We start from the raw sequence: 55,573 nt of genomic DNA, 5'->3' as shown, positions 1-55,573 counted from the left end.
ATCGGATCTATCCGCATCTCAACGACACCGGCGGCTTCTACTGTGCGAAACTGGAGGTGACGGCATGAGCGACGCCCAAGAAAATGTCGGCCAGCAGTTCGGCCGCTTGCCGGCGACGGCGGCCAACCGCGAGGTCGAGGGGCGCGCCTCACGCGAGGAAGTCATCGACTTCTTCGCCGAACGGTTCGACATCGACCCCGCTGTCTTCGAGGACTTCTCTTTCTGGGAGAAGGGCAAAGGCAAGATCTGGATCTTCGCCGCCGACGCGCCGAGTCCGATCTGCGTCGAGGGCCTCGGCATGACCGTGTTGCGCACACGGCAGGAACACTGGAAGCCGACCCAAAGCGCGATCCAGCGGTTCGGCGGCCACGCGACGAAAAACGTCATCGAGATCGACGGCGAAGCCGCGGCGACGTTCGCCCGCGGCGAGGATCAGGAACTTGATTGGGACGGCGACTGGGGCTATCTCATCGCGGCCCACGACGTTGGCGGCGAACGCGAACCCATCGGTGTTGGCCTGTACGTCTACGGGGAGTTGCGCTCAACCGTGCCGAAAGGGAATCAGGAATCGTTGTCGCCGCTGTCGACGGATTAGGCGTCACCATCGAGTGCCCGCCGTGTGATCTGATCGCCGTAGCGGTGGTACAGCAGCGTGAGTGCGATGCCGACCGGCGACCAGCGGTACGCGAGGAATGCAACCCCAAGCAGCAGCGCGCCGAGGCGACGATTCCCCCCGAGCAACGCTCGCAGGCCGGTGACAACGACCGAAAGCATACTGAATATCCGTGTCCACTTTGAGCCGAACAGGTGTGCGAGGGCCATAGCCTTCCTTTGGGACACGTCGGGAAAAGCAACCGTGTCACTCGCTAGTCTGCGGCTCTCGCTCCGCAAGCGTCCCACCTGAGAGCCCGTCCCACTTGACGCGGTAGCCGACCGCCGACAGCACCGCGCTGGTGTCGGTCAGCTCGTAGTCGTCCAACACGGCTTCGGCCTCCGACAGCGACATTCCGGCCGACAGCTCCTCGGCCACCGTCGCCAACACGGCCGGTCGGACGAGCAACTGCCCGACTCGATCGTGATCCGGGAACGTTCGACCGTCGATTGCATCAACCGAGACGCCGTACGCCTTGGCGACGGCTGCCAGCGTTGTCACGTTGTCGTCGGGCTGAATCGTGGCTGGCAGGTCAGCGGCCGCGTCGGCAACGAGGTCAGCCTCGTACTCTCTGAGCACGTCAACAACGTCTTTGACGCGAACTGTGCCGGAGTAGGGGATCGCACGGTGATCCTCAGCAGCGATTTCCTCACCGACGCCCAGCGATTCGTCGACGGCGACGATGAGTTCGACAGCCTCGACATCAGCCAGTTGGCCGAGCTTCTTTTCGACGTACTCCGGCGTCCAAAACCCCATGACCTCGAAGTAGACCCGAAAGTCAGCATAGCGGTAATCGAAGGCGAAATCCGGGATCATCACACTCGATCCGGTTTCGAGGAGATCCGGCTCTCGCTGTAGTTCCCAGTCGAGGTCGAGTGCCTCGAATCGCGCGGCGAAATCGCGCTCGACGCCGCTGTCGTAGCTCGGTTCGGCAACGGGATCGACACCCGGCACCGACACGTCGCCACTGCGGAGCGTCATCTCGCGGTCGGTGCCGTGGTCGTCGACGGTTGCTCGGAGTTCCCACTCGTTCGTGGCCGCGACCGACCGCAACAGGCGGGCGAAGGCGGTGCCGTACCGCCGCGTGCGCCGAAAGAGGCGGTCAGGGCCTGTGACGACCACCGTTCGCTGGCCCGCCAGCGGGCTGTCGTCGTCGGTCACGTCATCGCCGTCGCTGTCGGGCTGTTCGATCTCGTACATCAACCCGAGTCGCTTGACAGCTGCAATCACCGCCCGTGGATCGTCGCTTTTGAGTCGTACCTCGGTCGCGTCGAACAGCGCGGTCTGGGCCAGTGAAAGATTGTACTGCTCGATGAGGCTATCGGGATCCCACCGGGGATCGAACTCTGCCAGTCGTTGCTTGCAGTCGCGGTCGGCGTACAACGAGTCCTCGATGGCGTCGGGCTCGACTGCGAGGTCGTCGGCCGCCTGTGTGATCGCCTGCTCGCGTTCGGACTCGCTGGCAACACCAACGGCTTCGGCGGCTTCGAAGGCGACCCGGCGGGCGCGTTCGGGCGGCAGCGGCGCGTCAGTCTCGAAGGTCGCCTCCCGATCAAGGAGGGCAGCAAACCCCCGCACGAGCTTGAAATCGTCCTCATCGCGCTCGATGGTCTCGACGGCCTCGTCGAGCGTCTCTCGTGTCTCGCCGACGTGGCCCTGATAGGTGCCGATGAGTGTCGCGGCCAACGGGCGATGGGGCCGGCCGATGAACTCGGGGCGATAGCGACCGCCGCGGCGGGAGACCCGGAGGAGATCCTTCGTCAGCACGCCCTCGCGTTCGTCGCGTGGTGGTAAAAACGCCCCGAGGCAGGGATCAACCGACACCGGGTGCGAGCGCAACCGGAATCAGCCGAGTTTAAGGGCAGCCGCCGACAGCATCGGGTATGGAAAACCGAACCTACACCGCGGATGCTGCCCCCGGCGAGACGGCCACAGTTGCCGGCTGGGTGCACGAACTCCGCGACCTCGGTGGCATCGCCTTTCTGATCTTGCGCGATACGACCGGCAAGATTCAGATCAAGTTTGAAAAAGACGAGATGGACGACGACCTCGTCGAAACCGGGCTCAACGTCGCCCGCGAGAGCGTCATCTCGGTCACCGGCGACGTTGACGAGGAGCCACGCGCACCGACGGGCGTCGAGATCACGCCCGACTCGGTCGAGGTTGTCGCCGAGGCCGACACCGAACTCCCGCTTGATCCCTCCGGGAAAGTTGACGCCGAACTCTCGACGCGGCTCGACAACCGGACGCTCGACCTCCGCAAAGAGGAGGTGCAGGCGATCTTCACGATCCGCGCGGAAATCCAACACGCCGCCCGCGAGCAGTTCCGCGAGCTCGAGTGTACCGAGATCAACACGCCGAAGATCGTCGCCACCGGTACCGAGGGCGGCACCGAACTCTTCCCGATCACCTACTTCGGCGAGGAGGCCTTCATGAACCAGAGCCCACAGCTGTTCAAACAGTTGATCGCCGGCTCCAACGTCGAGCGCGTCTTCGAGATCGGCCCGATCTTCCGCGCCGAGGAGCACAACACACCGCGACACCTCAACGAGGCAACATCCATCGACTTTGAGGGCGCGTTCTGCGACCACCACGAGGCGATGGACGTGGCCGAAGCCGTCGTCACCGCCGCCTACGAAGCGGTTGCAGAAAACTGCGAAGACGAACTCGACGCCCTCGGCCTCGCCGAGGAGTTCGAAGTCCCAACGGGCGACTTCCCGCGACTCAGCTACGAGGAGGCCATCGAGCGCATCAACGCGACCGGCGAACTCGACGAGCAACTGCTGTGGGGCGACGACCTGCCGACCGAGGGCGAGGTCGCCCTCGGCGAGGACGTGGGCGAACACTACTTTATCACCGACTGGCCCAGCGAGATCAAACCGTTCTACATCATGGATCAGGACGATGACGAGCAGCTTTCGACGGGCTTCGACCTGATGCATCCGCGGATGGAACTCGTCTCCGGCGGCCAGCGTGAACACCGCTACGATCACCTGATCGAGGGCTTCGAACAGCAGGGACTCGACCCCGAGGCGTTCGACTACTACACGAAGATGTTCAAATACGGGATGCCGCCGCACGCCGGCTTCGGCCTCGGCGGCGAGCGACTCGTGATGACGCTGCTCGGGCTGGATAACATCCGCGAGGGCGTGCTGTTCCCGCGAGATCGACAGCGGCTGTCGCCGTAGGGAGCGAGGTCGCTTGCGACCTCGACAGCGAACGGCGACCGGCGGGAGCCGTGAGCGACGCCGCGATCATCGAGCGGGAGCAACGAGCAGCTTTGCTGCGAGTGAGTTCCCACGGGATCGACAGCGGCTGAGCCCATAGCCGACAGCGACGTTCACCTTTTTGCGATCGCACTGAATACAGCCGGATATGAGCGATAGCCCTGCTGAGCTTGTCGCTGCCGACGACACGGGGACACCGCTGGAGCAGGTCGCCGCAGGCGTGACAACAGCGCTTATCTTACTCGTTGCCTTCGGCCTCCTCGCGCTTGATGTCTCGTGGTTCTGGATCGTTTTCCCGGTCGGCTTCGGCGGCATTCTCCCGGCGGTGATGGGCCTGCTGCGATACTACCAGCAGTCCGATGACACCGACGACGCAGCCGACAGCGACGATCCTGTTGCAGCACTCAAAGACCGATACGCTCGCGGCGAGATCGATGACGCCGAGTTCGAACGGCGGCTTGAGGAGCTACTCGGGACGGCGTCGGACGTAACGGTCGACGAGGCGCGGTCGACTGTTACAGAACACGAGTCACCCCGCGAGTGAACCAGCAAGAATTAATCGCTCGCTACCCCTGGTAGGGGTATGACAGCGGGGGACAGCCAGCCGTCGGCGACGGCGTTCGTTCCTGGCCATATCACCGGCTTTTTCAGCGCGCACACAGCCACCACGTGCGCACAGGCAGGGAGCCGCGGAGCCGGCATTACGCTCACCGACGGCGTCGAGGTAACCGTCAGTCCCGGCTCGGGACTCCGACTCAACGGCGAGACCATCGAGATGCTACCGGTCGCTGACGTGTGCACCCGCCTTGGCGTCGATGCCGCCGTCGATGCCACCACGTCGCTGCCGCTCGGAGCCGGCTTCGGCGTCTCCGGCGCACTCACGCTTGGCACCGCGCTCGCCGCCAACACAGTCTTCGACTGCGGGAAGACCGAAAACGAGTTGATCACACTCGCCCACTGCGCGGAGGTCGACGCCGGCACCGGGCTTGGCGATGTCGTCGCCCAAGCCCGCGGCGGGCTGCCGATCCGGATTGATCCGGGTTCGCCGAGCCACGGCCGACTTGACGGACTGCCCGCTCGCCCCCAAATCGAGTACGTCACGTTTGGCGAGGTATCGACTGAAACGGTGCTGTCCGGTGATACCGACGAACTGACCCGCGCCGGTGAGTCTGCACTCAGCCACCTGTTGGAGTGGCCGACGCTCGACCGATTTATGACCGCCTCCCGGGAATTCGCTGCTGAGGCGGGACTCGTGACCGACGAGGTGGCTGCGGCTCTCGACGCCGTCGATGAGGTCGGCGGCGACACCGGCAACGACATCGACACCGGTGCCGCAATGGCGATGCTCGGCAACACCGTCTTTGCGACCGGCGAGAAACTCTCGGCGGCCGGCTACGACGCCCACCAGTGCCGGGTCGACGCCGGCGGGGCTCGACTCATCGATGAGCGGTGACGGCAACGCGACCGCGAAGCGACTGAGCTGATACTATTTTGTGGCGTTCGTCCGCCAGAAGACCTATTCGTCCGCTCGCTGAAACAAATACATGACTTGTTCGCCAATCAGAGCTCCGGGATGTGTTTGGTGAGCGATGCCCTCACCACCGCTGACCCTTGACCGTCGCAGTCTCCTCACATCGCTTGGCATTGCCGGGACGGCGTCGCTCGCCGGCTGTTCGGCCACTGAGCCCGCACCGGATCGCAGCACCACGACGCTAAGCGAAGAGCGAACCCAGGAACTCGCCGAAGAGTATGCCCCGACGCTGTACTTTGATGAGGCCGAAAAATGGTTTCCGACTGATCCCAGGGCGTTCGAATCCGAACAGGACGGCGAAACGGTTGTCGACGGTTTCGACGCGCTCAACGACTATACGGCGGCGTCGAACGAGTTAGCATCGCCACCGGAGCCGACGCTGTTCTACCACGGGGTCTCGTATGAAGATTCGCCGCTGTCGGTTGTCCAGTTTTGGTACTATTCGGCGTTCGACCAGTTCACGACCAACTTCCACTGGCATGATTGGGAAGTTCTCCACGTGTTCGTCGACACCGACACCGACGAACCCCAACTCTACGTCGCCAGCTCACACTCCCGGAAGGTTCCAAACAACGAGTTCCTCGATCCCGATCCAGACGCCCAGCCCCGGATCCTCTCGGAGTTGGGATCACATTCCAGCGCGCTGTCAGTCAACGACCTCGCCGATCGGTTCCAACGGCTGTCGATCGACGGCGCGCTCGCGGACATCACCAACAGTGCGATCGATACCGTCGAGGACGTCATCAATCTCCCAATCGCCTATGGGTTACCCCGCGATGAGGGGTCGCGACTCCCGTATCTCGTCCCGGAGTATGAGGGCGCGCCGCTCTACGAGCACGACCGACTGCCCGCTGTCGAGCGCGGCGATCTGCTCCCTGATTCGTTGACCGTGAGCTCGTTTCAGGAGCTTGCCTCGCCACCGAGTGAACTTCCCGCCAGAGCCACGGGCTCGGTCTTCCAATATGCGGGCCGAGACGAACCCAACCAAATTGACAACGAGGCCAGCATCGACGCCGAGTACGATCTCGTCTCGACCCGGGAGATCGAGCACATCACGGCATTCACCGGCCCGCAGTTGAGCTTCGAGTTTGCGGTGCCGCAGTTCGCCGAAGACGCCTTTGCCGGCCACATCACGACCACGGGCGTGCCGTGGGGGCAACCCCGGTACGACGATCCGGCCGCGGATATCTCGGATCGAAACCACCGCGCGACGCTGGCCGAGCGATACGACGCCATCGGCGCGCCGGCTTCGGCGTCAACCGTCGTCGCCAGCCTTTCACAGGCTGTCAGCAACGACGACGCTCCCGAGGATGAGGGGCTCACAACCGCCGACCTCGGGATCGAAGGGGTCGCGTTGCTGGAGAGCGATCCAGCAGCTGTCCCGACGTTCAACGGCGTCGCCGTCGTCGACGACGTACCCACGGGCGACCACCGGCTGACCGTCAACGGAGCCGGTGTGGAGCCCCACAGCGAGACAGTCGGCGTCGAGGAGGAGACGGAAACGACACCGGCGGGCGTCGAGGGCTCGATTCCGCTCGTTGCCCGCGAGAACGCAACGAAACTCGAAGTCGATCCCGCCGACACCGACAGCGATCTCACCGATCTCGCCGTTGAGGATGACTTCGCCGGCCGGCTCTACGACGCGCCGCTGTCGGGGCCGGACGCCGTCTACGTCCACCGCGGCGGCGCGTACACGACCGAAGTCAGGGATAGCGACGACGAGATCGGCGCGATCCGCATCAATCAAGCCGCCACGGACGCCGACGAGCGAGTTCGGCTCACCAATCCCCAGACCGGCAAGGCCTCGCTGGCAACGTATCTCGCCGACGTGGCCGAAGAGACGAGTGCGGCCGTCGCAGCCGTCGAGGAGACCGCTGACGATGGTGACGACGAAACGAATGGTTCCGGTGGCGCGGGTGGCCGCAACGAGACGCTGGAGGGATCGGAAAACGCGATCCGTGGCCTGCGACGAGCCCTCGATGCCATCGCCGACGCCGCCCGCCGGGCCGCCGAGCGGGCCGCGGCCGGCGACCGCGGGCAGGCCGACCAAAGCCTCGCCAACGTCGAAGATCGGCTTGAGCGAGCCACCACCCGGCTGGCGGAAGCCAGCGACTCGCTGCCCAACGAGATTGAGCGGGCGAGTGAACGACGGCTGGCGCAGTCACAGCGGCGATCCGAGCAGGCCCAGGCAGCCGACAAACTCTGAGCAGCGGTGAGCGATGCCGGTCGGCTGTCGACCCCGAAGAGCGAACGTTTTGCCGCCGGAGTCGAAGACCCGACAATGAGCGAGATCGATCTACCGGAGGATCACCCGCGGTATGCGTCGTTGCTGACGCGGCACCGAATCGAGGCAGGCGTCGAGAAGGGGATCACAAGCAAACAGGGGCTGATCGCCCAAGGTCGCGGCGAGGCCTTCGACTATCTGTTGGGTGAGCAAACGATTCCGAGTGCGGATGCGGCCGAACGTGCCGCAGCCGCCCAGTTGTTGCTGGCCGACCACCCGGTGCTCTCGGTCAACGGCAACGTCGCTGCGTTGGTCGCCCCGGAAATCGTCGCGCTTGCCGCCGCCGTCGACGCCGACATCGAGGTCAATCTGTTCAATCGCACCGAGAAACGAATGGAGGCCATCGCCGCTCACCTCCGCGAACACGGTGCCGACGAGGTGAAAGGACTCACAGCCGACGGCCGTATCCCGAACCTGAGCCACGAGCGCGCGAAGGTCGATGCCGACGGGATCGGCGCGGCCGACGTGGTTGTCGTGCCACTGGAGGACGGCGACCGCGCCGAGGCACTCGCCGATCTCGGTAAAACTGAGATCGTCATCGACCTGAATCCCCTCTCCCGGTCAGCCCAGACGGCAGCGATCCCGATCGTCGACAACATCATTCGCGCCGTTCCGAACATGACTGCTCACGCCGAGGAACTGCACGGCTCAGAGTCGGAAACACTGCACACCATTGTCGATCAGTTTGTTGGCAGCGACGCTTTGGCGGCCGCCGAGGAAGCGATCAGAACTGGTGCGCAATAACGGTTCCACCCGGCGAAACCTCGACGAGATCCGGGGCGAGAAAGATGAGGCCGACGACGCCAGCGATACCGACAGCGATGAGCAACAGGAGTGCCACCATGATCGGCCCGAACCCGAACTCCCGTCCGCTCGGCCTGCTGAGTGGGTCGTCCTCCGACATACCCTCGGATTCACCGCTCAGCTATTTAAATCCGTGTGACAGCGGCCGCCGGTCGTCCACAAGATTGCCGCGACAGCGGTACCGTCGCGGGCGAACCCTCCGATTCGGAGTGACCCTTACATATTTGTATCAGAACGACATTCATTCACATGGAGTAGTTGCGAATGGCACAAGGTACGGTTGCGTTCTTCAACGACACAGGCGGTTACGGATTCATCGAAACAGAGGAGTCGGACGACGACGTGTTCTTCCACATGGAAGATGTCGGTGGCCCTGATCTCGAAGAGGGCCAAGAAGTTGAATTCGACATCGAACAGGCAGACAAAGGCCCCCGCGCGACGAACCTACAGCGGTTGTAGCGGTCGACGAATGGGGTTTCGTATTTTTCACGCCCAGAGCGGCGCGGCTATGTTGTGAGGCGTATGTCGATAGTTCGTGCCACTCAGTCGGCCGCCCCATCGTCAGTGTCAGCCGCCGACCCAAGTGCGCGTACCGCGACGGTGATCGCGCCGTCCGCGGTTTCGATCGTCGCCTCGTCAGCGATCGAGCCACGAACGGTGTCACGCCACTCGGCCAGTCGCTCCGCGTGGGTTTCCTGATGGTGCTCCGTGTTGACTGCCGCTGGGGAGTCCAACTCAGCAGCGGTATCCGCGGCGGTCGGATACTCCGGTAGCGGGTCAACGAGGACGCGGGGATCGACAAGGATCGGATCGGGGCCATCGTAAGACCCTGCGGTGCCGGCGACGTGGAGCCGAGCGCGCATGCGGCCGCTGAACGGTGGGGTAACCCGCAGCACTGTTTCACGGCCGGTGCCCAGTGTCGCTTCCAGCGCCGTCACTACATCCTCACCAGTGACAACGAGATACTCGATGACAGCTGGATCGGCTGTCTTGGGTGGGTCGTCAACGGGTTGATCAGACATATCGATGGGTTCGGCGTCAACCGCGTAAACGGTGTCGGCGAGTCGTGGCGATGATCGCCGCGGTCAGACGAGCGATTCAGTCGCGCCGCCGACAGCCGTCCAGTCGGTCATACTCCCCTCGTAGATGACGACATCGGTAAAGCCGAGTGAGCGAAGTACGACAAAGGTGTGGCTGAGGCGACGGGATGTATTGCAGTAGAGGATAATCCGCTGGTTGCGGTCGGTGCTGATCCCGCGATCGGTCAGCAGGCTCTCAATCTCGGCGGCCGATCTGACGCCGCGGCTCTCGTCGTCGACGAACTCCCGCCAGTCGATGCGGATCGCCCCCGGGATATGTTGTTCCTCGTACTCGGCTTCGTCGCGGGTGTCAAGCAGCGTTACCGTCTCATCATCGATCGCCGCCGCAACAGCCGCTCGATCAACAATCGGCGCCGTTGCTGCGAGGCCATCGATCACGTAGGTGACGGACTCGACCGTCGGCGACTCGGTTGTGGTCTCAAAGGCTCGCTGCCAGGAACTGAAATCGCCGTCAAGCAAGGCGACGTTCTCGTGGCCATAGGCGAGAGCGGTCACGAGAAGTCGGGCGGCAAACACGCCGTGAGTGTCATCGTAGGCGACGATGGTATCATCCGGGCCGATGCCGGCCTCGCCGAGTAGTCGGGCGAAGGCGTCGGCACCGGGGAGTGTGCCCGGGTCGCTGCTGTCAGCGTCGCGGTAGCTGTCGAAGGGGATGTTTACTGCCCCGGGAAGGTGGCCGATCGAGTCGTACTCCCACGAGTCACGAACGTCGACGATATGGACTGACGGGTCGTCCCGGTGGTCGGCAAGCCACGCAGGATCGACCAGCGGTGTCTCGGGCATACACGCTGTTTGTCACCCGGGTCATTCAAGGGTTCGCCGCGGTCGATGGCCGCCGGTGTTCGCGGATAGCGGATATACTTGCTTGTTTTTGTGGAGTCACCGTGGGCCACCAGCCGGGCGGCGTGGACTGCGGCGACCCCAGCGACGGCTGCTGTCGACAGCTGGGGTCGATGCCTGCAAAAATATCCGGGATCGTTTAGGACCGGTCGAAACCACCGTTGGGTGTAGGTCTATACGGATAGGGGGTATAGGAGGCTGTGTATGTCATCAGACTACGCAAAAGACGTGCTTGTCACGGCCGACTGGGTCGAGGACAATCTCGACGCCTTCCAGAGCGACGACCCCGACCACCGACTTGTCGAAGTCGACGTTGACACCGAGGCCTACGAGGAGAGCCACGCCCCCGGTGCTATCGGCTTCAACTGGGAAGAGGATCTGCAGGATCAGACCACCCGCGACATCCTCACGAAGGAGGACTTCGAGAACCTGCTGGGTGCCCACGGCATCACCGAGGACTCAACCGTCGTCCTCTACGGTGACAACGCCAACTGGTTTGCGGCCTACACCTACTGGCAGTTCAAATACTACGGGCACGACGACGTGAAACTCCTCGACGGCGGCCGCGAATATTGGATCGAGAACGACTATACCACGACCGACGAGGTGCCGTCATTTGCTGCACAGGAGTACAATGCCTCCGGCCCGCGGGAGTCGATCCGGGCCTACCGCGACGATGTCGAGAACGCCATCGACCGCGGCCTGCCGCTCGTCGACGTGCGCTCCCCCGAGGAGTTCACGGGTGAGATTCTCGCCCCGACCGGCCTCCAGGAGACCGCCCAACGCGGCGGCCACATCCCCGGTGCTCAGAACATCTCGTGGGCAGCCGTCACCAACGACGACGGGACGTTCAAAGACGCCGATGAGATCGAGGAGCTTTACGCTGAGAAAGGCATCAGCGGCGATGAGACGACCGTCGCCTACTGCCGGATCGGCGAGCGCTCGTCGGTTGCGTGGTTCGCGCTGCACGAACTACTCGGCTACGAGGACGCCATCAACTACGATGGGTCCTGGACCGAGTGGGGCAACCTCGTTGGCGCGCCGATCGAGAAGGGCGAGGCTGACGACTGAGCGAAGCGAAGGCGGAAGCCTCGAATCGGAGCGGGGAGGCATCGCCGACCCGCGAAGACGGGCGAAGCTGACGACTAAGCACCGCAGCTGACGAACCGGCAGTGACGACCGCGCACTGTATTTCCGACTCGATTGATTTTTTCGCGACAATAGAACGACAGCCCTCAGCGACGCAGCCCAACCGATAGGACTCAAGACCCCTCGTTGTCTAACAACATGCATGACAGCCAGCGACTTCGTCGACAGTGTGAGTGAGGCTAACCAAACGGCACTCTCACGGCTTGGCTCCTCAAAATCCCTCTATGCCGAGACGAATGGCGAGCTTGAGACCGAACAGGTACTCCACGCAGCCGCCATCGCGGAGGATGCCGCCAGCGAGACCTTCCATGCGTGGGCCGACGACGAGGAACACGCTGAGGCAGCCGAGCTCTTTGCGACTGTTGCCGACGAGGAGGCCGACCACTACGAGACAGTCGCCGGCGAACTCGATGATCCGCCGCAGGCAGCCGACAGCGAGACGCCGGCGATTCAGTCAGTGCTGCGGGCGTTCGATGACACAGTCGAACGCGTCGGCGGGCTCGTCGGGCGCTGTCTGGTCGCAAAGAAATCAAAAGAGCAGTATACCGGCTACTTTACCGGCCAAGCCGACCCGCAGACAGCCAGTCTCTTCCGGGGGCTCGGCGACGACGTTGACGCACAGATCGAGGCGGCAGCCGACCTTGTCGACGCAATCTGTACAACGGATGACGATCGCGAGCGTGCCCACGAGGCCGCAAGCGAGGCGATTCAGGCAGCGTACGACGAGTACACCGAATCGCTGGAAGCGATGGGCGTCAACCCTAAGCCGGTCTGCTGATCGGGAGCGACTACGTTTTGCGATCGATGTTCTCTGGTGGGCTCACGAACCGAAAATAGCCAAACAGCCCGACAGCCAGCGCGATATAGTAGATGAATTGTGGCCACGCTGCGGGCGCTTGCGCCCACAGCAGCGATATCCCGATAAACAGAATCGCTGAGACGGCTAAGTCTTCAAGCAGGTTCGTCTCTAGGGCATAGAGGCGATCGATAACCGCACGAAGTCGACTCACGTCTGAGCGAACGGAAACCGGACGGAAAACGTTACTCCCGAATGATCGCTGGAATATCGTCACCAGCGGTCGTTTCGTCACCGGCAGCTCGGTACAACAGGGCTAAAACGGCTGCAAGCGTCGCCTCCAGCAGTTTTGAGACAACGCCGAGCTCGTCTGCCCGCATGTGATCGAGAAGTACCTGCCAGGCGGGCTCGTTGTGGCTGATCGGCTCGGGGCCCCACGGCCAAAAGCCGCCGTGTTCGAGGCCGGTGTGCCACAGCCCGTAGCCGATGATGTAGGTGCCCATGAGCGCGATCCCGGCCAGATAGATCGCCCGCTCGTTGCGTCCGTCAAGGACGCGAGCGATGCCAAGAAAGATCAACACCGCCGAGCCAACGAAGAGAAACGGTCGCGGGTCGGGAGCCCGACCGGCCTGGAGATACAACACCAGCCGCGGGAACCCCCAGTAGACGTGGATCGCCGCGACCGCAAGCGCAAGGATGCCGGCGACATACCGCAGTCCGGAACGTTCCATACCGACGGTACGCCCGAGCAATGCCTGAGCGTTTCGATCACCGCCGCCGAGTGCGAAAGGCTATGGGCGCGGTCGTCCCGTGTGTGGGTATGAGCCGATTTGCTGACCGTGTGGAACGGATTTCGATCAGTGGGATTCGAGATGTGTTTGAGGCCGCCGGCGACGACGCGATCAACCTCGGATTGGGCCAACCGGATTTCCCGACCCCGAAACATGCCCGGCAAGCCGCCGTTGACGCCATCGAAGCCGGCAAGGCCGACGACTACACCGAAAACAAGGGTCGGCCAGCACTCCGGGACGCTATCACCGCGAAATACGAGCGCGATCAGGGCCTCGATATCGACCCTGACGATGTGATCGCTACCTCCGGCGGCAGCGAAGCCCTCCACCTCGCACTGGCTGCCCACGTCGACGCCGGCGAGGAGGTCATCATCCCGGATCCGGGCTTTGTCTCCTACGACGCCCTCACAAAACTGGTCGGCGGCGATCCAGTGCCGGTCGGGCTGCGCGAGGATCTGACCCTTGATCCCGCGGCCGTTGAGGACGCGATCACCGACGATACTGCGGCGTTCGTCATCAACTCGCCGGCCAATCCGACCGGCGCGGTCGCCGACGAGGCCGACATCCGCGAGTTCGCCCGGATCGCCGACGAACATGACGTGGTCTGCGTGTCTGATGAGGTCTACGAGTACACTGTTTTCGAGGGCGAACACCACTCACCGCTGGAGTACGCCGATAGCGACAACGTCGTCGTCGTCAACTCCGCCTCGAAGCTGTACTCGATGACCGGGTGGCGACTCGGCTGGGTGACCGCCAGCAGCGACCGGGTCGAACGGATGTTGCGCGTCCACCAATACACCCAAGCCTGTGCGAGCGCGCCCGCGCAGTTCGCCGCCGAGGCCGCCCTCACTGGCCTCCAAGACGTTGTCAGCGAGATGACCGATTCATTCCGGCGTCGCCGTGATATCTTGCTTGATGGATTAGCCGAGCACGACATCGAGTGTCCGACCCCGCAGGGCGCGTTTTACGCTATGCCACGCGTGCCCGACGGCTTCGTCGAGGAATGTCTCGACCGGGGTGTGATCGTCGTCCCGGGTGATGCCTTTGGCGAACAGGGCGCGGGACTGGCGCGGATCTCGTATGCGACCGACGAGGACGCTCTCAGAGAGGCGATCGAGACTATGGGCGAGGCGGCGGCTGCGGTTCGATAGCCGAAGCAGCTCTCGGGTTGCCTGTTGCTGTAGCGTCAAGATACAAACCCGTGGGGCGCGTTGCACGGGGTATGGTATCAGACCTAGCGTCCGAGTCGGTTGAGGACTGCAGCGACGATCAAGAACCGTTTGATGAAGACGCGACCCAACGGTATCTCGCGGAACTCGACACCGGCGTCTGGGATGTCATTGGTGGCCACCATCTGGAGGCGACCTACGAGTTCGATAATTTCCGGGATGCTTTGGAGTTCACCTACGCTGTTGGCGAACTCGCCGAGGATGAGTGGCACCACCCGGATCTCAGTCTCACGTGGGGGGAGGTTGGTGTTGAACTATTCACTCACGAGATCGATGGCCTCCGCAAAGCCGACTTCGTGATGGCCGCAAAGATGGACGAGATATACGCCGACCACGAATTGTAACGCGGCAGCCGCCCACGCAGATCAATCTCAACTCGCCGTGCTAACGATCTTGATCACGTCGCCGTCTTCGAGCTCGTAGCTATCTGAGATCCGGCGGTTTGTTTTCCCGTTGACCGCGTGGAGATACCCTTCGGCGATATCCGAGTGGATCTTGGCTGCGAGATCAGTCGGTGTCGACCCCTCCGGCAGGAGGAAGGCATCAGGGAGGACGTTACCCTGTCCGTCGACCCACTTTGTCTCGTTTTCAACAGGGTAGGCTGTGATGTGATCCAGGAGATCGTAGACAGCCGCGTTGAGCGCGGTCTGGACGCCGGTGCCGCCGTGGTCGGCCATCACCTCGCGGATCTGTTCAAGCCCCGCGGCCTGCTCGTCGCTGATATCGCCGGTGATCTCGAAGTCGTCGTCGCCAGGGTTGTAGTCGACGACGCCGGCTTCGGACGCCCGGCGGAGCGCGAGTTCGCCGTCGGCCGTCGCGGGGATGACGATCTCAGCGGCGTCTTGCAGTCGTTCGAGGGTCTCCTCGTCGGCGATATCGGCTTTGTTGGCGACGAGGATGATCGGTTTCGTCCGCGAACGGACTGCCGCAGCAAGGGCTTCGGTGTCGTCGTCGTCCCACTGGATCGGATCGTCGGGATAGTCGAGATCCCGCAGACAGGCCGCTACGTCAGCGGTCGTCGCACCGAAGCCGGTCAGGAGGTCGGTGAGCGCATCGTTGATATCGAAATCGGGCGAGCGGGATTTGCGTTCGACCGACTCCCAGTTGCGGTCGATGATCCCGGTCAGCCACTGATTCATCTCCTGTTCGATGAACTCGACATCCTCAACGGGATCGTGGCTCCCGGCTTCGACGGGTTCGCCTTCTTCGTCAGTGCTGCCGGAGGCGTCCAGCACGTTGAGGATCGCATCCGCGTTCGTCAACTCATCGAGGAACTGATTGCCGAGGCCGCGGCCCTCGTGGGCACCGGGAACGAGGCCGGCCACGTCGTAGAGTTCGATGGGGACGTAGCGGATTCCATCGTGGCAGCGGTCGTTGTCGCACCGCTCATCAAGTTCGAGACAGGGGCAGTCGGTGCGCACCGTGGCGACGCCGCGGTTGGCGTCGATGGTGGTAAAGGGGTAGTTGGCGACATCGACATCGGCGCGTGTCGCCGCCGTGTAGAACGTCGATTTGCCCGCGTTGGGTTTCCCCGCGAGCGCCAGAGAGAGCATACCTTCCGTTCACGGACGGCTGGAAACTGTCTTTCGGTCTGCGTTGTTGCTGAACGGCGATTACTCGTAGAGAATATCGCTGATCTGTTGGGGTTCACCCGAGAGGTCGGGTGCCTCCTCGACGATCTGGAGCACCTCATGGTCGGTGATATCGGGATAGGATTTCTGGATCGCGTCCTCGATGAGTTCCTTCTCAAGCCGGAACTCGGTGCCGTTGTAGACAACGTCGACGCCGGTTTCATCGAACGAAAGCGCGGTCATACCTGAACGGTTGCCCCCAAGCAGTAAAAACGACACGAGGCTGTCGGCGATGGGTTGTCGGCCCGACACCGACGTGTCAGCCACCCGTCTTGCGGACGGTTTAATAGCCGCGGCGTGTTGCATCGGCCTGTGAACCCCCCGCAGAACCCGCTCGATGAGCTTCAGATCCCCGACGGGACGACCGTCGAGGAACACGATGTCGTCACCGACGGCGACATCCTTATCGGGAGCAACAGCACCGTGGATTTCGGGCTGCGGGGTCGAACGATCGCAGCTGGCGAACGCGTCGACTTCGGCCGACAGATCGAGGCCGACGGTGACTGCCGCCTCGACATGTGGTGTGCGGTCGACGGGAGTGTGCTCGCCGGCGAAGACGCCTACATCGGCGAGCGCGTCGAGATCAACGGCCAACTCCTCGTCTCCGGCGATCTCGATATCGGCGATGATGTGACCATCGAGGAAGGCTTCGAGGCCAATGGCTGGATCGTCACCCGGAACCCAGTGCCTGTCCTCGTCTTCTACTTCATCGTCCTCTCGCAGTTCCTCCGGGTGGGCGATACCGACAAGGCCGACGAGTTCGCCTCCGCGCTCGCCGGCGAAGGCATCGAGGAGCGATCACCGCTTGTCGTCCCCCGCGGGGCCGAGATCTCCGACGACGCCTGGCGCGTCTCGACGCCGGCCCAGATCGGCGACGACTGCCGGCTCCACGGCAACATCCGCGCCGAATCCATCGCTATCGGCGAGAACACGACCGTTTTCGGCAGCCTGCGCGCCCGCGACGACATCGAGGTCGGCGAGAACACAGTTGTCATCGGCGACGTAACGACCCGCGGCGGGACGATTACGCTCGCTGCTGGCTCCCACATCCGCGGCGATGTCGCCTGCGAGGATCTCGTCGTCAACGAAGGGGCCGAAGTCGATGGCACGCTCCGGGCCCGCGGCGAGATGAAGCTGATCCGTCGAACTGAGGATGATACGAGGGAGGACGACGCCAGCGACGACGCCGACGAGGAGGCAGCTGAGGATAGCGACGCTGCTGACGACGGTGACTCAGCGGCCGCAGACACCGAAGAACCGGACGCAGCCGCCGCAGCCGAGACGGATTCCGGACTGAAGATGTCGTACACGGCCGGCAGCGACGCGGCTGAGGCGGCTGCGATCGAGGACGACGCTGCCGAATCTGCGTACACCGACGAGCCAACCGAGAACGCCAGTGATCCGGTCGGTGCCGCCTACACAGTCGGTGGCAGTGATGACGCCGCCAGCGAATCGGCTGCCGAGCCGGACGGTGAAACTGACGACGAGGACTCCGAACCCGACAGCGAGACGGCGAAAACGGTTGGCAGCCACTACCTCGCTGGCGGCGACGCTGCCGACGACACAGCCGAATCCGAGACTGACGCTGTCGAGACTGATCCTGACGATGCTGACAGCGAGGACGATGACAACGCAGCCGGCGACAACACTGACACCGACGACGGCGCGGTCATCATCACCGACGCCGAAAGCGACGATATCGAACTCGAAAGCGACGGCGACGGTGCCGACCCCGATTCGACTGCGGACTCCTAACTCGCAGCCTACTCGACTGACTGCTGCCGCGCTTGCTCGAAGACTTGCTCGTGGAGTGTCGTCGTCACTTCGTCGGCCAGCGTTTTGAGGTTGACCGCGTCCTCGCGGTTGTAGGAAATGAGAGTGTCCAGCGCGCCATCGACACCGGATTCGTGTTCGCGCCACAGCCGGACGGCGTCCCGTCCCGAGATGTCGGGGCGGTCGCGCTCAACCCCGATATCGCGTTCGACCTGTTTGAGTCCACCGTCGAGCCCGACGGTTTTGCAGGGGTACATCAGATCGAGGTGCGGGACGTCGACATCGACGCCGAAGGAGGTCTCCAGAAACGGCTGGTCGAACCGAATCCCGTTGAAGCTGACCAGCAGGCTGGCATCGTCAACCATCGCCTGCACTCGATCGGCCGTGAGGTCGTCGCCACGAACCAGTGTCGTCGTCTCGCCGGCCTGATGGTAACTAACGGTCGTGACGATGTCGCGCTGTTCGTCCAGCCCGGTCGTCTCGATATCGAAGAAACAGGCGTCATCCCGGAAATTCTCGTAGAGTCGCCACCGCTCGCTGCTGGGGAAGGTCTGATCGAAGAACGTGGGGTTCTCGGCGGCGAGGTGATCCCGTGCCGTGTCGATGAACGACTCGATTTTCTCGGCGGTCGTCGGCCCGACCAGCGAGGGATCGAAGCAGTCCCAGTCGGTCGCACCGTTGGCCCAGAGCTTTCGCTCGGTCGTCTCACCGACCCCGCTGACAGGAATAAAACTGTTCTCGATTCGCACACATGCATCCGGGCGGTGGGTGTAGTTTAATTCTCCGGCTCGCCGCGGATCACGACAGATAAGCCCCGGCGGCTCGATGTTGGCCCATGTGCGGCCGGTACACCCTGCATACGTCGCCGGAACGCCTCGCCGAGCGGTTCGATGTGGCCGTTCCTGACTCGCTCGAACCGCGGTACAACTGTTCGCCCGGCCAAGAGCTCCCGGTCATCACAGGCGAGAACCCCGACCGACTGCAGTTTTTCACGTGGGGGTTGACACCCTCATGGGCCGACGAGAAACAGGGGTTGATCAACGCTCGCGCTGAGACCGTCCGTCAAAAGCGGAGCTTCGCCGACGCCTACGAATCGCGTCGCTGTCTCGTGCCGGCCGACGGATTCTATGAGTGGACCGATCTCGGCGACGGGAAGGAACCCTACCGCGTCGCCTTCGAGGACGACCGCCCGTTTGCGATGGCCGGGCTATGGGAACGCTGGGAGCCGCCGACCCAGCAACTCGGGCTCGATTCCTTCGGTGGTGGTGATGCCGACGACGACCCCGAACCGCTGGAGACGTTTACCGTGATTACGACAGAACCGAACGACCTCGTTTCGAAGCTCCATCATCGGATGGCCGTCGTGCTCGAACCTGATGAGGAAGAACAGTGGCTCAACGAGGATCCTGATGCGGCCGCGGCTTTGCTCGATCCGTATCCGGCCGACGAGTTCGACTATTACCGCGTCTCCGACCGCGTCAACAGCCCGACTAACGACGATCCAGACCTGATCGAGCCAGTCGATGCCTGAGCGAGTCGGTGGTCGATTGCGGCGTGGCCACCGACAGCGTTTTTCAGGCCGCCGCGCAGAGTGAGGGTAGTGACCGACGAGCTTCGCGGCGAGATCGTCGCCTGCGATGGGGCGACGACAGTCGAAACGCAACACGGCGAGCGACGGCTGGCCGAACTCCGCGTGCGACCGACCGACGGCACGCCGACCGGCGGCGACGACGCCGTCGACGTAACGCTGTGGGGCAAGTGGGCCGACACAGCTGCGGACGCCGAGACCGGGATGGATTTGCTTCTCACCGACCCCGAAGAAGGTGAGTATCAAGGGTCGACAACCTACAGCACGGGCGGCGATTCCTACGTCGTCCTCGAACCGGATTTCATCGTTGACGTGACCAGCGTCCGGTCGTGGGTGCAGTGCCCGCGGATGTACTACCTCAACAAACTGTCGGCGATTCCGCTGAACTACCCCGTGATTAAGGGAACAATCGTCCACGAGGTTTTCGGGGATCTGCTTCGTGGCCGCGACCTCGATACCGCCGTCGCCGACCGCGTCGAGGAGGCCGGCCTCGAACTTGGGGTCTTGGGCCGCGATGTGGCTGAAGTCGAAGGCGAGGTCAAACAGAACGCCGCCGCAATCGAAGGGTGGCTCGCCCAAGGAACGCTCACCGAGGAGGACAACTGGCGCTCTGAGTACACGCTCATTAGCCCGACGTTCGGCCTGAAGGGCCGTGCCGACGCGCTGCGACGGGGGATGCCGGTCGAACTCAAAACGGGTAAAAACACGACCCGCGAGCCACGGTTTCAGGACAAGATTCAGGCCGCCTGCTACGCGCTGATGCTGGAGGAACGTGGGATCGACGCCGATACCGGAACCTTGCTCTATACAAAAAACACGACACTGGAGCGAACTGAGGAATCCGGTGACCTCTCGCCCGCGAAAGAATTCTCGGTGGGCAAAGGTCTGCTCGATTTCGTCGTCCGCAGTCGTAACGAACTGGCGGCGATGGAGGCCCGCGGCAAGGTACCGACCGGCTATGAGGCCGATGCGAAATGTGAGTACTGTTTCGAGCAGGACACCTGCATGGTCGTCTCTGGGCGACTCGATCAGGAATCGAAAGCCGGTCAGATCGGGACTGCGGTACCCGAAGAAGAACAGCAGTACTTCGAGCGATTGTATCACGCAATTGAGGCCGAACGTCGGGCGATCCACGCCGAATATCGCAAACTCTGGGAGCAAGACGCCGAAGAGCGGGCGGCCGATGACCGTGCGTTGATCGAGCTTGAACCATTGGGTCGCGAGGAGATCGACGGCAATCGCTGGGAGCTTCGAGCGCGGAAACCGGCCGAGGCGGTGTCGAAACTCCGCGAAGGCGATGTCGCGCTCGCCAGCGACGGCGACCCGGTTTCGGGGCATGCTGAACTCTGCCGCATCACCCAACTCGACGAAGAGATCGTCGTCACGGCCGACGAGCCGGTCGAACTCCGGCGGCTCGACGTGTATCCCTCCGAACTCTCGGTCGACCGAATGTTGACCGCGCTGCACGACACGGTGCTGAAAGGCAGCGATGACCGCAAGGACATCCTCTTTGGGCGACGTGAGCCCGAATTTAGCGAGGGCGAGGAGACGTTTATCGACAACAACGACGGGCAAAATCAGGCGGTGAATCTCGCGGTCAACGCCGAGGACTGCGCGCTGATTCACGGCCCGCCCGGGACAGGGAAAACGTATACAATCGCGCGGCTGATCCGCGCGCTCGTCGCTCGCGGGGATCGGGTGTTGCTGACGGCGTTTACCAATCGCGCGGTCGACAACGCCCTGGAGGCCCTTCGTGAGCAAGGGTTCGAGGACATCCAGCGCGTCGGGACGACGACCGGGGTTCGTGAGGATATGCTCGACGTGCGTCTTGAGAAGGCCGGCGACCCGCAAGAGTTGGCCGGCTCGCTTCGGAACGCACCCGTGGTGGCGGCGACGACCGCGAGTTGTGGCTCCCGGGTGATGCGCGAACAGGAGTTCGACGTAGCGGTCGTCGACGAGGCCAGTCAACTCACCGAGCCGGACGCGTTGGCCGCGCTAAATCGTGCCGAGCGGTTCGTGCTCGTCGGCGACCACGAGCAGTTGCCGCCGGTCGTGCAGGCCGCCGATCCCGGTGGCGAGGGCGGCGTCGCCGACGAACCGGCTGCGGACAATCCGCTGTCGACCTCGCTGTTCGAGCGGCTGATTGATGCCTATCCCGAGGCGAGCGTGATGCTCACCCGGCAGTACCGCATGTGCCAGCGGATTCAGGCCTTCTCGTCGGCGGAGTTCTACGACGGCGCGCTCCGTCCGGCGACCGGCGCGGTCGCAGGCCAGTCGCTTGGCGACCTCGTCGATCCGGCATCGCTGCCGGCCGAGTTGGGTGATGCAGTCGCGTTTATCGACCCCGACGGCGAGCGCGTCGGCAACACGAACCCCGTCGAGGCCGACCTGGTCGCCGAGATCGTCGAGTCGTATCTTGACGCCGGCGTCGCCGCCGAAGACATCGGTGTCATCGCGCCGTTCCGCGCGCAGGTCGCCGAGATCAGCCGTCGGGTCGGCGTGACTGTCGATACCGTCGATCGGTTTCAGGGCTCAAGCAAAGAGGTCATCATCGTCTCCTTTGTCGCCACCGGGGGGTTGGATGGGCCGCTGTTCGAGGATTACCGCCGGATCAACGTCGCGCTGACGCGGGCGAAAAAGGGGCTCGTGTTGGTCGGTGATCGGGCCGCGCTGTCGAGTGAGCAGTTCTACGAGCGGATGCTGGAATGGGCGGATCGGTGAGTGGAAAAATCGCGTCGCAGGGGTTCTAATTCGATTACTCTGATTGAGTCGTGTAGAATGTTCTAACCTCGTCGTCAACGAAATTCACAAATTCAGTCGTCTTGGGAAAGCCAAGTAACCGAATCACATTGTATATATCTTGAATTGAACCGATGGTATTGACTACGAAGACTAACTCTGCGTAGTAACTCACTTTATTCGGCATGGGAAGTAACAATACACCAACTGCGAGCGAATTAATCAAAATCAGCGGTGCGATAAGCACCAAAATATTCTCGTTACGAGAAATCCGTTGTTTGAGTGCAATAACATACGGATTTATCTCTAAGGGTAGTCCAACCGTTTTACGGACTTTCAATCCGAATTGTGGCTTCTTTCCTTCTGCGACCGCTACCGCATAATGGATACACTCGTGGACAACAACAAGCAGGAAAATAAGACCAATTTCTGGGGCGATGCTTTGCAGCGCGCTAATATAGCCCTGATCCAACTCGCTTCCGAACCGAATGATTTCCTCCGGATAGAATAGTACAGACACCACGATCACTATCAAGGCCCCTGTTACTCCTATCGCTCTCTCTGGGATAATGTATTCATTCCAGTTCGGATCAGCCGAGAGTGTTTTGAGTCGATGCTTCGTTGTGTCTGATTCATTGTGGCCTGACATAGCCAACCATAACCACTGTTCGAGGGTCAAAAAACACAGAAGACGTTTAAATCGGCTAATACGGGGGTTTATCGCTATCAACCGGGGTATTGATCGTCATCAACACCGGAACTAATTATTTACTTTCGGGTTTCGTGATATGTTCATATGGTTCAAATTCCGAATAGCTTCGAAGATGAATTCGATTCTAAGGGAGAAACGTTCTTCGAAATTGCAGAACTCCTGTACATGAACCATGGGAAGCAGTTCACACTTGATGAGATAGGGGATGCTGTCTCGGTCTCGAAAACTCGTGTCAGTGAACTAATTCAGGAAATGGAAGAGGGAGACGAAACATGGATTAACAAAACAGAAGCACAAATGACGGTCGTTTGGAATACAGAAACACACAATCCAGCCTCAACGGAGACTAAGACGGCGGTGGGTGGATTTTATCGAGAACTCTGGGGTCTGTTGAAACGACACTCCAGAACCGCTCCCGGTATGTATGTGATAATTGGCTCTTTGATGTTTGCAACGGCGCTTATTTTGATTGGGACATATATCGGATTCTCTCTTGGTGGACAATCCTCTGGATTTCCAGTGAGAGCCTATCTCGTACTGGGTATTAGCTCATTTGCAGCCGGAGGTGTTGTCACTGCACTGGGGCCATTTCAGGCGGTCGTAAACAGACTATTGTGGCCTCTGCTCCCAACAGAATTGTTCGAAAATGAAGACTAATTGTGGATTGATCTATACCCAATTCTTGAAAGTCATAGCCGCTTCGATACCGTCAATCGAAGTCGTCTACAGATCAAGCCGCTCGCGGAGTTCCTCGGTCGAACAGGTGTCGTCCTCATCTACATCGAGGGTTTCCAGCCGCTCGGAGACGGTATCGCCGTTTCCAAGCTCGGGGTCGTCCTGTTTATCGAAACCACTCATGACTCTTGCCTGAATTACTGGCGGCCACGTGAATAAGTTCTGACGCCACACCACGAGCTATGCTTCGAGAACCGTGATTTCGTACGGCAACTCCGGATGCGCATACGTCCCCGGTATCGCGTCGCTATCGACGACGGTCGCGCTGATCGGCTCGCTGTCGGCCACCGTCTCGGTCGGATACCACTCGCTGCCGGCGGGCAGCACGACGAACCGCGCCTTGCGGTCGTCAACCCACGCGACCGACGCCAAACTCCCACCAGTCACCGATAACGACTCACCGCTTCAGGGGTCACATTTACCTGCGCTGCACCCGAGACAGCTACTATACCATGGGCGACGACAGGCGGATCGGCGAGGCCATCTTGGTCGTGATCGCAATCGTCGCCCTCCTGTTTTCGGCCGCGTTTCTCCCGGCCGTCGACATCTTCGGCTCAAACGAAGCCATCGCCGAGCAACTCCCGGAAGGCAGCCAACTGCCCGCTGGCACGCAATCGCCCGGCGGGTCAGCGGCCGGCACGCAAGCAGGCGCTCAATCCGGCGAGATGGGATCCACCGGCGACGGCGAGTCCGGTGAGAGCCAGTCTGCTGGGAGTGGTGAGCCCACCGGGATCGGCGCGCCCGGACAGACCGCCGGGGGCTCGCTCACCAACCCACCACAGTCGGCTCAGATCAGCGGGAGCCTCAGCGAGCAACCCAGCCAAGCCCCGCTGTTTACCGTCGAATCGCCGGTAAACACCTACTGGCGACAGACCGCCTACGAGACCTACACCGGCACCGGCTGGCAACAGGCCGAGGCCCCCACCCCACTCGATGAGGGGATTCCAAACGACGACCTCACCGGCGGCAATCGACGCATCACCTACGATGTCACCCTCTTGGAGGGTGGCCGCTCGCTGCCGACGGCGTGGCAACCCGAATCAGTCTCGTTCCGCGGCGACGGCACCCAGCCAACTCTCCAAACCTCAGCGACCGGCGGCATTCAAACCGACGAGTCGCTGTCGGCGGAGACGACCTACACCGCAACGAGTGCGCTCCCACCGCGGCAGCCGTCGGTGCTTCGAAACGCGGAGGGCCAAACACCACGGGAGATCCGCGAAACGTACACCCGAATGCCGGGCGACACCCCCGATCGCGTCGGCGACTTCACCGGCGAACTCTTGGCGGGGACGGACACCCGATACGACCGCGCGATGACCGTCCAGCGGTGGCTCACATCGAACAAGGGCTATTCGCTGAACACGTCGCTCGACCCAAGCCAGCCGATCGCCGACCAACTGATCTTTGAGGTGGATGCCGCCTACTGCCAGCAGTTTGCGACCACGATGGCCGCCATGCTCCGAAGCCAGGGCGTCCCCGCCCGGTATGTCGTCGGCTTCCGGAAGGGCAGACCGGTCGGCGATGACACCTATCTCGTCACGAGCGACCGCGGCCACGCGTGGGTCGAGGTGTACTTCCCGGATGTCGGCTGGGTTCGGTTCGATCCCACGCCAGCCGACGAGCTCTCGGTGTCGACACCAGACCCACCGTACGAGGTTTCGTTGAACCGGTCGGCTGTTGTCGGCGCGCCGGTGTCAGTGCGAGTCACCAAAGAAAATGAGTCGATCAGCGGTGTCCCGGTGTTCGTCAACGATCAGCGAGTCGGGTGGACAGATGCGACCGGATCCGTCGAGACCACACTGCCCTATACCGATCGGGTCACGATCCGGGCCGGCGACGACACCACCCAGACCGAATACACCGATGCCACACCGACCCCCCAAGCGAGGCCACTCGCTGTGGCCTCGCTCGGCGCGATCACCAACGGTCTCCCACTGCTGAGTGCAGCGACACCACTGACATCAGGCAATACAGTGATCCCACAGGTCGATGGGGAGACAGCGGACTCAACAGCGACCTATCCGCTGGCGAAAAACGCCACACTCGCGGTCGTCGGCAGCCGAACAGCCGGCGAAACCGCCAGAGTCGTCGCCAGCGTCGAGGATATCCCGATCAGCGATGCGACAGTCTCGTTCGATGGAACCGAGGTCGGAACAACAAACAGGGAGGGGTACTACGATCTCTCCTTGGCCGATGTCACTCCGGGCACGTATCGCGTCACCGTCTCCCGAGGAGCCGTGAGTGAGTCGACCACCTTCGAGGTCACCCCAGCAAATGCTGACACGCCGAACGACGAGCGGACTGCATTGACACCAAATGTCTCAGTCAGTCCGGGTGGCATCGCGCTCCCCGCGGGGCCAGCGACGGCGACGGTAACCCGATCCGGAGAGCAGATCGACGGGGTTCCTGTCCGTGTCAACGGTGAGACGGTCGGGGAGACAGACGAAAACGGCACGCTTGCGTTCAATTTCCCGATCGCAAATACTGCCACAGTTGCAACGACGGTGACTGGTGTAACAGGCGAGACACAGGTCGGTGGGCTCTACCGAAACGCTGCTATCGTTGTTGGTGGCGTCCTCGTCGTCATCGCTGGGTTCGTGATTGCTGCCCGTCGTCGCGGTGTGACCAGCGGCTCGGTGACAGATAGATTGGCTGTCATCAGGGCGTTTCTGCGGCGACTCCCCGATCGAGCAACGACACTCCTGGTGGGGCTAGCAGATCGGTTGACCACCGCGATGAGGCGGCTTCTCGCCCGGCTCCGGGCGTGGCGGTCGGTGTTTGCTCTGTCGGTAAGTGAGATCCAGCAGCGACTCGATCCACGCCGGCTGTTAGCCGCACTCAAATCGTGGCTGGAGCGCCTTCGTCACCGGTGGCAAGCAGCCGCTGGCAACGCAGACACGGAATCGACACACAGTGAGGCTAACGGGGCTGGGCCGGATCGACAGCTCCGATCGATGTGGCAGACATTCGTCTCGCTCATCCGTCCCCCACAGGCCGTAACCCGAACGCCCGTTGAGATCGGACAGTACGCGATCGAGAAGGGGGTTCCGAACCAACCGGTCACCTACCTCACGGATCTGTATCGGGCCGTTGAGTACGGCCAGCAATCACCGGGAGACTCACGGCTCGACGCAGCCCGACAGGCCCTCGCAGAGATCACCGAGTCCTCGGAGGACGACGACCCATGAGACAGACACGCACCGCTCGCAATATCGCGCTCGCTGGGAGTGTGTGTCTCACAGTCGGCTTTGCGCTGCTGATCGGCTACCGCCCGTCGGCCCTGCCGACCAGCGTGACCGAGCCACTCACCCAAGGAACCGAGACGCTTGGCGATCGGCGCATTGTCCTGCTAACTGGTGGACTGCTCGCGCTCATTGGATTGGTCGGATTCGGGGTCTGGAACGGCCGCGATGCAGACACCGGGTTGGACACCACGTCGGTCGAAACACCAACTCGCGACGTGTCGATTACGGGTGAGCGACTCACGACAGCGTTTGAACAGACAGCCCACGCACACAGCGCGGAGACACCCATCGAGGATGCACTGAGACAAACACTCATCGCACTCTACACACAGGACAAACAGAAACAGGACGCAATCAGGTATGTTGACGGCGGCGATTGGACGACCGATGCTGTCGCGGCGGCAACGGTGACGACGACCAATGCCGCGGACTTCCCGCTGTGGTACCGGCTCTACGAGTGGCTGTATCCAACCCATGCCTACGACTACCGTATTCGGCGAACGTTGCGGGTTGTCGAAACACAGTGTGCTGAGGCGACGACCGGCTTTGCACCCGTCACCACCCAGCAGTCATGGATCGACAAACTGCGTGGTCGACTGCAGACGGACACCGGTGGTGACAGCTAATGCGGATCAGACGATTCAGCGGGTTTCGGGCGTACGCACTGCTCTTAGCTGCCACAGGGATTCTCACGGGGACATACACCCTGATTCTCGCAGCCGGGATTCCACTGCTCTTTGTGTTGACTGCGGCTGTGGCCACCACACCAGCGATCGACGACGCCGTCACCGTCACCCGAGAGCTCACACCCGAAACACCAGCACCGGGGGAATCGATCGCTGTCACACTGACCGTCGAAAACACGGGGACGTCGACGATCCCGGATCTGCGGGTTGTCGACGGAGTCCCCCCGGAGATCGGTGTCACTGACGGCTCGCCTCGATCCGGGGGCGCGCTCCGACCCGGCGACCAGTATACGGTAACCTACACAATCAGAGCTGACCGCGGGAGCTACAGTTTCGAGCCGGTCACGCTCAGAGCCAGAAATACCAACGGCACCCGACTCGCGGAGACGACGAAAACGGCCGACGGCATCGATCGCTTCGAGTGTCGGGTAACGATCGAAGATATCCCGGTACAACAGACAACAGCCTATGCGGGCCAGTTAGCGACAGATAGCGGCGGGCCGGGTGTCGAATTCCATGCAACCCGCGAGTATCGTCCTGGCGACCCGGTCAAGCGGCTTGACTGGCGCAGCTACGCCAAAACCGGGGAGCTGGCGACCATTGAGTTCCGTGAACAGCATGCCGCACACATCACCGTCCTCATCGACAGTCGTCGGGCGGCTCATACCGCAGCCGACCGCAACGCACCAACGGGGGCAACACTGAGCGCGTATGCCGCAACGATCGCCCTTGAGGTACTCATCAACGAGGGCCACGAGGTCTCGTTGGGTGCCCTCGGCGTCGCAGACCCAGAAACCGATCGTCATCCGCCAGCCTGGGCTGCCGCCGAGGAGGGGCGCTCATTTGTGCCGCATGCCACAGCCATCTGTAACGCCGCTGCGACCAGCACGACAGATGAGTCTCACACGGCTCCCGGCTCGGCAACGACCGATGACCCGACCGCTGACAACACACCCCCCGGTGCGTCTGTCGCCGACGGCGGGGTGGCGTGGAATCGAACGCGGTCGCTCGTGCCGACCGGGGCACAGGTAATTCTCTGTAGCCCGGTGACAGACGCACCGATCACCGACCTCGTCGAATCCCTCCGCGCTGATGGCCATGCGGTGACGATTCTTTCGCCGGCCACGACGCCGGCGACAATCGGCGGTCGCATCACCGGGATGCAACGGGCGGTACGGCTCGAATCCCTGCGACTGCTGGGGACGACCGTCATCGATTGGGAGTCTGAAGACAGCCTTCGGAATGCTCTCACACGACTCACGGGGATGGGTCGATAACGATGCTTCGTGGCCGACTATCGATCCCAGAACCGAATGGCACACGGTCGACAGCGGTACTCATCGCGGTCGGGGTCGCGGTGGGGATCTGGCTGCTCACAACCGTTGTTGGCCGGACATCGCCGGCACTCGTCGCTGGCTGCTCCGGAGTGAGCGTCGGCGCGCTAACAATTCTGCGTGATACAGAGACGCCAGCCGGCCTCGCCATCACCGCACTGTTGCTGCCGGTCGTTGGTGTCAGCGTGTTGGCAGCGGTCGTTCTGCCAGTACGTGTGTTGGTGCCGGTGCCAGTCGACGCGATTCTCGCAACGATCCCGACGGCGATCGGATTATTCGGGCTCGTGGGGGCCGCATGGCTGGCCGGATTCGGCGTTCTCGGGCTGTTCAACAACACGGTCGGCAACGGGAGTATCGCAGACATGTGGACGGTGAACAACAAGGCCGCAGTTGGGCCCAGTGTTCTCTTTGCGGGAATCATCGTGGGACGGTTCAATGCCCTGACGCAGGTGCCGGCAGTTGGATTCGACAGCCTGGGCGTCACGTCCGTGCTCCTCGCGCCGCGAACTGCGACCGTGGCGATGATCACCTTCCTTGTCTTGTGTAGTTTCGTTATCGCAGGCGGACAGCTCATCCTTGCGGCCGCACCGATTGTCCAGCTCACCCCGCAAACAAGCCAAGAGCGGGTTGAAGCCGGCGTGAACCAACTCAGCCGGCTGCTGAATATCTCGCTGTGGGTGATTGTATCACTGACTGTCGGTGGATTAGTGGCAGTTGTGTCGTCGGTCGATATCGCTGCCATCGCCGGTCGCTATCCCGCGGTATTTGCGTTGTTTGCGGCCCCCGGTCTCCGTCGCGTCCTGCTTGTCGCGTTTGGCGGGGCGATGCTGATCGCAGCTGTGTTTGGTGGAGTACAGCTGGTCACCGGCCGTATCGCCAGCACCGTCGGCTGGTTTGTACCAGGGATGCTTGCAGGTGCTACCACGGGCACGCTCGCGGTTGTCGGGACGCCGGCGGTATCGATGCTTCACGACCGCGTTCCAGCAGCGGTCGCGCCCCTCGTTGAACAGGTGACAACCGCGCTCACGCCGGCTGGTGTCATCGCCGGTGTTATTGTCATCGGCATGTCGCTCCTGACATTTGTTCTCGGCGTCGTCATCTTCGGGAGCGGAATCAACTACTTCCCCGTCGAGACCGCCGGCAGCGCGATGGCGGCGACCGGCCTTGCAATCGGCGCGATTGCGATCGGCATCTTTGGGGCCTCAGGGCTCACGGTGTTTGCTGTCGTCGGACTCTCGGTGTTCGTCTGGGATATCGGCGACCGGGGTGCGACCACGTGGGCGGAGCTCAAAACCGAGTCACCGCTGCAGATCGAGTTAATTCATACACTGTCGGCGGCCGTGGTCACGATCGGTGGAATCGCCATCGCGTGGGTGCTGTATGCGACTGTGCTCGGCGGGATCGTCCCTGAAGGCGGAACGGTGGTTGCGATGCTGGCCGCCATTTTGGGTGTTGTCGTGATCCTCGCCGCAATTCAGGGCTAAGACTCAGGCCTCGCCGGTCGCTCCTGGAACAGGGACGCTCTCAAGCACTTCTGCAACAATCGTCGCCGCATCAACATCCTGGATCGCTGCCTCCGAGGTCAACACGAGACGGTGTGTCATCACAGGGAGGGCGATCGTCTTGATGTCATCCGGTGTCACGTAGTCTCGGCCCCGAATCACCGCCCGTGCCCGAGCGGCTTCGAAAAATCGCTGGATCCCACGCGGCGAGACACCAACGTCAACACGGGAATCCGCTCGGCTTTCGCGAACGAGATCAACAAGATAGCCTTTCAGCTCTGCGTCCATCCGCACCTGTTCCGGGAGTTGCCGGAGCGTCGAAACCTGCTCGGCGTCGACGACGGGTTCGACGGTGGGCAGCTTTGTTGTTCGGTCTTCGCGTCGCGAAAGGAGTTCGATCTCGCCGTCACGATCCGGATAGCCGAGTGAGGTCTTCACGACAAATCGGTCGCGTTGGGCCTCCGGCAGCCGAAACGTCCCTTCCTGTTCGATCGGGTTCTGGGTCGCAATCACGAAGAAGGGATCCGGAAGCTCGTAGGTGGTTCCGCCGACGGTCACCTGGCCTTCATCCATGGCCTCAAGCAGGGCGGACTGCGTTTTCGGTGGGGCTCGATTGATCTCATCGGCAAGCACGATATTGGCAAAGACCGGCCCACGCTGAAAGCGAAACTCACCAGCCTGCTCGTTGTAGATCTGCGAGCCGGTGATATCACTCGGCAACAGATCAGGGGTGAACTGGATTCGGTTGAACTCAAGGTTCAATGCGTCGGCGAGCGCGACAGCGGTCAGCGTTTTCCCGGTTCCCGGAACATCCTCTAGGAGGACGTGGCCTCTGGCCAGCAGCCCGGATACTACCGTTTCGAGGAACTGTTCGTCGGTAATGACTGCATCTCTGATCCGCGAGATGATCGTCGAAATTTGGTTCGACGCAGCACTGATCGAGTCTGTCTCGCTCATGCTCGGCGTCGCTCGGATGGGTGATTTGCTGTATTAGACATATCGGATGCTGTAGTGCAATGGGTCTGGGTGGTCACCAGCTACTCCTACTGTATATTCCGTGATGATCGAGCTACATAGGTGTACCTCTCAGCATCACATCTCCGGCGGTGACTTAATCAGTTTCAATGGCCTCGGAAACTGACGACGAGTTCTCGTCGATCGCCGCGACCACGCGTTCGTGGAACTCCTGGAGTACCGCGCTTTCGTCCTCGGCGAGCACCACGTCGCTGGCCATCAGCGTCGCCAGCCCGAACGCCCGCGGGCTCGGCGAGTTGACCTCGTGGGCGACGATCTCGATCTCTCCGCGGTCGACTCGCTCTAATACCTCCCGAATCCCGCTCACGTTGAGTTTGTCCTCCATGATCTCCCGATAGGTTTCCTCGATCACCGCAAAGGAGTCGAGATCCTGCGCGAACGACAACAGCATCTCACTAGAAACCTGCTGTTGGGCCGCCGACTTCTCATAGCCTTTGTACCGTTTGAGAATCATCAGCGAGCGCGTCGCGTTAATGCGGAAATACCGCTGCAACAGGTCGGTGCCGTCGAGTGAGGCTCGCAGGTCAGTCGTCACGCTGTCAGGGGCAAGCCCACGAATGATGCCGGCGATGTCGACCTTGCGGTTGAGCGGCATCTGCACCGAAAACCCGTTGTCGGCGACGGCGACCTGCACGTTCGCGGTCGCCTGCTGGGCACAGTGGAAGGCCACCAGCCGCGAGAGGCCGTCGTTGAACTGCCGGCCATAGTTCGAGTGGACGTAGAACCGCCGCTGATACTCGGCGCGATCTAACTCCTCCTCGACGACGATGCGGTCGGGCGTGCTCACGGCATCGGGGCCGAGATACTGCAACTGCTCTTCGAACAGTCGGCTAATTGCTCGAACGGCGTTTTCGTCAATCGGGAACTCCCGCAGCCACTCCCGACAGCCGGCGACGCCGCCGGAGTCGAATCGCTCACAGAGGTTGCCCTGAAAGGCGACGATTTCGCGGCCCAGATCATAGGACAGCGGCAGCCGCTCGGAAAACCACGAGGGGACGGTCGGGCGTGCGCTCGTCGGCTCGACGTAGACCTTCGAGCCGCGCCGATAGCTGTACTCGTAGTTCGAGCCACCGAGAACGAACACGTCACCCGGCTCAAGCGTATCGAGATAGTTCTCGTCGAGACTGCCGACCCACTCGTCGCCCTGCCGGGTGAGCACGTCGCAACTGAATGAATCGGGAATCGTCCCGATGTTGGTCATGTAGATCACCCGCGCAAGGCGACCTCGCTTGCCGATCAACGGCTCGCCGACCGGGAACTCCTCGTAGTGATGGTCACCATCGGGCGCGTCGTTGGTATCGCGCCAGATCTTGGCGTAGACGTCCTTCGATTCAAGGCCGGTGTAGTCGGCGGTGAGATACCGCATGAGCCGCTCCCACTCGGTGTCGTCGAAGTTCCGGTAGGGATAGGCACGCCGGAGTGTCGCCTTGAGTTCGGCTTCGCGCCAGACTTGATTGATCGCCATCCCGTAGACGTGCTGAGAGGCGACATCGGCGGCGTTCTCGGGAATGAAGACACGGTCAACGAATCCCTCTTCGGCTTTCCGGAGCATCACCGCACACTCGACGAGTTCGTCGCGGTCGAGTGCGATCACCCGACCGGCGACGGTTTCGCCGAGTTGGTGGCCCGCCCGGCCGATCCGCTGGAGCAAGGCGGCGACAGATTTTGGCGACCCGACCTGGACGACCATATCGAGGTGTGGCATGTCGATCCCGAGTTCGAGGCTCGTTGAGGTCGTCACGACGTCGAGATCGCCGTCTTTCAGCCCGTTTTCGATCTCTTTGCGGCGGTCTTTCGAGAGGCTACCGTGATGGCAGCCGGAGTTGGCGTCGTCGTACTCGTCGGGGAACCGCTCCCGCAAGGTCTGGAGGACGCGTTCGGCTCCCGACCGGGTGTTGGTAAAGACGAGTGTCTGCTCGTTGTCGCCGATCAGTTCGTGCAGCCTGTCGTAAAATCGACCCTGCACGATCTCTCGCGGCGTGTTGATCAGGTCGTCAGTCGGACACTCCAACTGGATGTCGAACTCCCGCACAAAGCGGCTGTCAACGAGTTCGTAGTCGCGTGGCTCGCCGCCCGGCTGCTGGCGGCCGACGAGGAACTCACCAACCGTCGAAAGTGGTTCGACCGTCGCCGAACAGCCGATTCGCGTCGGCGACTCCTCGGCCATCGCTTCGAGGCGTTCCAGCGAGACCGCGAGGTGGGTGCCGCGTTTGTTTTCGGCGAGACTGTGAATCTCGTCGACGATGACGTACTCGACGGTTTCGAGTTTCTGCTTGAATTTCGGGCTGTTGAGCAAAATTGCCAGCGTCTCCGGCGTCGTGTTGAGGATGTGCGGTGTCGTCTCCAGCATGGCCTGCCGGTCGCTACTACTGGTGTCGCCGTGGCGGATCGCATGCCGGATGTCGGTGTCGACGCCGTCGTCGGCCAGCCGGTCGGCGATACCCTCCAGCGGAACGGTGAGATTGCGGTGGATGTCGTTGGCGAGGGATTTCAGCGGCGAGATATAGAGACAGTACACCGAATTCTCAAGGCCGTCCGGGCTGGCCTGCTCGCGGGCGAAGAGTTCGTTGATGATCGCCGCAAACGAGGCCAGTGTCTTGCCGGAGCCGGTCGGCGCGCAGATCAGGGCGTTTTGTTCGTCGTGAATGTGGGGGATCGCGCCGCGTTGCGGCGGCGTGAAGAAGCCGCCGTTGCCGGCGACGTACTCGCCGAACTGATCGACCCACCAGTCGGCGACGGTGGGTTCCAATAAGGAGAGGACGTCCTCGTCGGCGATCTCGACCGTTTCGGGATCGAACACGTAGTCGCTGTCAGCGTCGCAAAGTCGATCCCGCCCGGAGCGCGCCATTGATAAGAAGGCTTGGTCACGCGTCCGTAAGTCGGTTGTGGGCGTCGGAATACCCCTTCCGACTCACAGTGTGTCACAACCGCTTTCCACGCTGCCCCGTACGGTTCGCGTATGGAGGTCACGTTTCTCGGAACGGGCAGCGCGATGCCGACCGGCGACCGCATGCAGACCGGGCTGCTGGTGACACACGACGACCGACGCCTGTTGGTCGACTGCGGCAGCGGCGTGCTCCACCGCCTTGCCGCGACCAACGCCGGCTACGAGGGCGTGAGTACCGTCCTGCTAACACACCTTCATCTCGACCACGTCGCCGACCTGCTACCCCTGCTCAAAGCACGGTGGCTCGCCGGTGAGGAACACCTGGAAGTCGTCGGTCCCGTCGGCACGAAAGGGCTGGTCGATGGCCTTCTTTCTGTCCATGGGTATCTTGACGGGCGGGTCGACCTCCAGGTGCGGGAGATTGTGGCCAGCGAGACCGTGTCTGTCGGCGGGCTCAGCGTCGAAAGCCGTGAGACACAGCATTCGATCGACGGGCTCGCCTACCGGTTCGCTGTCGACGGCGACGATGCAGAATTCGCCTTCTCGGGCGATACCGAGGCCTTCGCCGGGATGGCGCGGTTCGTCGAGGGCTGCCGGGTCGTCGCCCACGACTGCTCGTTTCCCGATTCGGTCGATGTCGACGGCCACCCGACGCCGAGTCAACTCGGCGAGGCCTTCGCCGACAGCGATGTCGACCATCTCTATCTGACGCATCTCTACCCACATACCGAGGGCACCCACGAAGAGATGTGTGCGACCGTTGCCGAATCCTTCGACGGCGAGGTGCACATCGCCCGCGATGGGCTTCGCGTTTCAGTTTCGTAGCTGCACGGCATTCGACTCGCTGGTATCTCTCGCGATACAGAACCCAGTTATTCAGCAGTTATATTCGTCAATTATATAGGTCGCGGTCGGTACGGCTTGACTGAACTGAATGTCTCGACACGACGACGCCCAAATCGAGTCCCTGGAGGGGACATAGCATGGTTTCGACAACACTTGGACTCGGGTTGACAATCGCCACGCTGGCGGTCTTTACCATCGCGGGGCTGTGGTACTCTCGCGGGCGCGTTGGCAGCGTCGAGGATCTGCTGACCGCACGCAACTCCACGGGGACGGGGATGACGACCGCGACGCTGATCGCCTCAACGATGGGCGCGTGGATCCTGTTCAGTCCCGCGGAGGCTGGCGCGGCCTTCGGCGGCATCACCGCCGTCTTCGGCTACGCTATCGGCAGTGCGATCCCGCTGCTGTTGTTCGTCCCGGTCGGCAAACGGATTCGGGAGTTGATGCCGACAGGACACTCGTTGACGGAGTTCGTCCTTGTCCGGTTTGGTCCGGTGATGTACGTCTTCGTGCTCATCGTTTCAGTGTTCTACATGTTCATCTTCCTCGCCGCGGAGATGACCGGGATCGCGGGCGCGCTGGAGTTGATCGCCGGCGTTCCAGCGTGGCAGACCGCCACGGTTGTCGGCGCGTTCGTGTTGGTGTATACGGCCTACGGCGGCCTCGTCGCCAGCATCTTTACCGATACAGTTCAGACGCTCGTGATCCTCCCGCTGTTGGCGGTTGGCTTCGCCGCGGCCGTCGTCTCGCTCGGCGGCACCGGCGACCTCTACCAGACAGCAATGGCAACCGATCCGACGCTGCTCGATCCTGGTTTTCGTCCTGGGCTTGAGTTCGGCTTGTATGTCGTCTTCGCCGTGCTCGGAGCCAACATGCTGAATCAGGGGATCTGGCAGCGCGTCTATGCGGCCGACAGCGAGACGACGCTCTCGCGGTCGTTCAGCGTGGCCGCCCTGACCGTGATTCCAATGGTGCTGTTGGCCGGGCTTTTCGGCGTCGCGGCCGCTGGGTTAGGGCTCACAACGCCGGAAACCAACAGCGTCGCGTTCTTCCTCGTCGTCACCGAGGCCCTGCCTGATGCGGTCGCCTTCGTCGTCGTCATGCTGGTCGTCCTGTTGGTGATGAGCTCAGCCGACACGATGCTCAACGCGATTTCGAGTCTCATCACCGTCGACCTTGCCCGCCTCATCGACGTTGAGGACGACCGCTCACTCCGCCTGACGGGTCGGGGTCTCACCGCGCTCGTCGCGCTCGGGGCCGTCATCATCGGGGCCCAACAGTACAGCGTCCTCCAGTTGTTCCTGACAGCCGACCTGCTTGCGGCCGCCGTATTCGTGCCGCTGATCTGGGGATTGTTCTCCCGGGAACTCACGCAGGGCGGCGCGCTGGCGGCGAGTCTCGCCGGCCTCGTCGTCGGGATCACCTACTTCCCGATGCTCCGCGGGCTGGTCGCGACAATTCCTGGGATCGCTGGCGTGCTGCCCGAACCGGCGTTTCTACCGGCGTTCTTGGGAGCGACCGCCGTCTCGACAGCTGTGACGGCTGTTGCATCCGCCATTGGCGGCGACGGCTTCGCCTTCGAGTCGTTGACAACGGAGATTCGATCCTTCGATCCGCCCGGGGCTGAGGCGACGACCGAGGACGGCACGGCGGCCTCGGAGGTGTCCGACTGATGGTCGGCAGCCTCCTGTTCGGTGGGATCGTCTGGGGATCGATTGCAGCGGTGTTAGTCGCCTTCGGCTATATCGGCTGGCTGCTCGTTAGCGTTCGTTGATACGTTCGCGCCGTCGCTGGTGTGATCGCTTGGTCGTCGCGGCCAGTTTACTGAACGTTCGATTTAATGGAGAACCCGTGGGCGAAATCGCTGAGTAGACGGTTGTACCACTCGTCTTCTATAGCAAATACTGCAGAAGTTGCAATCGGAATCAGTTTACAAATCGTGTATAGTATCCGGTTTCGAAATACTATATAAATTAAATTCTACATAATTGTTAATGCGTCTTAGTGTTTCAGGGTGAACCAGTGGATTCGTGCGTTGCGGTTGACGGTAGCCACCGAGCAGTCTACCGGCAGCACGATCCTCCCAGAGGAATGATACCCAATGTCTGAACACGAACCAAATGTGTCACGCCGTACCGTCCTCACGACAACCAGTGCTGCTGCTGTCGCCGGGTTAGCCGGCTGTAGCGGTGGCGGCGGTGGCGGCGATGGCGGCGATGGCGGCGATGGCGGCGACGGTGGAAGCGGCAGCAACGAGCTTGAACTGCTTCACGCATGGTCATCCGGCGACGGCAACGCCGCGATCGCGGCCCTCATCGAAGGGTTCCAAGAGGAACACCCCGATGTTGAGTTCGCCGAGGAGCCGGTCGACGGCGCGGCCCGTAGCAATCTCGATCAGGTCGTCCTCAACAAACTGCAGGCCAACGATCCACCGAGTACGTTCCAGACGTGGCCCGGCAAAACCCTCGCCAAGTTCGACGGAGCCTACGAGGACATCGAGGGCGATGTGTGGGACGATGATCTCAAGGAGAACTATCTGGCGGGGCCACAGGAACAAGCCCAGTACGACGGAAGCTACGTCACTGTCCCGCTGAACATCCACCGGATCAACAACCTGTTTTACAACACGGCCGTCCTTGAGGAGGCCGGAGTCGACCCTGAAGGCCTCTCGTCGCCGAGCGATGTTGTCGACGCCTGTGAGACGATTGCCGCCGAAACCGACGCCGTGCCCTTCGCCCAACAGACCAGCGGTGGGTGGTCGACCGTCCAACTGTGGGAGACGATCCTGCTTGGTCAGGCCGGCATCGATGGCTACGAAGCGTTCATCAACGGCAACGGCGACACCGCGGCTGTCGAAAGTGCCCTCCAGTCGGTCGTCGATCTCAGCGAGTACTACCCGAGTGACTCCTCGTCGATCAGCTTCACCGAGGCCAACACGATGGTGATGGACGGCGACGCCGCGTTCATCCACCAAGGCGACTGGGCTGCGGGTGCGTACGGAGGAAAGGAAGAATTTAATTACGGCGAAGATTGGGGGCAAGTCACTTACCCCGGCACCAGCGGGAGCTACCTCCTCAACATGGACTCCTTCCCGTATCTCGCCGACAACCCCTCACCGGAGGCGACAAAGCAGTTCCTCAGCTACTGTGGCAGTGCGGAAGGGCAAGTCCTGTTTAACGCCAAGAAGGGCTCGATCCCGCCGCGAAGCGATGCAGACGTATCGAGTCTCAACGCCTTCCAACAGGATCAGTTCGACGACTTCAACGCCGCCGACAACCAGCCGCCGTCGATTCAACACGGCCTAGCTGTCTCCCCCGGCGTCTCCACAAATATCACCAGTGCGTTCAGTGGCTTCCTCGAGGATTACGATGCCGCCGCCACAGCCGACGCACTGATTAACGCGTTCAACTAATCGGGACACTCCCATCCCCGCATTATGCGTAATCCACTTACCATACTCAGACAACGCCTCGAAGACCACCGTGAGGTACGCGCCGACGGCGGCACCGCCACGGAGGCGGGGTCAATCCTCGATCGCGATTCGGTGCGATCGGCCCCGTTTTGGCTCCCGCCGTTCCTGTTGATCGGGCTGTTCATCTATGGGGCGATCATCTGGAATATCGTCCTCTCGTTGACCGATTTCCAAGGGCTCGGTTCGCCAGACTACAGTGCGCTTGACTTCGAAAACTACGTCATCGCCTTTGTCGGCGGGACACCGTCGTGGTCGGAGTTGACCGTCTCGCCGGTTTGGAACGCAGCCTGGAACACGGTCGTCCTGATGGTGTCGTTTTCGGTGGTCTGTCTGGCTGTCGGACTGGTGATGGCGATCCTCGTCGATCAGGAAATCCGCTTTGAGAACACGTTCCGGACGATCTACCTGCTGCCAATGAGCCTCTCCTTTGTCGTTACGGCGAAGTTCTGGCTCTACATGTACAACGTCGAAACCGGCCTCGTCAACATCATCCTCGGGGCGGTCGGCGTTGGTCCGATCGAAATCGTCCAGAACCCTGACCTGAAGTTGGCGGCGGTCGCCTTCGCGTTGATCTGGCAGTTCAGCGGCTATGCGATGATCGTCTATCTGGCCGGGTTGCGAGCGATCCCGACCAGCCACTTCGAGGCCGCCCGTGTCGACGGCGCGAGCACGATCCGGATGTACTGGCGCGTGATTATCCCGCAACTCAGGACGGCTACGGTGAGCGCGCTCGTCGTGTTGACGGTGTTCTCGCTGAAGGCCTTCGACTTCCTGTTCTCGATGTACGGCGGCTACCAGCCGGGGCCGTCGGCTGATATTCTTGCCACCCGCATGGTGCGAGAAGCCTACGCCAACGGTAACTGGGCCTACGGCTCGGCGATCGCGGTACTGCTGTTCATTATGGCACTCGCTATCGTCGCCCCGTACATCTACACGCAGTACCAGCGGGGTGAGCTATGAGCACCGAGACGGGTCGCGCAGGCGAACGCACCCTGTTCGGCCACTCGTGGCGACGGATCGTCCTGTATCTCGTCCTCATCGGGATGGGGGCGTTCTATCTTATCCCGATCGAGACCGGGCTGATGACCTCGATCATCAGCCCCGAGACCTACTCCGGGAACTTCCCGTATCTTCCGCCACTGGAGCCGCTGGTACCGGGAACGGGTGAACTCTCCATAGAGCCATGGCGGGGTGCTATCGACGGCCTTGGACAAGGGCTTGTCAACAGCGTCATCCTCGTCGTGCCGGCGACGATTCTCTCGGGGCTGCTTGGCAGTATGGCTGCCTTCGGGTTGACAACGATCAGTTGGCGCGGACAGATCGGTATCTACATCCTGTTTGTCGCGGGGATTTTCATCCCCTACCAAGCAGTGTTGGTGCCGCTGACGCAGTTTTGGTACAACGTCGTCCCACTGCGGGCCGCCTTCGAACCGCTGGCGGCGTTGCCGTTGGTCGAGACGTACCACTGGAAACTGCTGGCGTTGATTATCACCCACACGGCCTACGGGCTGCCGATCTGTACGCTGCTGTTCCGCGCCCACTACAAGAAGCTCTCCGACGAGATGGTCGAAGCCGCCCAACTCGACGGCGCGTCGGTGGCAACGATCTACCGACGGATCATCTTGCCGCTGTCGATCCCGATGTTCGCCGTCGTGTTTATCTACCAGTTCACCCAGATCTGGAATGACCTGCTGTTTGCGCTGACCATCGTCCAGTTCGGCGATGCGGCGGTCGTCACGCAGGATCTCGTCGGCATCGGCGTCTCCCAGTCGGGGACGAACTTCCCGCTGCGGATGGCCGCGGCGTTGCTGGCGGCGTTGCCGACGCTGTTGGTGTACATCTTCTTCGGCGACAAGTTCGCCAAGGGGGTCGCCGCATAGCATGATCACTGAACTCACAGGAGGAACCCATCCATGGCAGAGCTAACACTCGACGACGTAACGAAGGTATTCACCGAAGACGACGGCAACGAGATCACCGCAGTTGATGAGGTCTCGGTCGACATTGAGGACGGCGAATTCCTCGTGTTGGTCGGCCCCTCCGGCTGCGGGAAGTCGACAACGTTGCGGATGATCGCCGGCTTAGAGACGATCACGACCGGCGAGATCCGGCTGGCCGGCCGGCGCATCAACGAGAAGCCACCCGCCGAGCGGGACATCGCCATGGTGTTTCAGTCCTACGCGCTGTACCCGCATATGACCGTCCAGCAGAACATGAGCTTCGGGCTGGAGGAGTCAACCGAGATGAACGACGATGAGATCGAATCCAAAGTCGCTGACACCGCTGAGCTCATGGAGATCAAGGAGCTGTTGGATCGAAAGCCGAGCGATCTCTCCGGCGGCCAGCAGCAACGTGTCGCCCTCGGGCGGGCCATCGTGCGTGCGCCCGAAGCATTCCTGATGGATGAACCGCTGAGCAATCTTGATGCGAAACTGCGGGCGACGATGCGGACAGAGCTCCAGCGCATTCAGGATGACCTCGACGTGACGACCGTCTACGTCACCCACGACCAGACGGAGGCGATGACGATGGGCGACCGAATCGCCATCCTCAACGATGGGATTCTCCAGCAGGTCGGCACGCCCTTGGAGTGTTACCACACACCAAATAATCGCTTTGTCGCCGGCTTCATCGGCGACCCCTCGATGAACTTCTTCGAGATGGACGTCGACGGCGAAACGCTCGTCATCGACCGCTTTGAGTATCCGCTCAAGCCGGCCCAACAGGAGGCTATCAGTGGCAGATCCGACGTTGTCTTCGGCATCCGGCCGGAGGACATCCGGATCAAGGAACCCGGCGGGCTCAGCGACAACTACCAGTTTGAGGTGACCGTCGACGTTGTCGAACCCCGCGGCGACGAGAACACGATCCATCTCACCTTCGACCGCAGCGTCGACGACCCAGTGACGTTCACCGCGACCGTCAGCGGCCTCAGAAATATCTCGGCTGGCGACGAGGTCGTCGCCACCTTCCCACCGGATTCGATCCATCTCTTCGATACCGACTCCGGAGTTGCGGTTCACAACCGGACGTTCGACTCCGAGGACGCAACACACCAGGTGTTGTAAGGGCCGCTACTCAAACAGCCCGAGATCCTCGGCGACGAGATCCTGGAGTTGGGATTTCAGCGTCGGATCGACGGTGGCGTGTTCCTCGCCGTCGTGGCGATTCTCGTTGTGTCGATCGAGTTGCGTTTCAAGCTCCGACAGCGGCACCGTCGTCTCCGTCCCGCATTCCTCACAGATGATCGGCACCTCGGGGTCGTCGCTGTGGTCAGTCATATCTCAGTGTTTCGGTGGGTTACTAAAATGAATCCGGTTTTCTCGGTCGCTGACAGCCATGCGACACCGCCGCATGCCTCCGACTATCCGTGACCCTTAAGTAACCGACAAGGCTTCGCTTACTCGTAGTACTGTAGGGGCGACCGGCCCCGAGTCCGTGACGGGCGACAATATGACCGATAACCGCGGGTTGCGGTAGCCAAGCTTGGCCCAAGGCGCAGGGTTGCTAACTCTGTGGCGTCACTGCCTCCGGGGTTCGAATCCCCGCCGCAACGCTCGCACAACTGAACTAGCTATGAGTGCAGAAGACCCACAAGACGGTTCGACGGAGGAGGACGACGAAGACCTCCGGTACTTCGTCCGGATCGGGCAGACCGATCTCGACGGCACGAAGAGCGTCGAACGCAGTCTCACAGACATGAACGGTATCGGCCAGCGCACGGCACGCATCGTGACCGAGGCGGCCGATATCGACCGTACAGCCACCTTCGGCCTGCTTGAGGACGACGAGATCGACAGCGTTGTCGATGTCGTCGAAAACCTCGACGACCACATGCCCGAGTGGATGGTCAACCGGCAAGATGACTTCTTTACCGGTGACTCCAGCCACATCGTGGGCAGTGAGGTCGACGAGCAGCGCCGACAGGACATCAACCGCATGCAGATGATCGACTCCTACAAAGGGATCCGCCACAAGCGCGGCCAGAAGGTTCGTGGCCAGCGCACCAAATCCACCGGTCGTACCGAAGGGACGATCGGTGTCAACGTTGAACGGATCAAAGAGGAGCAAGCGGAAGACGCGGCCGCCGAGGAAGAGGCCGCAGGGGATGACGACGAATGACGACCGGCCAAAACACCGTCGGCTACGAGACGCCTAACCACCCCTACCAGGGTGAACGGATCGCCGAAGAAAGTGGCCTCATCGGCCGCTACGGCCTGAAAAACAAAGAAGAACTCTGGCGCGCCCAGTCGGAACTCCGATCGATCCGACGGGAGGCCCGTCGCCTCATCGGTGAGGCACAGGGTGACACCGAGGCCGCTGCCGAGGCCGGCAGCGAGTTCCTCGCCAAGCTTCGCCGCTACGGGATCCTCGGCGACAACGACACGATCACCGACATTCTGTCGCTTGAGGTCACCGATATCCTCGAACGACGACTCCAGACGGTCGTCTACCGGGATGGCCTGGCCAGCACGCCACAGCAGGCCCGGCAGTTCATCTCTCACGGCCACATCACCGTCAACGGTGCCCGGGCGACGACGCCCTCTCGCACCATCGAGGTCGCCGAAGAGTCGGCGATCAGCTACGATGAGACCAGTCCGCTTGCAGACGATCTGCACCCAGCCCGGGCGGAGGCTCAGGAGTAACCAATGAGTGAATCACAAGACGACAAGTGGGGCATCGCCCACGTGTTCTCCTCGTTCAACAACACGCTGATCACGATCACCGACCAGACTGGCGCAGAGACGCTGGCCAAGTCCTCCGGTGGTACCGTGGTCAAGCAGAACCGCGACGAAGCGTCGCCGTACGCCGCCATGCAGATGGCCGAGGTCGTCGCCGAGAAGGCGAAGGCCGCGGGCATCGAGGGCGTCCACGTTCGCGTGCGCGGCCCCGGTGGCAACGGCAACAAATCCCCCGGCCCCGGCGCGCAGGCGACGATCCGCGCGCTGGCCCGGGCCGGCATCGAGATCGGCCGCATCGAGGACGTAACCCCGATCCCACACGACGGGACACGCGCGCCGAAAAACAAGCGACTCTAGTATGTCAGGCGAATTCGACGTTCAGATTATCGAACGCGACGATCGGCAAGCCCGCTTCGTTGTTCGCGGGCTGACACCGGCGTTAGCCAACGGCTTCCGCCGGGCGATGATCGCCGATGTGCCGACGTTTGCCATCGACTCCGTTCGGTTCACCGAGAACTCCTCTGTCATGTTCGACGAGATGATCGGCCTCCGATTGGGCCTCGTCCCGTTGACAACACCGTTAGACGAGTTTGAGATCGGTGACACCGTCACCGTCGCTCTCGACGTCGAGGGGCCGGCGACGGCCTACTCCGGCGATATCGAATCCAGCGACGAGCTGGTGCAGCCGGCTGACGAGAATATCCCGATCGTTGAGCTCAAAGAAGGCCACAGCCTCGAATTCGAGGCCGACGCGGTGTTGGACACCGGCAAGGAACACGCCAAACAGCAGGGCGGCGTGGCTGTCGGCTTCCGTCACCTCCAGTCGGTCACCGTTGGCGACGACATCGGCGAGTTCGACGAGCAGGAGCCGGAGATCCTGCGTGGGGCGATCGAAACCGACGAGGGCGAGGTTGTCCTCACCAAGGAGTTCGATCACGACCTCACGAACAAATATCCCGGCACGGAGCTGACCGTCGAAGACGTGCCCGGAGCCTACGTGTTCCACGTCGAGACGGACGGCTCCTTCGATGTTGCAGAACTGGTGCTCCGCGCCGCCGAATCGCTCGGCGACCGCGCGGACGAACTACACGACGCAGTCACCGCTTAGCTGACTGCACCCACCGGACACCACTATGACAGATCCGATCCACTCACGTGCTCGCCGCCCCGGCCCCGTAGCCATGTGGCCGCCGAGCCGTGGCCGTCGGTCGATGACAGACCGGCGTGGGATCGAAACTGGTAAGCCGTGGTGTGCGGTACCTCGGAGTGCGTGCAGGGATAGCCAAGTCAGGCCAACGGCGCAGCGTTCAGGGCGCTGTCCCATAGGGGTCCGCAGGTTCAAATCCTGCTCCCTGCACTCCGATTTCTCTCAGGAGCAGTATTCATGAGCAGCAAAACGAATCCGAGACTACAGAGTCTCATCGCCGAGCTACGGACGGTCGCAGGCGAGTCAGACGCCGGTGTCTGGCGCGATATCGCCGACCGTCTCGCAAAGCCACGGCGCACCCACGCGGAAGTCAACCTTGGCCGTATCGAGCGATACGCCCGGGAAGACGAGACCGTTGTTGTCCCCGGCAAGGTGCTGGGCAGTGGTGTGCTTGAAACAAACGTCACGATCGCCGCCGTCGACTTCTCTTCGACCGCCCGCCGCAAGATCGGGCAGGTCGGCGACGCGGTGACACTCGAAGAAGCCCTCGACAGCAATCCCGAGGGCAGTAACGTCCGGGTGATTCGATGAGCGCAGCCAAATTCGACGTCGATGTCGTTATCGACGCCAGAGACTGCATCCTTGGTCGCGTCGCCAGCGAGGTCGCCCAGCAGGCACTCGATGGCGACCGTGTCGCCGTCGTCAACGCCGAAGACGCCGTCATCACCGGCAATCCGGAGTCGACGATGGAGACCTACCGGAAACGCGCCGAGGTCGGCTCCGACAGCGGGCCGTACTACCCGAAACGGCCGGATCGCATCTTCAAGCGGGCGATCCGCGGCATGCTGCCGTACAAGCAGGATCACGGCCGGGAGGCCTTCGAGAACGTCCGCGTCTACCTCGGCAACCCTTACGACGAGGATGGCGAGGTGCTTGACGGCACCTCACTGGATCGACTCTCGAATATCAAGTTCATCTCGCTTGGCGAGATCTCCGAAAAACTGGGGGCAAACGTTACATGGTAACCAATACATCAGGTAAGAAGAAGACGGCCATCGCCCGCGCAACCGTGCGTGAGGGTGAGGGTCGTGTCCGGATCAACTCCCAGCCCGTCGAGCTGGTTGAGCCGGAGATGGCACAGCTCAAGATGCTCGAACCGTTCCGCATCGCCGACGACGATCTGCGAGACAGCGTCGACATCGACGTGACCGTCGAGGGCGGCGGCTTCAGCGGCCAGGCCGACGCCGTCCGCACCGCCCTCGCCCGCGGGCTCGTCCAGCATCACAATGACGCCGAACTGCGCGAGGCCTACCGCGAGTTCGATCGCTCGCTGCTGGTCAACGACGTTCGGCAATCCGAGAAGAAAAAGTGGGGCGGCCCGGGTGCACGGGCGCGCTACCAGAAGTCCTACCGCTGAGGTGATCCACGTATGATGATCCCAGTCCGGTGTTTCACCTGTGGCACGGTCATCGGTGAACACTACGAGGAGTTCGAGGCACGCGCCAGCGAGGGCGATGAAGACCCCGCGGAGGTACTCGACGACCTGGGGATCACCCGCCACTGCTGTCGGCGCATGATGGTATCGCACACGGATCTCGTCGACGTAGTTGCCCCATACCAATGACTATGCACTACAACCGCTACGAGAAGGCCCGCATTCTCGGCGCGCGGTCGCTGCAGATCTCCTATGGGGCCCCGGTGCTCGTCGAGACTGACCAAAGCGAGCCGATCCTCATCGCCGCCGAGGAGTACGACGCGGGCGTCCTGCCGTTTACGATCAACCGAGACCAATGACACGAATCAGCTCCGTTTCACTCCGACGCGTGCTCGACTCCCGTGGGAACGCCACGGTCGAAGCAGACGTACTCACCGACTCCGGCGGCTTCGGCCGCGCCGCGGCACCCTCGGGTGCCTCGACCGGCGAGTACGAAGCGATCGAACTGCCGGCACAGGAAGCCATCGCCAACGCCCGCGAACACGCGGTGCCACGGCTGGTCGACACCGTCTACGCGGGCGATCAGCGCGCGGTCGACAACGCACTGCGGGCTGCTGACGGCACCGACAACTTCTCCGAGATCGGTGCCAACAGCGCGGTCGCCATCTCGATGGCCGCCGCAAAGGCCGGCGCGGACACGCTGGGTGCACCACTGTACCAGCATCTCGGTGGCGCGTTCCGCGGCGACAACTTCCCGATCCCGCTGGGCAACGTTGTCGGCGGCGGCGAACACGCCAAAGACGCCACTGACATCCAGGAGTTCCTCTCGGCGCCGGTCGGCGCGCCGAGCGTCGAGGAAGCTGTCTTCGCCAACGCCGCCGTCCACGCGGCGATCGGCGACATCTTCGATGAGCGCGAAATTGGTGCGGGCAAAGGCGACGAGGGCGCGTGGGCCCCACCGATCGACGACGAGGAAGCCTTCGAGATCGTCGACGAGGCGGTCTCGCAGGTCGCCGACGAGGTTGGCTTCGAGATCAAGTTCGGCCTCGATATGGCCGCCGCGGAGATGTACGAAGACGGTGCCTACCAGTACAGCGACGGCGAGAAGTCGACCGACGAACAGATCGAGTACGTCGCTGACCTCGTCGAAGAGTACGACCTCGCGTACGTCGAGGATCCACTCGACGAAAACGACTACGAGGCCTTCGCCGAGCTGACCGAGCAGGTTGGCGACCAGACGCTGATCTGTGGTGACGACCTCTTCGTCACCAACGTCTCACGGCTGCAGGACGGTATCGACGCCGGTGCGGCCAACAGCATCCTGATCAAGCCGAACCAGATCGGCTCACTGTCGGACACCTTCGATGCGATCGAACTGGCCGTCAAACACGGCTACAAGACGATCATCTCCCACCGCTCCGGAGAGACCGAGGATACGACGATCGCCCATCTGGCGGTCGCCACCGACGCCGACTACATCAAGACCGGCACCGTTGCCGGCGAACGCACCGCCAAGCTAAATGAACTGATCCGAATCGCGGACGACGCAGTATGAGCGACAACAACACAGAACTCGAAGAACAGGACGACGCTGAGGCGGCCGATGAGGCTGCTGACGCCGAGGAGCCTGTCGATGATGAACCGGACGCCACCGACACCGCCAGCGAGGCCGCCGAGGAGGCCGAAGCAACCGATGCCGACGACGGCGAAGCTGCTGACGCCGATGCCGAAGCCGAAGCCGAGGCCGACGCTGACGACGAGGCCGAGGACGAGGAAGAAGCCACGCCGTTCGATGACGATGTGATGCCGGACGACGAGGCCGATCTCCTCATCCCTGTCGAGGACTACCTCGGCGCGGGTGTCCACATCGGTACCCAACAGAAGACCCACGACATGGAGCGGTTCATCCACCGCGTCCGTGACGATGGGCTCTACGTGCTCGATGTGAGCCAGACCGACCAGCGTATCCGGACGGCGGCGGACTTCCTGGCAAACTACGATCCCGAGCAGATCCTCGTGACCTCCTCGCGGCAGTACGGTCGCTTCCCGGCCGAAAAGTTTGCCGAGGCCATCGGCGCACGCGCCCGTACTGGGCGATTCATCCCCGGGACGCTGACCAACCCCGACTACGCCGGCTACATCGAGCCCGACGTGTTGGTCGTCACCGACCCGATCGGCGACGCCCAGGCGGTCAAGGAGGCGATCACCGTCGGCATCCCAGTCATTGCGATGTGTGACTCCAACAACCAGGTCAGCAATGTTGACCTCGTTGTCCCGACCAACAACAAGGGTCGCCGCGCGCTGAGCGTTGTCTACTGGCTGCTTGCCAACGAGACGCTCGACCGACGCAACGCCGGCACGCTCTACGAGCTCGAAGACTTCGAAGACGCGCTGTAGCGGGCTTTTTCGTCGATTTTCGTTCTATTCTGTCGCCGATTCGACAGTCGCAAGTATCCCCAGTCGAAGCTCCGCGTATGTCCCCGAGTCGACGCCGACTCCTCCAGACGGCCGCCCCGGCGGTGCTAGCCGGGGTTGCCGGCTGTACGAGCGGTGGCTTCAGCGATACCGACCAGTCGACCGAATACACACTCAGCATCGACACGATCGACGCCAGCCCAACCGAACACGCGCTGTATGAGCCGAGCGACGATCCGCTGTTCGGTGATCCCGCCCGCGCCGCACTGGCTGCGATCCTTCCTGACGGTACACACAGAACGTACGGCTTCACGCCGCTGCCCGAAGACAGCTACGTCGCTGGTGAGGAGCGATATTTCCAGACCGATAGCGCGGTCACTGGCCGGCAGGAGATGGATCGAACGCTGGTTCGTGTGGAATCGCTCGACGACGACGCTGTCGGCGAGAGCGACGGCGACGAGAGCGGCGCGGAGGCGATCCACGTCGACGCGCTCGACCGGCCGAGTGCGCGGGTGATCAAAATCCTCCACAGCAACAGCGCGACCCGCGGCGCGGGGGCGTCGGCCGACCTGATCCGAGATGACGCCTACGTCCTCCGGCGGCCGGCCGAACGCGACAGCCAGCTGGCAACGGGCGACCTTGACGGCCGAGTCATCACGATGACAGCAGACGGCGGCTTTCCGTATCGCGTGTCCGTCACCACCGAATCGATCCGTGAGACTGAGTACACAACACGGGCGATTCCCGTTGCCGACGACGAGGCAGCGTTTGGCAAGGTGGTGTTCGCCGCTGAGATCGACGCCGAACTCGACGATGGGTCGTTGTCGATGGCGGCCCGTGACCTGCTTGATCGCGCCCTCGGCGGCGAGCATACGGAGTCGACGCCGCTGTCGACGGCCTTCGAGGCGGTGCTTGCGGCTCTCGGCGTGGCGACTGCCGATGAGAGCCTGAACGGCAGGCTGCTGTGGTATGACGACCAGCTGTACCGCTACGGGCTCTACATCGACACACCGGAGTAAGCGGCCGTCCCCGCGTGGCTGTCGATTCCATGGCCTTCTTTGGCGAGCACCGACCTAGCCGCGGGCGATGACACCGCTTGAGTTGACCCTCCGTCTCGTTGCTGGGGTTACATTGATCCTCACCAACGGCTTTTTCGTCGCTATCGAGTTCGCGCTGACGCGCGCCAGACAGTTCGAGAAAAGCGAGTTTATCGGCGACCGGCCCGCCCTGGAACGAGCCTGGGAGATGACCCAGAATCTCGAAATCTATCTAACGACCTGCCAGGTCGGGATTACGGCCTCCTCGATCGCCGTTGGGATCGTCGCCGAGCCGGCGCTCGCAGCCATCTTCGAGCCGTTGTTCGTCGGCGGGCCGCTGGCGTCGATCGGAGCGGGCGGCGTGATCGCCTTTCTAATCATCAACCTCGTCCATCTCACCCACGGCGAGCAGACGCCGACCTACCTTGGGGTCGAACGGTCGCGGTTCGTCTGTCGGTACGGTGCATCGCCGCTGTACTGGTTTCACCGCGGTATCTCGCCGGTGATCACCCTTGGCGACTGGGTCGCCAAGGGGACGCTCAAACTGTTCGGGATCGAGATGACCGGCGCATGGCTGGAAACTGAGGAAGACGTACTGGAATCCCGCGCCGACCTGCGGAACGAACTCGGGTCGCTACTGAAGGAGGGCGAGATTCCTGACGAACGCCGCGAGGAGGTGCTCAACGCCCTCGAAGTCGGTGAACTTCCGATCAGCGAGGTCATGGTAGCTGCCGACGATATCGTCGCCCTGTCAACAGAGCGGTCAGTCGACGACAACCTCGACCGGATTCGCCATACGCCACACACCCGGTTCCCGCTCGTCGGCGACGCGCTAACGGATTTCCGGGGTGTCGTCTACTCGCCGTCGATCATCGACCACTACGACGCCTTGCAGGCCGGCGAGGAGCGGTTCGAGGATATCGCCGCGGCGACGATGACCGTCGCCGCCGAGACAAGCGTGAGCGACGCCTTCGATCAGTTCCAAGCCGAGGATCAGGAGTTAGCCCTCGTGGTGCAGGACGGCGACGTCGTCGGATTGGTGACAGCGACCGACACACTCGAAGCCGTGATGGGTGACCTCGAGGATCCGCTGGATACGCGAGCCGAAGGCGAAGCTACTCAGTCAAAATAGTGAAACCCGGTGTCCGCACCACCGTGCGGACGCAGCGTGCATTCCCCGTTCCCGTTTGAGGAGGGCGAGGGCCACACCCCAAACACGTGAGTGTCAACCACGGTGTGGTTGACGTTCACACTCCGTTGTTACCATGCAACCATATAAAAACCTACGCTATCGTACGGGAATATAGATGTACAATTCGATCGCAACACACGAACTGGCGGGCGACGACGGGGGCACCCGATGACCGTCGTCAGCGCGCCGGGGAAGGTATATCTCTTCGGCGAACACGCCGTCGTCTACGGCGAGCCAGCCGTCCCATGTGCCATCGAGAAACGCGCGACCGTCACGGTCGAACCGCGCGACGACGGCCACGTCCGCGTCGAGGCTCAGGATCTCACGCTCAATGGGTTTGCCGTTGAGTACGCCGACTCGCCGGCCAGCGGGCCCGATGTTGACGTGCCGAAACCGCTGATCGAAGCCGCAACCGGCTACGTTGATGCCGCCGTCGAACAGGCTCGGGATGCCGCCGACGCCCCCGCCGCCGGCTTCGATATCTCTGTCGACAGCGAGATCCCACTCGGAGCGGGGCTGGGCTCCTCGGCAGCCGTTGTTGTCGCGGGCATCGACGCCGCAACCCGTGCGCTGGGCGAGCCACTCGACCGCCGTGAGCTTGCGGATCGCGCCTACCAAGCGGAGTACGACGTTCAGGATGGCCAAGCCTCCCGAGCCGACACGTTCTGTTCGACGATGGGGGGAGCCGTCCGCGTCGAGGGCGACGACTGCAGCCGCCTTGAGACGCCGGAACTCCCGTTCGTCGTCGGTTTCGATGGCGGCGCGGGCGACACCGGCCAGCTCGTCGCCGGCGTGCGCTCGCTGCGCGACCGCTATGAGTTCGCGGCCGATACGGTCGACGCGATCGGCGATATTGTCAGGGAAGGCGAGTCGTTGCTGGCGGCAGCCGACCCCGAGAGCGACCCCAGTGCGGAACTGATCGGCGAACTCGGCGAACTGATGGATATCAACCACGGCCTCCTCTCGGCACTCGGGGTCTCCTCGCGGTCGCTGGATACGATGGTCTGGGCCGCCCGTGAGGCCGGCGCAGATGGGGCAAAGCTGACCGGTGCAGGCGGTGGCGGCTGTATCGTCGCCCTCGATGCAACCGCTGAAACCGAGACGAGTCTTCAGTATACGCCGGACTGTGAACAGGCGTTCCGTGCCGAACTCGCCACCGACGGCGTTCGCGTGGAGGACGAATAATGGCCGACACGGGCGGGGGCGACAACCTAACGATCCTCAAACTCGGCGGGAGCGTCATCACCGACAAGGATACCCCCGAAACAGTCGACGACGACGCGCTTGCTGCGGCGGTCGCGGCGATCGCCGAGTCCCCGGCGATCGATGACGAGAGCGACGAAGCAAACCTAATTATCGTCCACGGCGGCGGAAGCTTCGGGCACGTCCATGCGTCCGACCACGGCGTCTCGACGACCGAGGGAACACATGATCCGGCGGCAGTAACGGCGATCCACGGCGCGATGAAGCGGCTCAACAGTGTCGTCGTCGACCGCCTGCAAGCCGCCGGCGTGGCGGCTGTTCCCGTCCATCCCCTATCAGCAGTCGCCCGCGACGGCGAGGCGGCGGTGTCGTTGCCGACGGCTGCTGTTGGGAGCCTCCGCGCCGAGGGTTTCGTGCCCGTGCTGCACGGCGATGTGATCGCTCACGCTGGACAGGGGGTTACAGTGATCAGCGGCGACGAACTCGTGACGGGACTGGCCGACCGGCTTGGTGCCGCGCGGGTGGGGCTCTGTTCGACGGTTCCGGGCGTCTTGGACGGCGAAGGCGACGTGATCGAGTCGATCACCGACTTCGAATCAGTCGCTGCCGCGTTGGGCGACAGCGAATCGACCGATGTGAGCGGCGGAATGGCCGGCAAGGTCGAGGAGTTACTCGCGTTGGCACGGCCAGCGCGTATCTTCGGGCCTGACGCTGTCGGCGCGTTTCTTGCTGGCGACGCGCCGGGCACGTTGATCGACGGCGGGAGTAGAGACTGAGGCTGTACCACAGCCCGGTACCAAACCCTTATTCAACGGACTCGCCGAGCTATCGGTATGAATCCCGATGAGGTGCGGTCGCTCTTGTCAAGCGTCGAGGATCCGGATCTCGACGACGATATCGTCTCGCTTGGCTTGGTCAACGCCATCGATGTCGACGCCGAGACCATCCGGCTCTCGCTTGCGCTCGGTGCCCCGTATGCCCCCCATGAATCCCAGATTGCCGACCAGGTGCGGGACGCCCTTGCTGACACCGACCGCGAGATCGAGTTGACCGCGGCGATGCCGCCGGGGCTCCACACCGACGAGGAGGTGCTTCCAAATATCCAGAATATCATCGCTGTCGCCTCCGGGAAAGGCGGCGTCGGGAAATCGACGGTCTCGGTGAATCTCGCTGCTGGCCTCGCCAAGCGTGGCGCGAGAGTCGGGTTGTTCGATACCGATATCTACGGGCCGAATGTCCCCCGCATGGTCGACAGCGAGGACGCCCCGGAGGCAACCGACGACAAGACGCTGATTCCCCCCGAGAAGTACGGCCTCAAACTGATGAGCATGGATTTCCTTGTCGGCCCCGACGACCCGGTGATCTGGCGTGGGCCGATGGTACACAAGATGCTGACCCAACTGGTCGAGGATGTCGAGTGGGGCCAGCTTGATTATCTCGTCGTCGACCTGCCACCAGGAACAGGTGATACACAGCTCACCGTCCTCCAAACGTTGCCACTAACGGGGGCTGTGATTGTCACGACACCACAGGAGGTGGCGATTGACGACGCTGTCAAGGGATTACGCATGTTTGGCGAGCACGAAACCCCGGTGTTGGGGATCGTCGAAAACATGTCGTCGTTCCGGTGTCCCGACTGTGGCGGCAGCCACGATATCTTTGGCAGCGGCGGCGGCGAGGACTTTGCCGACGAGGAAAATCTCCCCTTCCTCGGGGCGATCCCACTCGATCCAGCGATCCGGGCCGGCGGCGACGGCGGCGAACCGATCGTCCGGTCAGACGGCGAGACAGCGACCGCATTCCAAGCGATGACCGAACGGGTCGCCAACAATATCGGCATTGTTCGGCGACAACAAGCCAGCACTCACGCAAAGACCACTCCAGAACAGTAGTTACTCAACCTGCAAGGCGGTATCAATAGCGGGCTCGGTAAGTAGTGTTTTGATCGCGCCGGCTTCGCTGTCGGCCTCAACCGTGTTTTCCATCAGCACCGTTTCGCTAGGGAACAGGTGCTCGCCGAGCACGAGGCCGTGTTCCCGGGCTGTCGACCCGGTGACCGTCAGGTAGACCCCAAGACCGGCTTCGGCGATGGCGGCTTCCTCCTCGGCGGCGTCGCTCGGATACACAAACTCGACACCATCGGTCGCCCGTGTCCCGAGAACCGCCTCAACGAGGCGTTCGTACCGCGGCGAAATACACAGCGGCCCCTGGTAGTCGGCAACGAACTCACGATCGAGTGTTGCCGTCTCGCCGACGACCTCGGGTGTTGCCAACAAGGTATGATACACCGTGTCGCCGAGGCCGGTGACGACGGCGACATCGGTGTCATGTGGGTTGATCCGGGCGTTGATCTCAGAGAGTGAGCCGACGCCCGCCTCTCGGAGTTCGACGACCTCTTCGAGCACCAGATCCGCGCTGTCGAAGCCGAGGGCAAACTCATGGGTTCGCAGCGACCGAAACGGCTCCTCGCGGCCGATCAGCCGGAGATCGACCCCGTCGAGTGCGACGGTGAGGCTATCGAAAACCACTCGCCGGGGGAACCCCTCTCGGTCGTCACGGAGCAGTGTGTACTCCGGGGCGTGGGGGTCACCTGTCTCGCTGTAGTCGGCCAGCCGTTCGTAGGGGCTCGCGTCGGCCGTTTTCGTGCCTTTGGTGAGGGCCTTCTCGTAGCGCAGCGTGGAGATGATACTGTCTGCGAGGGCATCGACATCAGCTACGGCGGCGATACGTTCGAGCACCGCCTCCAGCGGCCGCCCCTTTCTGGGGACGGCAACCGGGATCGTCGCGGTCATTAGCTCACTCTTATCGTCCCCGACTAAACGGATTCCGTTTTCCCGGCCACCAGGAAACGCTCCACAAAAGGAAGTTAGCTGTCGTCGCCGCCGTCGCCAACGCCACCGAACGCCGAGCTCAGGCCCTCGCGGAACCGTTCGAGGGTTTCAATGCCATCCTCGACATCGTCGATCCGGGCTTCGATGTCGGCGATATCGTCTTCGTCGGCGGCGGCATCCGCCATGCGTTCGACCTCGCTAAGCGTCTCTCGGAGGGAGTCGATGTCCGCACCGAGCTCTGCCTCGACCGAGTCGAGTTGGTCACTGAGATCGTCGATCTCACTTTGGGTGTCGACGACCGCATCGTCAAGCGCGGCCACCGAGTCCTCAAGGGTATCAACCGTCCCCTCGATGTCGGTGACGCTGTCGTCGACGGTGTCGACCTCAGTGGCAAGGGAGTCAACCTCGTCGATGACGGCATCGATCTCCGAGACAGCGTCGTCAAGATCGTCCTCAACCGCATCGACGGCGGCCTCGGCGTCGGTAGCCGTTGTGTGGGCTGTGTCGGCTGTCTCCGCCGCCTCGGTTGCGGTGTCATCGGTCTCGTCGAGCCGTTCATCAAGGACAGTGATGTCGGACTCGATGTCGTCCAGGTTCCGCGCGTGGCTGTCGACTGTCTCCGAGAGGGTTGTGAGCTCATCGGTTGTCGTCTCAACCTCGGTTTCAAGCGAGTCAACCGAGGCTTCGAGGGCCTCCCGATCGGCGGTGTCGGTCGCCAGTTCCTCTTCCATCGCCGCGACAGTCGCTGAGAGGTCGTCGACATCGTCGCGGAGGCCATCAAGGATGTCGTCGCTCGTCCCGCGGTCGTCGATGAACGCCTCAAGGGCGTCGGTGTAGGCGGCCAGATCCTCAACCTGAGATTGGAGGCGTTCGATCCGCACCTCCGCGCTCCGGGGCAGCCCCAACCCGAGTTCGGATTTGATCGTTGAGCGATCCTCCTCGGAGATCGTTCCCTCACGGAGTTCCGCGGCGAGGGCGGCGGCGATCCCCTCGGGGGTGTCGGTGGTCGCCGCGGTTGCTGGCTCGGTGTCGGTCGTCGCTGC

At 62.4% G+C, this 55,573-nt stretch carries 59 protein-coding genes, 2 tRNA genes and 1 pseudogene (1 of these 62 cut by a window edge); 44 read left to right on the top strand and 18 right to left on the bottom strand.

Translation table 11 applies throughout. From position 1 onward, the window contains the following. Both DM826_RS00305 and DM826_RS00300 read left to right on the top strand, forming a co-directional pair. Window positions 1-68 carry the final stretch of an RsmB/NOP family class I SAM-dependent RNA methyltransferase gene (locus DM826_RS00305; RefSeq protein WP_120100257.1) on the top strand. Its footprint begins 841 nt before the window's first position, so only the last 68 of its 909 coding nucleotides appear in the window; its start codon lies beyond the left edge, outside the window; it ends in the stop codon at window positions 66-68. After that, window positions 65-595, top strand: coding sequence for a DUF7122 family protein (locus DM826_RS00300; RefSeq protein ID WP_120100048.1), 531 nt, complete (start codon window positions 65-67; stop codon window positions 593-595). The genes DM826_RS00305 and DM826_RS00300 overlap by 4 nt, the downstream gene beginning before the upstream one ends. Here DM826_RS00300 and DM826_RS00295 read toward each other — a convergent pair. Both DM826_RS00295 and DM826_RS00290 read right to left on the bottom strand, forming a co-directional pair. After that, window positions 592-822, bottom strand: a complete 231-nt coding sequence (locus tag DM826_RS00295) for a hypothetical protein (protein WP_120100046.1) — start codon at window positions 820-822, stop codon at window positions 592-594. The genes DM826_RS00300 and DM826_RS00295 overlap by 4 nt on opposite strands. A gap of 37 nt (window positions 823-859) precedes the next feature. Continuing rightward, on the bottom strand, window positions 860-2,419 hold the full coding sequence (locus DM826_RS00290; protein WP_120100044.1) for a DUF790 family protein: 1,560 nt from the start codon (window positions 2,417-2,419) through the stop codon (window positions 860-862). Between the two features lie 116 nt (window positions 2,420-2,535). On the opposite strand from DM826_RS00290, the gene aspS reads away from it, so the two are divergent. The 5 genes from aspS to DM826_RS00265 all read left to right on the top strand — a co-directional run bounded on the left by aspS (window position 2,536) and on the right by DM826_RS00265 (window position 8,438). Beyond that, window positions 2,536-3,840 carry an aspartate--tRNA(Asn) ligase gene (aspS, locus tag DM826_RS00285; protein ID WP_120100041.1) on the top strand — a complete coding sequence of 435 codons (1,305 nt, stop codon included), beginning with the start codon at window positions 2,536-2,538 and terminating at the stop codon, window positions 3,838-3,840. A 187-nt stretch (window positions 3,841-4,027) separates the two neighbouring features. Further along, complete coding sequence (locus DM826_RS00280) at window positions 4,028-4,423, top strand: SHOCT domain-containing protein (RefSeq protein WP_120100039.1); 396 nt, start codon at window positions 4,028-4,030, stop codon at window positions 4,421-4,423. 39 nt (window positions 4,424-4,462) lie between these two features. Beyond that, window positions 4,463-5,332: a pantoate kinase gene (locus DM826_RS00275; protein WP_120100036.1), complete on the top strand. Its 870-nt coding sequence runs from the start codon at window positions 4,463-4,465 to the stop codon at window positions 5,330-5,332. A 136-nt stretch (window positions 5,333-5,468) separates the two neighbouring features. Beyond that, entirely contained in the window at window positions 5,469-7,616 is a 2,148-nt protein-coding gene (locus DM826_RS00270; protein ID WP_120100034.1) for a hypothetical protein, read from the top strand. Window positions 7,617-7,691: 75 nt separating this feature from the next. Continuing rightward, window positions 7,692-8,438 (top strand): 4-phosphopantoate--beta-alanine ligase, encoded by a 747-nt coding sequence (locus tag DM826_RS00265; RefSeq protein WP_120100031.1) that lies wholly within the window; start codon window positions 7,692-7,694, stop codon window positions 8,436-8,438. Here DM826_RS00265 and DM826_RS00260 read toward each other — a convergent pair. Then, on the bottom strand, window positions 8,419-8,598 hold the full coding sequence (locus DM826_RS00260) for a hypothetical protein (RefSeq protein ID WP_120100028.1): 180 nt from the start codon (window positions 8,596-8,598) through the stop codon (window positions 8,419-8,421). The genes DM826_RS00265 and DM826_RS00260 overlap by 20 nt on opposite strands. A gap of 164 nt (window positions 8,599-8,762) precedes the next feature. Between DM826_RS00260 and DM826_RS00255 the strand changes: the two genes are divergently transcribed. Then, a complete protein-coding gene (locus DM826_RS00255) occupies window positions 8,763-8,957 on the top strand; it encodes a cold-shock protein (RefSeq protein WP_120100026.1) in 195 nt (64 codons plus the stop codon). Window positions 8,958-9,040: 83 nt separating this feature from the next. Here the strand turns inward: DM826_RS00255 and DM826_RS00250 are convergent, their stop codons facing one another. Together DM826_RS00250 and DM826_RS00245 are read right to left on the bottom strand one after the other, a co-directional pair. Further along, entirely contained in the window at window positions 9,041-9,520 is a 480-nt protein-coding gene (locus DM826_RS00250; protein WP_120100023.1) for a hypothetical protein, read from the bottom strand. 63 nt (window positions 9,521-9,583) lie between these two features. Further along, window positions 9,584-10,381 (bottom strand): sulfurtransferase, encoded by a 798-nt coding sequence (locus DM826_RS00245; protein ID WP_120100020.1) that lies wholly within the window; start codon window positions 10,379-10,381, stop codon window positions 9,584-9,586. Between the two features lie 261 nt (window positions 10,382-10,642). Between DM826_RS00245 and DM826_RS00240 the strand changes: the two genes are divergently transcribed. Then, window positions 10,643-11,509, top strand: coding sequence for a sulfurtransferase (locus DM826_RS00240; RefSeq protein ID WP_120100017.1), 867 nt, complete (start codon window positions 10,643-10,645; stop codon window positions 11,507-11,509). Window positions 11,510-11,729: 220 nt separating this feature from the next. Next, window positions 11,730-12,365, top strand: a complete 636-nt coding sequence (locus DM826_RS00235) for a rubrerythrin family protein (protein ID WP_120100015.1) — start codon at window positions 11,730-11,732, stop codon at window positions 12,363-12,365. A gap of 10 nt (window positions 12,366-12,375) precedes the next feature. Here DM826_RS00235 and DM826_RS00230 read toward each other — a convergent pair whose 3' ends face one another. After that, the gene (locus DM826_RS00230; RefSeq protein WP_120100013.1) at window positions 12,376-12,597 is read right to left on the bottom strand and encodes a hypothetical protein; all 222 of its coding nucleotides are present in this window, start codon (window positions 12,595-12,597) and stop codon (window positions 12,376-12,378) included. A gap of 31 nt (window positions 12,598-12,628) precedes the next feature. Further along, window positions 12,629-13,114 (bottom strand): hypothetical protein, encoded by a 486-nt coding sequence (locus tag DM826_RS00225; RefSeq protein ID WP_120100011.1) that lies wholly within the window; start codon window positions 13,112-13,114, stop codon window positions 12,629-12,631. Window positions 13,115-13,203: 89 nt separating this feature from the next. Here DM826_RS00225 and DM826_RS00220 point away from each other — a divergent pair, with 89 nt between their 5' ends. Next, the gene (locus DM826_RS00220; RefSeq protein WP_120100009.1) at window positions 13,204-14,325 is read left to right on the top strand and encodes a pyridoxal phosphate-dependent aminotransferase; all 1,122 of its coding nucleotides are present in this window, start codon (window positions 13,204-13,206) and stop codon (window positions 14,323-14,325) included. Window positions 14,326-14,396: 71 nt separating this feature from the next. Beyond that, window positions 14,397-14,747, top strand: a complete 351-nt coding sequence (locus DM826_RS00215; protein WP_120100007.1) for a 4a-hydroxytetrahydrobiopterin dehydratase — start codon at window positions 14,397-14,399, stop codon at window positions 14,745-14,747. A gap of 27 nt (window positions 14,748-14,774) precedes the next feature. On the opposite strand, the gene DM826_RS00210 is transcribed toward DM826_RS00215, so the two are convergent. Both DM826_RS00210 and DM826_RS00205 read right to left on the bottom strand, forming a co-directional pair. After that, window positions 14,775-15,956: a redox-regulated ATPase YchF gene (locus DM826_RS00210; protein WP_120100004.1), complete on the bottom strand. Its 1,182-nt coding sequence runs from the start codon at window positions 15,954-15,956 to the stop codon at window positions 14,775-14,777. 60 nt (window positions 15,957-16,016) lie between these two features. Beyond that, complete coding sequence (locus DM826_RS00205) at window positions 16,017-16,217, bottom strand: DUF5800 family protein (RefSeq protein ID WP_120100001.1); 201 nt, start codon at window positions 16,215-16,217, stop codon at window positions 16,017-16,019. A 129-nt stretch (window positions 16,218-16,346) separates the two neighbouring features. Between DM826_RS00205 and DM826_RS00200 the strand changes: the two genes are divergently transcribed. Beyond that, a complete protein-coding gene (locus DM826_RS00200; RefSeq protein WP_120099999.1) occupies window positions 16,347-17,789 on the top strand; it encodes a polymer-forming cytoskeletal protein in 1,443 nt (480 codons plus the stop codon). A gap of 8 nt (window positions 17,790-17,797) precedes the next feature. Here DM826_RS00200 and DM826_RS00195 read toward each other — a convergent pair whose 3' ends face one another. Further along, window positions 17,798-18,556 (bottom strand): ribonuclease H-like domain-containing protein, encoded by a 759-nt coding sequence (locus tag DM826_RS00195; protein WP_120099997.1) that lies wholly within the window; start codon window positions 18,554-18,556, stop codon window positions 17,798-17,800. A gap of 86 nt (window positions 18,557-18,642) precedes the next feature. Here DM826_RS00195 and DM826_RS00190 point away from each other — a divergent pair, with 86 nt between their 5' ends. Further along, window positions 18,643-19,338 carry an SOS response-associated peptidase gene (locus DM826_RS00190; RefSeq protein ID WP_120099994.1) on the top strand — a complete coding sequence of 232 codons (696 nt, stop codon included), beginning with the start codon at window positions 18,643-18,645 and terminating at the stop codon, window positions 19,336-19,338. Between the two features lie 69 nt (window positions 19,339-19,407). After that, a complete protein-coding gene (locus DM826_RS00185) occupies window positions 19,408-22,116 on the top strand; it encodes an AAA domain-containing protein (protein ID WP_120099993.1) in 2,709 nt (902 codons plus the stop codon). A 34-nt stretch (window positions 22,117-22,150) separates the two neighbouring features. On the opposite strand, the gene DM826_RS00180 is transcribed toward DM826_RS00185, so the two are convergent. Beyond that, complete coding sequence (locus DM826_RS00180) at window positions 22,151-22,783, bottom strand: DUF3267 domain-containing protein (protein ID WP_120099992.1); 633 nt, start codon at window positions 22,781-22,783, stop codon at window positions 22,151-22,153. A gap of 147 nt (window positions 22,784-22,930) precedes the next feature. Here DM826_RS00180 and DM826_RS00175 point away from each other — a divergent pair, with 147 nt between their 5' ends. After that, window positions 22,931-23,503, top strand: coding sequence for a hypothetical protein (locus DM826_RS00175; RefSeq protein WP_120099991.1), 573 nt, complete (start codon window positions 22,931-22,933; stop codon window positions 23,501-23,503). A 66-nt stretch (window positions 23,504-23,569) separates the two neighbouring features. Here the strand turns inward: DM826_RS00175 and DM826_RS13255 are convergent, their stop codons facing one another. Continuing rightward, on the bottom strand, window positions 23,570-23,704 hold the full coding sequence (locus DM826_RS13255; protein WP_267899950.1) for a hypothetical protein: 135 nt from the start codon (window positions 23,702-23,704) through the stop codon (window positions 23,570-23,572). A 57-nt stretch (window positions 23,705-23,761) separates the two neighbouring features. Further along, window positions 23,762-23,968: a hypothetical protein gene (locus tag DM826_RS00170; RefSeq protein ID WP_133304610.1), complete on the bottom strand. Its 207-nt coding sequence runs from the start codon at window positions 23,966-23,968 to the stop codon at window positions 23,762-23,764. A gap of 65 nt (window positions 23,969-24,033) precedes the next feature. On the opposite strand from DM826_RS00170, the gene DM826_RS00165 reads away from it, so the two are divergent. From DM826_RS00165 to DM826_RS00150, 4 genes are read left to right on the top strand one after another with little or no spacing between them, the layout of a single operon-like run. Continuing rightward, complete coding sequence (locus tag DM826_RS00165; protein WP_120099988.1) at window positions 24,034-26,769, top strand: transglutaminaseTgpA domain-containing protein; 2,736 nt, start codon at window positions 24,034-24,036, stop codon at window positions 26,767-26,769. Further along, complete coding sequence (locus DM826_RS00160) at window positions 26,766-27,452, top strand: DUF7269 family protein (RefSeq protein WP_120099985.1); 687 nt, start codon at window positions 26,766-26,768, stop codon at window positions 27,450-27,452. Before DM826_RS00165 ends, DM826_RS00160 begins: the two co-directional genes overlap by 4 nt. Continuing rightward, entirely contained in the window at window positions 27,452-28,789 is a 1,338-nt protein-coding gene (locus DM826_RS00155; RefSeq protein WP_120099983.1) for a DUF58 domain-containing protein, read from the top strand. The genes DM826_RS00160 and DM826_RS00155 overlap by 1 nt, the downstream gene beginning before the upstream one ends. A 2-nt stretch (window positions 28,790-28,791) precedes the next feature. Beyond that, window positions 28,792-30,330 (top strand): hypothetical protein, encoded by a 1,539-nt coding sequence (locus DM826_RS00150; protein WP_120099980.1) that lies wholly within the window; start codon window positions 28,792-28,794, stop codon window positions 30,328-30,330. A gap of 3 nt (window positions 30,331-30,333) precedes the next feature. Here DM826_RS00150 and DM826_RS00145 read toward each other — a convergent pair whose 3' ends face one another. Continuing rightward, complete coding sequence (locus DM826_RS00145) at window positions 30,334-31,305, bottom strand: AAA family ATPase (protein WP_120099978.1); 972 nt, start codon at window positions 31,303-31,305, stop codon at window positions 30,334-30,336. Between the two features lie 154 nt (window positions 31,306-31,459). Further along, window positions 31,460-34,231, bottom strand: coding sequence for an ATP-dependent helicase (locus DM826_RS00140; protein ID WP_120099975.1), 2,772 nt, complete (start codon window positions 34,229-34,231; stop codon window positions 31,460-31,462). A gap of 111 nt (window positions 34,232-34,342) precedes the next feature. On the opposite strand from DM826_RS00140, the gene DM826_RS00135 reads away from it, so the two are divergent. From DM826_RS00135 to DM826_RS00110, 6 genes are all read left to right on the top strand, one after another. Then, window positions 34,343-35,095 carry an MBL fold metallo-hydrolase gene (locus DM826_RS00135; protein ID WP_120099972.1) on the top strand — a complete coding sequence of 251 codons (753 nt, stop codon included), beginning with the start codon at window positions 34,343-34,345 and terminating at the stop codon, window positions 35,093-35,095. A gap of 158 nt (window positions 35,096-35,253) precedes the next feature. Next, window positions 35,254-36,789: a sodium:solute symporter family transporter gene (locus tag DM826_RS00130; RefSeq protein ID WP_120099970.1), complete on the top strand. Its 1,536-nt coding sequence runs from the start codon at window positions 35,254-35,256 to the stop codon at window positions 36,787-36,789. Window positions 36,790-37,238: 449 nt separating this feature from the next. Beyond that, a complete protein-coding gene (locus DM826_RS00125; RefSeq protein ID WP_321167527.1) occupies window positions 37,239-38,528 on the top strand; it encodes an ABC transporter substrate-binding protein in 1,290 nt (429 codons plus the stop codon). A 24-nt stretch (window positions 38,529-38,552) separates the two neighbouring features. After that, window positions 38,553-39,548: a carbohydrate ABC transporter permease gene (locus DM826_RS00120; RefSeq protein ID WP_120099966.1), complete on the top strand. Its 996-nt coding sequence runs from the start codon at window positions 38,553-38,555 to the stop codon at window positions 39,546-39,548. Continuing rightward, window positions 39,545-40,468: a carbohydrate ABC transporter permease gene (locus tag DM826_RS00115; protein ID WP_120099964.1), complete on the top strand. Its 924-nt coding sequence runs from the start codon at window positions 39,545-39,547 to the stop codon at window positions 40,466-40,468. Before DM826_RS00120 ends, DM826_RS00115 begins: the two co-directional genes overlap by 4 nt. Window positions 40,469-40,501: 33 nt before the next feature. Further along, window positions 40,502-41,656, top strand: coding sequence for an ABC transporter ATP-binding protein (locus tag DM826_RS00110; RefSeq protein WP_120099961.1), 1,155 nt, complete (start codon window positions 40,502-40,504; stop codon window positions 41,654-41,656). Between the two features lie 6 nt (window positions 41,657-41,662). On the opposite strand, the gene DM826_RS00105 is transcribed toward DM826_RS00110, so the two are convergent. Continuing rightward, on the bottom strand, window positions 41,663-41,869 hold the full coding sequence (locus tag DM826_RS00105; protein WP_120099959.1) for a hypothetical protein: 207 nt from the start codon (window positions 41,867-41,869) through the stop codon (window positions 41,663-41,665). Between the two features lie 189 nt (window positions 41,870-42,058). Here DM826_RS00105 and DM826_RS00100 point away from each other — a divergent pair. The 18 genes from DM826_RS00100 to DM826_RS00015 all read left to right on the top strand — a co-directional run bounded on the left by DM826_RS00100 (window position 42,059) and on the right by DM826_RS00015 (window position 53,591). Continuing rightward, window positions 42,059-42,144, top strand: a tRNA-Ser gene (locus DM826_RS00100). Window positions 42,145-42,164: 20 nt separating this feature from the next. Next, on the top strand, window positions 42,165-42,710 hold the full coding sequence (locus DM826_RS00095; protein ID WP_120099956.1) for a 30S ribosomal protein S13: 546 nt from the start codon (window positions 42,165-42,167) through the stop codon (window positions 42,708-42,710). After that, window positions 42,707-43,234: a 30S ribosomal protein S4 gene (locus DM826_RS00090; RefSeq protein ID WP_120099953.1), complete on the top strand. Its 528-nt coding sequence runs from the start codon at window positions 42,707-42,709 to the stop codon at window positions 43,232-43,234. The genes DM826_RS00095 and DM826_RS00090 overlap by 4 nt, the downstream gene beginning before the upstream one ends. A 3-nt stretch (window positions 43,235-43,237) precedes the next feature. After that, on the top strand, window positions 43,238-43,627 hold the full coding sequence (locus DM826_RS00085) for a 30S ribosomal protein S11 (RefSeq protein WP_120099951.1): 390 nt from the start codon (window positions 43,238-43,240) through the stop codon (window positions 43,625-43,627). 1 nt (window position 43,628) lies between these two features. Further along, entirely contained in the window at window positions 43,629-44,378 is a 750-nt protein-coding gene (locus DM826_RS00080) for a DNA-directed RNA polymerase subunit D (RefSeq protein ID WP_120099948.1), read from the top strand. Window positions 44,379-44,542: 164 nt separating this feature from the next. Next, a tRNA-Leu gene (locus tag DM826_RS00075) sits at window positions 44,543-44,627 on the top strand. 27 nt (window positions 44,628-44,654) lie between these two features. Then, the gene (locus DM826_RS00070) at window positions 44,655-45,008 is read left to right on the top strand and encodes a 50S ribosomal protein L18e (protein ID WP_120099946.1); all 354 of its coding nucleotides are present in this window, start codon (window positions 44,655-44,657) and stop codon (window positions 45,006-45,008) included. After that, window positions 45,005-45,442: a 50S ribosomal protein L13 gene (locus DM826_RS00065; RefSeq protein ID WP_120099943.1), complete on the top strand. Its 438-nt coding sequence runs from the start codon at window positions 45,005-45,007 to the stop codon at window positions 45,440-45,442. The genes DM826_RS00070 and DM826_RS00065 overlap by 4 nt, the downstream gene beginning before the upstream one ends. Further along, window positions 45,436-45,834 carry a 30S ribosomal protein S9 gene (locus tag DM826_RS00060; RefSeq protein ID WP_120099941.1) on the top strand — a complete coding sequence of 133 codons (399 nt, stop codon included), beginning with the start codon at window positions 45,436-45,438 and terminating at the stop codon, window positions 45,832-45,834. The genes DM826_RS00065 and DM826_RS00060 overlap by 7 nt, the downstream gene beginning before the upstream one ends. Before the next feature lie 12 nt (window positions 45,835-45,846). Further along, entirely contained in the window at window positions 45,847-46,041 is a 195-nt protein-coding gene (locus DM826_RS00055) for a DNA-directed RNA polymerase subunit N (protein ID WP_021039654.1), read from the top strand. Then, a complete protein-coding gene (locus DM826_RS00050; RefSeq protein WP_120099939.1) occupies window positions 46,038-46,211 on the top strand; it encodes a DNA-directed RNA polymerase subunit K in 174 nt (57 codons plus the stop codon). Before DM826_RS00055 ends, DM826_RS00050 begins: the two co-directional genes overlap by 4 nt. After that, window positions 46,208-47,407: a phosphopyruvate hydratase gene (gene eno / locus DM826_RS00045; protein ID WP_120099937.1), complete on the top strand. Its 1,200-nt coding sequence runs from the start codon at window positions 46,208-46,210 to the stop codon at window positions 47,405-47,407. The genes DM826_RS00050 and eno overlap by 4 nt, the downstream gene beginning before the upstream one ends. Next, window positions 47,404-48,249, top strand: coding sequence for a 30S ribosomal protein S2 (gene rpsB, locus DM826_RS00040; RefSeq protein ID WP_120099933.1), 846 nt, complete (start codon window positions 47,404-47,406; stop codon window positions 48,247-48,249). The genes eno and rpsB overlap by 4 nt, the downstream gene beginning before the upstream one ends. A 77-nt stretch (window positions 48,250-48,326) precedes the next feature. Next, the gene (locus tag DM826_RS00035; protein ID WP_120099931.1) at window positions 48,327-49,286 is read left to right on the top strand and encodes a hypothetical protein; all 960 of its coding nucleotides are present in this window, start codon (window positions 48,327-48,329) and stop codon (window positions 49,284-49,286) included. Window positions 49,287-49,353: 67 nt separating this feature from the next. Further along, window positions 49,354-50,436 carry a CNNM domain-containing protein gene (locus DM826_RS00030; RefSeq protein ID WP_120099929.1) on the top strand — a complete coding sequence of 361 codons (1,083 nt, stop codon included), beginning with the start codon at window positions 49,354-49,356 and terminating at the stop codon, window positions 50,434-50,436. Between the two features lie 228 nt (window positions 50,437-50,664). Continuing rightward, entirely contained in the window at window positions 50,665-51,681 is a 1,017-nt protein-coding gene (mvk, locus tag DM826_RS00025) for a mevalonate kinase (RefSeq protein ID WP_120099927.1), read from the top strand. Next, window positions 51,681-52,475, top strand: coding sequence for an isopentenyl phosphate kinase (locus tag DM826_RS00020; protein ID WP_120099924.1), 795 nt, complete (start codon window positions 51,681-51,683; stop codon window positions 52,473-52,475). Before mvk ends, DM826_RS00020 begins: the two co-directional genes overlap by 1 nt. A gap of 57 nt (window positions 52,476-52,532) precedes the next feature. Next, window positions 52,533-53,591 carry an Mrp/NBP35 family ATP-binding protein gene (locus tag DM826_RS00015; RefSeq protein WP_120099921.1) on the top strand — a complete coding sequence of 353 codons (1,059 nt, stop codon included), beginning with the start codon at window positions 52,533-52,535 and terminating at the stop codon, window positions 53,589-53,591. Here the strand turns inward: DM826_RS00015 and DM826_RS00010 are convergent, their stop codons facing one another. Next, window positions 53,592-54,491 carry a hypothetical protein gene (locus DM826_RS00010; RefSeq protein ID WP_120099919.1) on the bottom strand — a complete coding sequence of 300 codons (900 nt, stop codon included), beginning with the start codon at window positions 54,489-54,491 and terminating at the stop codon, window positions 53,592-53,594. Between the two features lie 74 nt (window positions 54,492-54,565). Beyond that, window positions 54,566-55,573 (bottom strand): annotated as a pseudogene (locus DM826_RS12895) (hypothetical protein); the annotation flags it as partial.

The organism is Halonotius aquaticus (assembly GCF_003605575.1).
Classification (GTDB): domain Archaea; phylum Halobacteriota; class Halobacteria; order Halobacteriales; family Haloferacaceae; genus Halonotius; species Halonotius aquaticus.
Note: the sequence above shows the minus strand (reverse complement) of the source record. Positions and strands in the feature narration are given on the sequence as shown.

What these genes read in the sequence shown, in the direction of transcription:
- DM826_RS00300 (WP_120100048.1), top strand. Translation starts at nt 65, where the DNA reads ATGAGCGACGCCCAAGAAAATGTCGGCCAGCAGTTCGGCCGCTTGCCG.
- DM826_RS00295 (WP_120100046.1), bottom strand. Translation starts at nt 822, where the DNA reads ATGGCCCTCGCACACCTGTTCGGCTCAAAGTGGACACGGATATTCAGT.
- aspS (WP_120100041.1), top strand. Translation starts at nt 2,536, where the DNA reads ATGGAAAACCGAACCTACACCGCGGATGCTGCCCCCGGCGAGACGGCC.
- DM826_RS00280 (WP_120100039.1), top strand. Translation starts at nt 4,028, where the DNA reads ATGAGCGATAGCCCTGCTGAGCTTGTCGCTGCCGACGACACGGGGACA.
- DM826_RS00275 (WP_120100036.1), top strand. Translation starts at nt 4,463, where the DNA reads ATGACAGCGGGGGACAGCCAGCCGTCGGCGACGGCGTTCGTTCCTGGC.
- DM826_RS00270 (WP_120100034.1), top strand. Translation starts at nt 5,469, where the DNA reads ATGCCCTCACCACCGCTGACCCTTGACCGTCGCAGTCTCCTCACATCG.
- DM826_RS00265 (WP_120100031.1), top strand. Translation starts at nt 7,692, where the DNA reads ATGAGCGAGATCGATCTACCGGAGGATCACCCGCGGTATGCGTCGTTG.
- DM826_RS00260 (WP_120100028.1), bottom strand. Translation starts at nt 8,598, where the DNA reads ATGTCGGAGGACGACCCACTCAGCAGGCCGAGCGGACGGGAGTTCGGG.
- DM826_RS00255 (WP_120100026.1), top strand. Translation starts at nt 8,763, where the DNA reads ATGGCACAAGGTACGGTTGCGTTCTTCAACGACACAGGCGGTTACGGA.
- DM826_RS00250 (WP_120100023.1), bottom strand. Translation starts at nt 9,520, where the DNA reads ATGTCTGATCAACCCGTTGACGACCCACCCAAGACAGCCGATCCAGCT.
- DM826_RS00245 (WP_120100020.1), bottom strand. Translation starts at nt 10,381, where the DNA reads ATGCCCGAGACACCGCTGGTCGATCCTGCGTGGCTTGCCGACCACCGG.
- DM826_RS00240 (WP_120100017.1), top strand. Translation starts at nt 10,643, where the DNA reads ATGTCATCAGACTACGCAAAAGACGTGCTTGTCACGGCCGACTGGGTC.
- DM826_RS00235 (WP_120100015.1), top strand. Translation starts at nt 11,730, where the DNA reads ATGACAGCCAGCGACTTCGTCGACAGTGTGAGTGAGGCTAACCAAACG.
- DM826_RS00225 (WP_120100011.1), bottom strand. Translation starts at nt 13,114, where the DNA reads ATGGAACGTTCCGGACTGCGGTATGTCGCCGGCATCCTTGCGCTTGCG.
- DM826_RS00220 (WP_120100009.1), top strand. Translation starts at nt 13,204, where the DNA reads ATGAGCCGATTTGCTGACCGTGTGGAACGGATTTCGATCAGTGGGATT.
- DM826_RS00215 (WP_120100007.1), top strand. Translation starts at nt 14,397, where the DNA reads ATGGTATCAGACCTAGCGTCCGAGTCGGTTGAGGACTGCAGCGACGAT.
- DM826_RS00210 (WP_120100004.1), bottom strand. Translation starts at nt 15,956, where the DNA reads ATGCTCTCTCTGGCGCTCGCGGGGAAACCCAACGCGGGCAAATCGACG.
- DM826_RS00205 (WP_120100001.1), bottom strand. Translation starts at nt 16,217, where the DNA reads ATGACCGCGCTTTCGTTCGATGAAACCGGCGTCGACGTTGTCTACAAC.
- DM826_RS00190 (WP_120099994.1), top strand. Translation starts at nt 18,643, where the DNA reads ATGTGCGGCCGGTACACCCTGCATACGTCGCCGGAACGCCTCGCCGAG.
- DM826_RS00180 (WP_120099992.1), bottom strand. Translation starts at nt 22,783, where the DNA reads ATGTCAGGCCACAATGAATCAGACACAACGAAGCATCGACTCAAAACA.
- DM826_RS00175 (WP_120099991.1), top strand. Translation starts at nt 22,931, where the DNA reads ATGGTTCAAATTCCGAATAGCTTCGAAGATGAATTCGATTCTAAGGGA.
- DM826_RS13255 (WP_267899950.1), bottom strand. Translation starts at nt 23,704, where the DNA reads ATGAGTGGTTTCGATAAACAGGACGACCCCGAGCTTGGAAACGGCGAT.
- DM826_RS00165 (WP_120099988.1), top strand. Translation starts at nt 24,034, where the DNA reads ATGGGCGACGACAGGCGGATCGGCGAGGCCATCTTGGTCGTGATCGCA.
- DM826_RS00160 (WP_120099985.1), top strand. Translation starts at nt 26,766, where the DNA reads ATGAGACAGACACGCACCGCTCGCAATATCGCGCTCGCTGGGAGTGTG.
- DM826_RS00155 (WP_120099983.1), top strand. Translation starts at nt 27,452, where the DNA reads ATGCGGATCAGACGATTCAGCGGGTTTCGGGCGTACGCACTGCTCTTA.
- DM826_RS00150 (WP_120099980.1), top strand. Translation starts at nt 28,792, where the DNA reads ATGCTTCGTGGCCGACTATCGATCCCAGAACCGAATGGCACACGGTCG.
- DM826_RS00145 (WP_120099978.1), bottom strand. Translation starts at nt 31,305, where the DNA reads ATGAGCGAGACAGACTCGATCAGTGCTGCGTCGAACCAAATTTCGACG.
- DM826_RS00140 (WP_120099975.1), bottom strand. Translation starts at nt 34,231, where the DNA reads ATGGCGCGCTCCGGGCGGGATCGACTTTGCGACGCTGACAGCGACTAC.
- DM826_RS00135 (WP_120099972.1), top strand. Translation starts at nt 34,343, where the DNA reads ATGGAGGTCACGTTTCTCGGAACGGGCAGCGCGATGCCGACCGGCGAC.
- DM826_RS00130 (WP_120099970.1), top strand. Translation starts at nt 35,254, where the DNA reads ATGGTTTCGACAACACTTGGACTCGGGTTGACAATCGCCACGCTGGCG.
- DM826_RS00120 (WP_120099966.1), top strand. Translation starts at nt 38,553, where the DNA reads ATGCGTAATCCACTTACCATACTCAGACAACGCCTCGAAGACCACCGT.
- DM826_RS00115 (WP_120099964.1), top strand. Translation starts at nt 39,545, where the DNA reads ATGAGCACCGAGACGGGTCGCGCAGGCGAACGCACCCTGTTCGGCCAC.
- DM826_RS00110 (WP_120099961.1), top strand. Translation starts at nt 40,502, where the DNA reads ATGGCAGAGCTAACACTCGACGACGTAACGAAGGTATTCACCGAAGAC.
- DM826_RS00105 (WP_120099959.1), bottom strand. Translation starts at nt 41,869, where the DNA reads ATGACTGACCACAGCGACGACCCCGAGGTGCCGATCATCTGTGAGGAA.
- DM826_RS00095 (WP_120099956.1), top strand. Translation starts at nt 42,165, where the DNA reads ATGAGTGCAGAAGACCCACAAGACGGTTCGACGGAGGAGGACGACGAA.
- DM826_RS00090 (WP_120099953.1), top strand. Translation starts at nt 42,707, where the DNA reads ATGACGACCGGCCAAAACACCGTCGGCTACGAGACGCCTAACCACCCC.
- DM826_RS00085 (WP_120099951.1), top strand. Translation starts at nt 43,238, where the DNA reads ATGAGTGAATCACAAGACGACAAGTGGGGCATCGCCCACGTGTTCTCC.
- DM826_RS00080 (WP_120099948.1), top strand. Translation starts at nt 43,629, where the DNA reads ATGTCAGGCGAATTCGACGTTCAGATTATCGAACGCGACGATCGGCAA.
- DM826_RS00070 (WP_120099946.1), top strand. Translation starts at nt 44,655, where the DNA reads ATGAGCAGCAAAACGAATCCGAGACTACAGAGTCTCATCGCCGAGCTA.
- DM826_RS00065 (WP_120099943.1), top strand. Translation starts at nt 45,005, where the DNA reads ATGAGCGCAGCCAAATTCGACGTCGATGTCGTTATCGACGCCAGAGAC.
- DM826_RS00060 (WP_120099941.1), top strand. Translation starts at nt 45,436, where the DNA reads ATGGTAACCAATACATCAGGTAAGAAGAAGACGGCCATCGCCCGCGCA.
- DM826_RS00055 (WP_021039654.1), top strand. Translation starts at nt 45,847, where the DNA reads ATGATGATCCCAGTCCGGTGTTTCACCTGTGGCACGGTCATCGGTGAA.
- DM826_RS00050 (WP_120099939.1), top strand. Translation starts at nt 46,038, where the DNA reads ATGACTATGCACTACAACCGCTACGAGAAGGCCCGCATTCTCGGCGCG.
- eno (WP_120099937.1), top strand. Translation starts at nt 46,208, where the DNA reads ATGACACGAATCAGCTCCGTTTCACTCCGACGCGTGCTCGACTCCCGT.
- rpsB (WP_120099933.1), top strand. Translation starts at nt 47,404, where the DNA reads ATGAGCGACAACAACACAGAACTCGAAGAACAGGACGACGCTGAGGCG.
- DM826_RS00035 (WP_120099931.1), top strand. Translation starts at nt 48,327, where the DNA reads ATGTCCCCGAGTCGACGCCGACTCCTCCAGACGGCCGCCCCGGCGGTG.
- DM826_RS00030 (WP_120099929.1), top strand. Translation starts at nt 49,354, where the DNA reads ATGACACCGCTTGAGTTGACCCTCCGTCTCGTTGCTGGGGTTACATTG.
- mvk (WP_120099927.1), top strand. Translation starts at nt 50,665, where the DNA reads ATGACCGTCGTCAGCGCGCCGGGGAAGGTATATCTCTTCGGCGAACAC.
- DM826_RS00020 (WP_120099924.1), top strand. Translation starts at nt 51,681, where the DNA reads ATGGCCGACACGGGCGGGGGCGACAACCTAACGATCCTCAAACTCGGC.
- DM826_RS00015 (WP_120099921.1), top strand. Translation starts at nt 52,533, where the DNA reads ATGAATCCCGATGAGGTGCGGTCGCTCTTGTCAAGCGTCGAGGATCCG.
- DM826_RS00010 (WP_120099919.1), bottom strand. Translation starts at nt 54,491, where the DNA reads ATGACCGCGACGATCCCGGTTGCCGTCCCCAGAAAGGGGCGGCCGCTG.